This window comes from Sphingomonas sp. MJ1 (PH-R8) (genome assembly GCF_048058635.1).
Lineage (GTDB): Bacteria > Pseudomonadota > Alphaproteobacteria > Sphingomonadales > Sphingomonadaceae > Sphingomonas.
Genome location: NZ_JBBEFX010000006.1, coordinates 108,246 through 150,626, shown reverse-complemented (window position 1 = coordinate 150,626; position 42,381 = coordinate 108,246). Strand labels below are relative to the sequence as shown.

General features: G+C 68.8%; 40 protein-coding genes (1 of these 40 cut by a window edge). 12 read left to right on the top strand and 28 right to left on the bottom strand.

What is annotated here, in order from left to right; all coding sequences use genetic code 11:
• Nucleotides 1-1,192 (top strand): bifunctional glutamate N-acetyltransferase/amino-acid acetyltransferase ArgJ (gene argJ, locus VPH46_RS07890; protein WP_416610275.1); only part of this gene is annotated, 1,192 nt, incomplete at its 5' end.
• Between the two features lie 4 nt (nt 1,193-1,196).
• Nucleotides 1,197-1,994 carry an inositol monophosphatase family protein gene (locus VPH46_RS07885; protein ID WP_416610273.1) on the top strand — a complete coding sequence of 266 codons (798 nt, stop codon included), beginning with the start codon at nt 1,197-1,199 and terminating at the stop codon, nt 1,992-1,994.
• Nucleotides 1,995-2,027: 33 nt separating this feature from the next.
• Here VPH46_RS07885 and trxA read toward each other — a convergent pair whose 3' ends face one another.
• From trxA to VPH46_RS07840, 9 genes are all read right to left on the bottom strand, one after another.
• Nucleotides 2,028-2,348 (bottom strand): thioredoxin TrxA, encoded by a 321-nt coding sequence (gene trxA / locus VPH46_RS07880; protein WP_125959739.1) that lies wholly within the window; start codon nt 2,346-2,348, stop codon nt 2,028-2,030.
• 51 nt (nt 2,349-2,399) lie between these two features.
• Nucleotides 2,400-5,843, bottom strand: a complete 3,444-nt coding sequence (addA, locus tag VPH46_RS07875) for a double-strand break repair helicase AddA (RefSeq protein ID WP_416610271.1) — start codon at nt 5,841-5,843, stop codon at nt 2,400-2,402.
• On the bottom strand, nt 5,830-8,796 hold the full coding sequence (addB, locus tag VPH46_RS07870; RefSeq protein WP_416610269.1) for a double-strand break repair protein AddB: 2,967 nt from the start codon (nt 8,794-8,796) through the stop codon (nt 5,830-5,832). The genes addA and addB overlap by 14 nt, the downstream gene beginning before the upstream one ends.
• The gene (locus VPH46_RS07865; protein WP_416610267.1) at nt 8,789-9,550 is read right to left on the bottom strand and encodes a nucleotidyltransferase family protein; all 762 of its coding nucleotides are present in this window, start codon (nt 9,548-9,550) and stop codon (nt 8,789-8,791) included. The genes addB and VPH46_RS07865 overlap by 8 nt, the downstream gene beginning before the upstream one ends.
• On the bottom strand, nt 9,547-10,530 hold the full coding sequence (locus VPH46_RS07860) for an aminoglycoside phosphotransferase family protein (RefSeq protein ID WP_416610265.1): 984 nt from the start codon (nt 10,528-10,530) through the stop codon (nt 9,547-9,549). The genes VPH46_RS07865 and VPH46_RS07860 overlap by 4 nt, the downstream gene beginning before the upstream one ends.
• The gene (gene tsaE / locus VPH46_RS07855) at nt 10,515-10,967 is read right to left on the bottom strand and encodes a tRNA (adenosine(37)-N6)-threonylcarbamoyltransferase complex ATPase subunit type 1 TsaE (protein ID WP_132882132.1); all 453 of its coding nucleotides are present in this window, start codon (nt 10,965-10,967) and stop codon (nt 10,515-10,517) included. The genes VPH46_RS07860 and tsaE overlap by 16 nt, the downstream gene beginning before the upstream one ends.
• On the bottom strand, nt 10,964-13,309 hold the full coding sequence (locus tag VPH46_RS07850; RefSeq protein WP_416610262.1) for a PAS-domain containing protein: 2,346 nt from the start codon (nt 13,307-13,309) through the stop codon (nt 10,964-10,966). The genes tsaE and VPH46_RS07850 overlap by 4 nt, the downstream gene beginning before the upstream one ends.
• Nucleotides 13,310-13,490: 181 nt before the next feature.
• The gene (ahcY, locus tag VPH46_RS07845) at nt 13,491-14,897 is read right to left on the bottom strand and encodes an adenosylhomocysteinase (protein WP_416610280.1); all 1,407 of its coding nucleotides are present in this window, start codon (nt 14,895-14,897) and stop codon (nt 13,491-13,493) included.
• 140 nt (nt 14,898-15,037) lie between these two features.
• Complete coding sequence (locus VPH46_RS07840; RefSeq protein WP_416610260.1) at nt 15,038-15,598, bottom strand: YqgE/AlgH family protein; 561 nt, start codon at nt 15,596-15,598, stop codon at nt 15,038-15,040.
• A gap of 110 nt (nt 15,599-15,708) precedes the next feature.
• On the opposite strand from VPH46_RS07840, the gene VPH46_RS07835 reads away from it, so the two are divergent.
• From VPH46_RS07835 to VPH46_RS07825, 3 genes are all read left to right on the top strand, one after another.
• The gene (locus tag VPH46_RS07835) at nt 15,709-16,191 is read left to right on the top strand and encodes a peroxiredoxin (RefSeq protein ID WP_132882129.1); all 483 of its coding nucleotides are present in this window, start codon (nt 15,709-15,711) and stop codon (nt 16,189-16,191) included.
• Between the two features lie 136 nt (nt 16,192-16,327).
• The gene (locus VPH46_RS07830; protein WP_416610258.1) at nt 16,328-16,702 is read left to right on the top strand and encodes a hypothetical protein; all 375 of its coding nucleotides are present in this window, start codon (nt 16,328-16,330) and stop codon (nt 16,700-16,702) included.
• A gap of 121 nt (nt 16,703-16,823) precedes the next feature.
• The gene (locus VPH46_RS07825) at nt 16,824-18,260 is read left to right on the top strand and encodes an AMP nucleosidase (protein ID WP_125959749.1); all 1,437 of its coding nucleotides are present in this window, start codon (nt 16,824-16,826) and stop codon (nt 18,258-18,260) included.
• 71 nt (nt 18,261-18,331) lie between these two features.
• Here VPH46_RS07825 and VPH46_RS07820 read toward each other — a convergent pair whose 3' ends face one another.
• From VPH46_RS07820 to VPH46_RS07810, 3 genes are read right to left on the bottom strand one after another with little or no spacing between them, the layout of a single operon-like run.
• A complete protein-coding gene (locus VPH46_RS07820; protein ID WP_416610256.1) occupies nt 18,332-20,167 on the bottom strand; it encodes a M2 family metallopeptidase in 1,836 nt (611 codons plus the stop codon).
• Between the two features lie 56 nt (nt 20,168-20,223).
• Complete coding sequence (locus VPH46_RS07815) at nt 20,224-20,985, bottom strand: alpha/beta fold hydrolase (protein ID WP_416610254.1); 762 nt, start codon at nt 20,983-20,985, stop codon at nt 20,224-20,226.
• Nucleotides 20,966-21,409: a GFA family protein gene (locus VPH46_RS07810; protein WP_416610252.1), complete on the bottom strand. Its 444-nt coding sequence runs from the start codon at nt 21,407-21,409 to the stop codon at nt 20,966-20,968. The genes VPH46_RS07815 and VPH46_RS07810 overlap by 20 nt, the downstream gene beginning before the upstream one ends.
• 118 nt (nt 21,410-21,527) lie before the next feature.
• On the opposite strand from VPH46_RS07810, the gene VPH46_RS07805 reads away from it, so the two are divergent.
• Together VPH46_RS07805 and VPH46_RS07800 are read left to right on the top strand one after the other, a co-directional pair.
• Complete coding sequence (locus VPH46_RS07805; protein ID WP_416610250.1) at nt 21,528-23,195, top strand: M28 family metallopeptidase; 1,668 nt, start codon at nt 21,528-21,530, stop codon at nt 23,193-23,195.
• A gap of 148 nt (nt 23,196-23,343) precedes the next feature.
• On the top strand, nt 23,344-23,970 hold the full coding sequence (locus VPH46_RS07800) for a YitT family protein (RefSeq protein WP_416610248.1): 627 nt from the start codon (nt 23,344-23,346) through the stop codon (nt 23,968-23,970).
• 42 nt (nt 23,971-24,012) lie between these two features.
• Here VPH46_RS07800 and VPH46_RS07795 read toward each other — a convergent pair whose 3' ends face one another.
• The 4 genes from VPH46_RS07795 to trmD all read right to left on the bottom strand — a co-directional run bounded on the left by VPH46_RS07795 (nt 24,013) and on the right by trmD (nt 28,696).
• Nucleotides 24,013-25,041, bottom strand: coding sequence for an aspartate-semialdehyde dehydrogenase (locus tag VPH46_RS07795; RefSeq protein WP_416610246.1), 1,029 nt, complete (start codon nt 25,039-25,041; stop codon nt 24,013-24,015).
• Nucleotides 25,042-25,105: 64 nt separating this feature from the next.
• Nucleotides 25,106-27,361, bottom strand: coding sequence for a DPP IV N-terminal domain-containing protein (locus tag VPH46_RS07790; protein ID WP_416610279.1), 2,256 nt, complete (start codon nt 27,359-27,361; stop codon nt 25,106-25,108).
• Nucleotides 27,362-27,564: 203 nt separating this feature from the next.
• Nucleotides 27,565-27,951: a 50S ribosomal protein L19 gene (rplS, locus tag VPH46_RS07785; RefSeq protein WP_125959757.1), complete on the bottom strand. Its 387-nt coding sequence runs from the start codon at nt 27,949-27,951 to the stop codon at nt 27,565-27,567.
• 1 nt (nt 27,952) lies between these two features.
• Nucleotides 27,953-28,696: a tRNA (guanosine(37)-N1)-methyltransferase TrmD gene (trmD, locus tag VPH46_RS07780; RefSeq protein WP_416610244.1), complete on the bottom strand. Its 744-nt coding sequence runs from the start codon at nt 28,694-28,696 to the stop codon at nt 27,953-27,955.
• Nucleotides 28,697-28,724: 28 nt separating this feature from the next.
• On the opposite strand from trmD, the gene VPH46_RS07775 reads away from it, so the two are divergent.
• Nucleotides 28,725-29,654: an NAD(P)/FAD-dependent oxidoreductase gene (locus VPH46_RS07775; RefSeq protein ID WP_416610242.1), complete on the top strand. Its 930-nt coding sequence runs from the start codon at nt 28,725-28,727 to the stop codon at nt 29,652-29,654.
• Here the strand turns inward: VPH46_RS07775 and VPH46_RS07770 are convergent.
• From VPH46_RS07770 to ffh, 6 genes are all read right to left on the bottom strand, one after another.
• A complete protein-coding gene (locus tag VPH46_RS07770) occupies nt 29,651-30,868 on the bottom strand; it encodes a sulfotransferase (protein WP_416610240.1) in 1,218 nt (405 codons plus the stop codon). The genes VPH46_RS07775 and VPH46_RS07770 overlap by 4 nt on opposite strands.
• A gap of 164 nt (nt 30,869-31,032) precedes the next feature.
• The gene (locus VPH46_RS07765) at nt 31,033-32,523 is read right to left on the bottom strand and encodes a phospholipid carrier-dependent glycosyltransferase (protein ID WP_416610239.1); all 1,491 of its coding nucleotides are present in this window, start codon (nt 32,521-32,523) and stop codon (nt 31,033-31,035) included.
• Between the two features lie 87 nt (nt 32,524-32,610).
• Nucleotides 32,611-33,072: a ribosome maturation factor RimM gene (gene rimM / locus VPH46_RS07760; protein ID WP_416610277.1), complete on the bottom strand. Its 462-nt coding sequence runs from the start codon at nt 33,070-33,072 to the stop codon at nt 32,611-32,613.
• A gap of 31 nt (nt 33,073-33,103) precedes the next feature.
• Complete coding sequence (locus VPH46_RS07755; protein WP_165889952.1) at nt 33,104-33,253, bottom strand: hypothetical protein; 150 nt, start codon at nt 33,251-33,253, stop codon at nt 33,104-33,106.
• A gap of 74 nt (nt 33,254-33,327) precedes the next feature.
• Nucleotides 33,328-33,711, bottom strand: a complete 384-nt coding sequence (rpsP, locus tag VPH46_RS07750; protein ID WP_416610236.1) for a 30S ribosomal protein S16 — start codon at nt 33,709-33,711, stop codon at nt 33,328-33,330.
• A gap of 77 nt (nt 33,712-33,788) precedes the next feature.
• Nucleotides 33,789-35,294 carry a signal recognition particle protein gene (gene ffh, locus VPH46_RS07745; RefSeq protein ID WP_416610234.1) on the bottom strand — a complete coding sequence of 502 codons (1,506 nt, stop codon included), beginning with the start codon at nt 35,292-35,294 and terminating at the stop codon, nt 33,789-33,791.
• Nucleotides 35,295-35,511: 217 nt separating this feature from the next.
• Between ffh and VPH46_RS07740 the strand changes: the two genes are divergently transcribed.
• The gene (locus VPH46_RS07740; RefSeq protein WP_416610232.1) at nt 35,512-37,167 is read left to right on the top strand and encodes a putative bifunctional diguanylate cyclase/phosphodiesterase; all 1,656 of its coding nucleotides are present in this window, start codon (nt 35,512-35,514) and stop codon (nt 37,165-37,167) included.
• On the opposite strand, the gene VPH46_RS07735 is transcribed toward VPH46_RS07740, so the two are convergent.
• On the bottom strand, nt 37,142-37,720 hold the full coding sequence (locus tag VPH46_RS07735; protein ID WP_416610230.1) for a DUF924 family protein: 579 nt from the start codon (nt 37,718-37,720) through the stop codon (nt 37,142-37,144). The two genes, VPH46_RS07740 and VPH46_RS07735, sit on opposite strands and share 26 nt — an antisense overlap.
• Here VPH46_RS07735 and mtaB point away from each other — a divergent pair.
• From mtaB to VPH46_RS07720, 3 genes are read left to right on the top strand one after another with little or no spacing between them, the layout of a single operon-like run.
• Nucleotides 37,719-38,966, top strand: coding sequence for a tRNA (N(6)-L-threonylcarbamoyladenosine(37)-C(2))-methylthiotransferase MtaB (gene mtaB / locus VPH46_RS07730; protein ID WP_416610228.1), 1,248 nt, complete (start codon nt 37,719-37,721; stop codon nt 38,964-38,966). The genes VPH46_RS07735 and mtaB overlap by 2 nt on opposite strands.
• Nucleotides 38,963-39,898, top strand: coding sequence for a signal recognition particle-docking protein FtsY (ftsY, locus tag VPH46_RS07725; RefSeq protein WP_125959767.1), 936 nt, complete (start codon nt 38,963-38,965; stop codon nt 39,896-39,898). The genes mtaB and ftsY overlap by 4 nt, the downstream gene beginning before the upstream one ends.
• Complete coding sequence (locus tag VPH46_RS07720) at nt 39,895-40,533, top strand: septation protein A (protein WP_416610225.1); 639 nt, start codon at nt 39,895-39,897, stop codon at nt 40,531-40,533. Before ftsY ends, VPH46_RS07720 begins: the two co-directional genes overlap by 4 nt.
• A gap of 66 nt (nt 40,534-40,599) precedes the next feature.
• On the opposite strand, the gene VPH46_RS07715 is transcribed toward VPH46_RS07720, so the two are convergent.
• The 5 genes from VPH46_RS07715 to pspF all read right to left on the bottom strand — a co-directional run.
• The gene (locus VPH46_RS07715) at nt 40,600-40,737 is read right to left on the bottom strand and encodes a hypothetical protein (RefSeq protein WP_164521197.1); all 138 of its coding nucleotides are present in this window, start codon (nt 40,735-40,737) and stop codon (nt 40,600-40,602) included.
• An 8-nt stretch (nt 40,738-40,745) separates the two neighbouring features.
• The gene (locus VPH46_RS07710) at nt 40,746-40,934 is read right to left on the bottom strand and encodes a hypothetical protein (RefSeq protein WP_125959769.1); all 189 of its coding nucleotides are present in this window, start codon (nt 40,932-40,934) and stop codon (nt 40,746-40,748) included.
• Between the two features lie 61 nt (nt 40,935-40,995).
• A complete protein-coding gene (locus VPH46_RS07705) occupies nt 40,996-41,208 on the bottom strand; it encodes a cold-shock protein (RefSeq protein WP_125959770.1) in 213 nt (70 codons plus the stop codon).
• A 241-nt stretch (nt 41,209-41,449) separates the two neighbouring features.
• On the bottom strand, nt 41,450-42,061 hold the full coding sequence (locus VPH46_RS07700; RefSeq protein ID WP_416610222.1) for a superoxide dismutase: 612 nt from the start codon (nt 42,059-42,061) through the stop codon (nt 41,450-41,452).
• A gap of 128 nt (nt 42,062-42,189) precedes the next feature.
• On the bottom strand, nt 42,190-42,381 hold the end of the coding sequence (pspF, locus tag VPH46_RS07695; protein WP_416610220.1) for a phage shock protein operon transcriptional activator. The gene runs 846 nt beyond the window's last position; 192 of the gene's 1,038 nt are visible here — the last part of the coding sequence; the start codon falls outside the window, past its right edge; its stop codon occupies nt 42,190-42,192.

Below are 42,381 nucleotides of genomic sequence, written 5' to 3'. Positions count from 1 at the left end.
CCCCGCCCTGCCGCCGATCGCGGGCGTGACCCCGCGCGTCGCCCGCGCGCGCTACAAGGCATGGGATCGTTGCGACCTCACCTTCGTCACGCTGGAAGCCGGCACCTCCGTCGCCGGTGTGCTGACGCAGAGCCGCTGCCCGTCGCCCGAGGTCGAATGGTGCCGCAAGGCGCTGGTGCTGGGCCAGGCGCGCGCGCTGGTGGTGAACGCCGGCAACTCCAACGCCTTCACCGGCCACCGCGGCCGTGAGGCGGTGGAGGCCGTCGCCGCCCGCGCCGCCGCGCACCTCGGCTGCCAGCCCTCGGACGTGTTCGTCGCCTCCACCGGCGTGATCGGCGTGCCGCTACCGATCGACAAGGCCGAGGCCGGGCTCGACGCCGCCTTCGTGGCCGAACCGTGCAGCTGGGAAGCCGCGGCAGAGACGATCATGACCACCGACACCTTCGCCAAGGCCGCGACCGCCACCGCGATCGTCGGCGGCCGAACGGTGACGCTGGTCGGCATCGTCAAGGGCTCGGGCATGATCGCGCCGGACATGGCGACCATGCTGGGCTTCGTCTTCACCGACGCGGCGGTCGATCCGGCCTTCCTCCAGTCGGCGCTGTCGGCGGCCAACACCAAGAGCTTCTCGTGCATCACGGTCGACGGCGACACCTCGACCAGCGACACGGTGCTGGCGTTCGCGACCGGCCAGGCCGGCAACACGCCGCTGGTGGATGCCGACAGCGACGGCGCCGATGCGTTCGCCGCCGCCCTCTTCGACGTCTGCCTCAGCCTCGCCCAGCAGGTCGTGCGCGACGGTGAGGGCGCGTCGAAGTTCATCCAGATCGATGTGGAGGGCGCCGAGAGCGACCGCAGCGCGCACCGGATTGCGATGAGCATCGCCAACTCGCCGCTGGTGAAGACCGCGATCGCCGGCGAGGACGCCAACTGGGGCCGCGTCGTCATGGCAGTCGGCAAGGCCGGAGAACCGGCCGAGCGCGACAAGCTCTCGATCCGCTTCGGCACCACGCAGGTGGCGCGCGACGGGCTTGCCGTCACCGGCTACGACGAAGCGCCGGTTGCCGAGCATCTGAAGGGGCAGACGGTCGAGATCGGCGTCGACCTGGGGCTCGGCGAGGGCCGCGCGACGGTTTGGACCTGCGATCTCACCCACGGCTATATCTCGATCAACGCCGACTATCGGAGCTGACCCCATGACCGACGCCCGCCACACCGCCGTCTGCACGTTGCTGCGCGAGGTAGCGGCGGCGGTCGTCCTGCCGCGCTTCCGCCACCTCGACGCCGCCGACATCGAGGAAAAGGCGAAGGACGACCTGGTCACCATCGCGGACCGGGAGGCGGAGGTGGAGCTTGCCCGCGGGCTCGCCGGCATCGATCCGGACGCGCGCATCGTGGGCGAAGAGGCATGCGCGGCAGACCCGACGCTGCTCGACACGGTGGGGAGCGGCCGCGTGTGGCTGATCGACCCCGTCGACGGCACCAACAATTTCGCGGCCGGCAAGACGCCGTTCGGGATGATGATCGCACTCGTCGAAGATGGCGTCCCGCAGGCCGGCTGGCTCTACGATCCGGTGGCTGACCGCATGTGCCACGCCGTCCGCGGCGGCGGCGCCTTCATCGACGGAGAGCCGGTGACCGCGCGAGCGACGGGTGCGGCCGAGCCGGTCGCGGCGCTCGCGACGTACTTCATGTCGGACGAGGATCGCGCCGCGCTGGCCGAGCGCGTCTCGGGCAAGCTGACGCTGGTCGAGATCCCGCGCTGCGCTGCCGAGCAATATCCGCGGCTGGTGCTCGGCGAGAACGACCTCGCCCTGTTCCAGCGCACCCTGCCCTGGGACCACGCCGCGGGCGTCCTCTTCCTGGAGGAAGCCGGCGGGCGCGCCGCCCGCGCGGATGGCTCGCCGTACCGCGTCGGCGACAATCGCCGGGGCATGCTCAGCGCCGCTTCGCCGGAACTATGGAAAAAGGCCGCGCCGCTGATATTCGGATAAAAGAAGGGCCGGCGTATGCCGGCCCTTTGCTGCTTAGAGCTCGCCCTGGAGCCAGCCCTTGATCTGGCCCTTGGGCGCGGCACCGACCTTGGTGGCGGTGGGCTGGCCGTTCTTGAACAGGATCATCGTCGGGATGCCGCGCACGCCGTACTTGCCCGGCGCGTCGGGGTTCTCGTCGATGTTGAGCTTGGCGATGGTCACTTCCTCGCCGAGTTCCTCGGAGATTTCCTCGAGCGACGGGCCGATCATCTTGCACGGGCCGCACCATTCCGCCCAGAAGTCCACCAGCACCGGCTTGCCCGCATCGAGGACATCGGCCTGGAAGCTGCTATCGGTGATCGCCTTGGTCGCCATTGTCGTAATCTCCTTTGTCGCTGCGTTACCTAGGTTCGGGCGGGCGCGGTCTCAACCGTCCGAGGCCAAGCTTTGCTCCCGAGCGGCCAAGCGCGGCTTGTGCTGGTCGAGCAGTTCGTCCGGCAGCTCGATCAGCCGCGGCACCGCCGTATAGAGCAGCGCCGCCTCGATCCTGCGGCCGGGAAAGATCACCGCCAGCGCCGCCGCATAGGCCGCCATCTGCCGCAGGTGATAGGTCGGCGCCTCGGCCGCTGTCTCCGGCGCACGCCGCCCGGTCTTGAAGTCGACCACCAGCACGCGGTCCTCCTCGATCAGCAGCCGGTCGACCGTGCCCGACACCACCGTGCCGCCGATCGTCGCCGCGATCGGCGCCTCCGCAAGCGCGCCCGGGCCGAACAGCGGCGCAAACCGCGGCACTTCCAGGATCGCCAGCGCATCGCGCACGATCCGCCGGCGCTCGGCCGCATCCTCGACCTGCGCCGCGCCCGCCAGCCAGCGGTCGCCAGCAGCGGCGCGCTCGGCGGGCGGCAGGCTCGGGAGCCGTTCGAACATCTGGTGGAGCAAGCGCCCGCGCTGTGCGGCGGCGCGCATCGCCGGGGTCGGCGGCGGATCCGCGACCTCGTCCTCGCCCAGCGACGAAGGCGCCAACGGCCTCGGCGGACGCGCCTCCTCGGGCGCTGGCGCACGCAACCATGCGGGGTCCGGCTCGCTCGCCGCGCCCACCGTCTTCGCGCCACCGCTGCGTTGCGGGATCGGCTTGGCCGGGGTTCGGCCGCGGAACACGCGCGTGCCGTCCTCCTCCGTGCCCACCTCCAGCGCATCGAGCCCGGCGGCAGCGGCGGCATGCCAGCTGAGCGGCGGCGCCACCCCTTGCGCCCGCGATCCCGGCGCCCCCGCGATCACCAGCCGTTCCTCGGCGCGCGTGGCTGCGACGTAGAACAGCCGCCAATGCTCGGCGAGTTCCTTGGCATCCGCCTCGGCCAGTGCAGCGTCGAGCGGCCGGTCGCGCTCGCCTGCGCGCGGGCGGAACACCGGAAAGGCCGGGCCGTCATACCCCTCGGGCGTCCACAGCAGCGTCTCGCGCCGGTTCTGGCTCGGATCGATGCAGGCATCCGCCAGGATGACCAGCGGCGCCTGCAATCCCTTGGCGCCATGCGCGGTCATCACCCGCACCGCGCCGCCGCCCTGCGACGGATCGCGCTTGATCTCCACGTCGCCGCGATCGAACCAGTCGAGGAAGCGCTGAAGCGACGGCGTCGAGACCTGCTCGAAGCTCAATGCGGCGTTCAGCAGTTCCTCGATCGGATCACGCGCCTCCTCGCCCAGCCGCAGCACCAGCTTGCGCCGACCCTCCAGTGGCCCGGACAGAAGCTCTTCCAGGAAGCGGTAGGGCGTCGCCACGTCGGCACGGCGCAGGATCTGGTGGAGCGGCGCCAGCGCCTCGTCGGGCTGGGTCAGCCGCAGGTGGCGCCACAGGCTCCCGCGCTCGCGCAGCGCCGCCGCTAGCAGCTGATCCTGGCTCCAGCCGATCAGCGGCGAGACCAGCAGGTTGGCGAGCGACAGGTCGTCGTCCGGCTGGAGCGCGAAGCGGATCGCGGACAACAGGTCCTGCACCGCCAGCGGCGCGTTCAGCCGCAGCCGGTCGATGCCCGCGACCGGCACCCCTTCCGCATAGAGCCGCGCGACGATCAGCGAGGCGAGTTCGCCGCGACGCTTGACCAGCACCATCACGTCGCCCGCGCCAAGGGTGCGTCCCTTGCTCTCCAGCGGCAGCGTGCCGATCCACTCGCGGATCTGGCGCGCGATCCTGCCGGCGAGGGTGCGGGTCGCATCGGCGATCCACTGTTCCTCGCCCTCTTCCCCCTCGCCCGCTTCCTCGACGGTCGGTGCCCACAGGGTGACGGTGCCCGGCCCGGCCACGCGGCTGGCGTGCTGGAGCCGTTCCTCCATGTCCCCCATGCCGGGCTGCGGAAAGGCGTCGATCGCCGCGTCCACGAACTCCAGTACCGGCGCGGTCGAGCGGAAGCTTTCGGTCAGCGATAGGGTGTCGAGCGGCTGCGCCTCCGTGTCGAACTCCGGCGCGACCGCCGCGCGCTGGTCGAACAGCTGGTGTGCCGCCTTGAAATAGACCGGGTCGGTGCCCTGGAAGCCGAAGATCGCCTGCTTGTAGTCGCCGACTACGAACAAGGTGCGCAGCCCCGCCACCCGCGCGCCCTCGCCCGCGAAGAACTCGTCCACCAGCGCGCGGACGATCGCCCATTGCTCGGGGTTGGTGTCCTGCGCCTCGTCGATCAGGACGTGCTCGGTCGCGAGGTCGAGCTTGAAGCGCACCCACTCGCCGATGCCGGGCTGGCCGAACAGCGCCAGCGTGCGCGCGATCAGGTCGTTGAAGTCGACCGCGCCCGCGCGCCGCTTCGCCTCGGCATAGGCGGCGGCATAGCGGCGCCCGGCCTCCAGCGCGGCGGCGAGCAGGTCGGCATAGGCAGCGCGGCGGCGCATCGCGACCAGCTCGGCGCAGCGGCTGCCGATCGCTTCCGCCGCCAGGTCATAGTCGGGCATCGCCGCCAGCACCTTGGCCGATGCCTTCTTGAGCGTATCCTTCTGGGTGAAGAACTGGCCGTAGAGCGTGTCCAATGCCTCGGCACGGGCGGCAGAATCGGCCTCCAGCCAGGTCTCGATGGCGGCAGCGACCTTCAGCCCCGTTGCGGTGCCCCAGGCGCGGTTCGCCTCCATCAGGTCGCGCAGTGCGTCGACGTCGAACGCGTCGTCGCAGCAGCCGTCGCAGATCGCGGCGTCGAGGTCCCCGCGCGGCAGGTCGAACGCGTCGCGCAGGAAGCCGGACAGGTCCGCGGGCAGCGCCGCCATCGCGTCGGGCCGGCGTGCGCATTCGGCCAGGAACGACTCCGCCCGTCCCTCGCCCAGCCGCAGGCTGAGCGCAGCGATCGCATCGCCCAGCGTCACCCGCCCCTTCCGCTGCTCCTCCACCAGCATCGCGGCGAGCGCATCGCGCGCCATCGCCGCTTCCTCGCGCGCCTCCAGCGGGCGGAAGCCGGGGACCAGCCCCGCCTCCACGGGGAAAGCGGACAGCAAGGTCTGGCAGAAGCTGTGAATCGTCTGGATGCGGATGCCGCCGCCCGGCGCATCGAGCACCCGCGCGAACAGTGTGCGGGCGCGGGCGATCAGCGCTTCGTCGTTCGGGTCCTCGCCCAGCGCGAACAGGTCCTTCCTCAGGTCCTGCTCCGGCAGCCGCACCCAGCGTGCTAGCCGCGCATTGACGCGCTCGGCCATCTCGGCCGCGCCCGCCTTGGTAAAGGTCAGGCACAGGATCGCCGAAGGCTCGACCCCGCGCAGCAGCAGGCGGAACACGCGCGCGGTCAGTACCTGCGTCTTGCCAGTCCCGGCCGAGGCGGACAGCCAGACGTGGCGGCTGGGATCGCTCGCGCGCGCCTGGTTGCCGCGCAGTTCGGGAAGCAGGCCGGCGCTACTCACGGCCATACCATTCGTCGCGGCGCATCAGCTGGTCATACTCGGCAAAGGGGGCGTATTCGGGCTTGAGCTTGGCGGTGAACGGCGCCTCGCCGGTCAGCCAGTTGGCGGCAGCCTCGGTAAAATGATGGAGCGCGAGCGCGACGAAGCGGTCGGTCGGCACGCGGTTGTACTTGCCCGCCGGATCGACCGGCGTCGCGACATAGCCGAACGCGTCGCCCTTCTTGGCGAGCGACCAATATTCGAAGGCAGTGGCAGTGCCGCCGATGTTCTCGAAGGCGCCACGCTCCGCCATGATGCCGAGCAGCCCCAGCTGGAGGCTGAAGCCGTCGCGCACCGCGCGGGTCGAGGGCGGCTGGCCGGTCTTGTAGTCGACCACCGCGAGATCGCCGTTCTCCAACCGGTCGATCCGGTCGAACTTGCCGCGCAGCTCGACGCCCGCGAGGTCGATCTTGCCCTCGCCCTCCACGCCCAGGATGCTGCGGCCGCCGGCCATCTGCGCTGCGACCTGGCCCGCGATCCAATCGACCGCCTCGCGCAGCCGCGGCACCCACAGCGCGCGCAGCAGCGGGTGGGTGCGCGGATCGGCGGCAAGCTGCTCGACGCGCGCGCCGAGCTTCGCCGGATCGAACCCGTCGTGACGCGCCCATTCCTCCAGTACGTTATGCACCGCCGTGCCGCGCCACGCAGCGCTTGGATCGGCATCAACAGGGTCGAGTGCCGCGAGCCGCAGCATCCGCTTTGCATAAAAGGCGAAGGGATCCGCCTTCAGTCGATCGACTTCCGTGACGGAAATCTGCCGCGGACGCAGCGCCACCGGCGGGCACGGCGCCGGGCGCGGCGCCGGGTCATAAGCGCCCGGATCGTCGATCGCATGCGTCCACCGCGCCAGCGCCTGGGCCCGCGTAAGCCCGCCCGACAGCGCCTCCAGCCGCAACCAGAAGCGCGAGGCCACCGTCGGGCCGCTCGCGTCGCGGTGGGCGCGGGTCAGCAGCACCTCCTTCGCGCCCAGGCTGTTGGCGAGGTCGTGCGCGGCCAGGCCGATGCGGCGTTCGAGGCCTGGCAGACCAAGCTCCGCCCGGATGCGCGGCGCCAGCCACGGATCGGGCGCGGGAAGGCCCGGCCACACGCCCTCGTTGAGCCCGCCCAGAATCGTGAGATCGGAAGTCTGGAGTTGCGCTTCGAGCAGGCCGTAGATGGCAAGCCGCGGGTGCCCCCCATGCGGCGGTCGCACGGCAACCTCATCCATCAGCGTGCGGAGCATCGGGCCGATGGACTCCGGCTCCACCATCGCGGGGCCGTGCATCGCCTCCTGCTCCAGCGTGTCGAGCAGCTCGGCAGCAGCCCGGCCTTCGGGACGCGACCAGAGCGCATCGCCACCCAGCGCCGTCGCCGTCGCCCGCAATGCTGCAAGCAGTTCCGGTAGCGGGCGTGCGCCCCCGGCATAGGCCTCGGCAAGCGGCGCTAGCAGCGGCCGGGTCTTCTCCCACCACGGTGCCGCCGCACGCCGAAGCGCACCCTCGCGCCCTTCCGCATCCGCAAGAAAGGCGTCGAGGCCGGCGAGCCCAGGAGCCGGCCGCGGCCCCCGCAGCGCGCGGTCAAGCCGCCGCACGCCCTCCAGCCATTCCAGCCGCCCCTCTTCCGCACAAGCGAGCGGGTGCTTGAGCAGCGCCAGCAGCGGCAGTGGCGCGAAATCCTGCGCGGCGACATCGGCGAGCGCGAGCAGCATCGTACCCGGCGGCAGCACCGACAGAGGCTGACCGGCCGTATCGTCGACCGTGATGCCCCAGCGCGCGCAATGCGCCGACACGCGGCGCGCCAGCGCGCGATCCGGCGTCACAAGCGCCGCGGTTTTGCCCGGGATTTCCAGTGCCTGGCGCATGGCAATGGCGATCGCCTGCGCTTCCTCGGCCGGGGTCGGCACATCCAGCGCCTGCACGCCCGCAAGGCTGCGGCGTTCGGCCGGTAGGTCGATCCAGCCATGCGTGCGCTCGGCAGGCGCGAGAGCACTTTCGATCGTGCGGCTGCGCGCGGGGCGCGCGTCATGCTCGCTGCCGGCCCGCCACGTCTCGAACTCGCGCCGGCCCACCCCCATCCGATCGAGCAGCAGCTTCAGCTGGAACTGCGGGTGGGTCTCGAGCGAGCGTCGACGACGGCCGGTGACCGGGTCCGGCTCGTGCGGGCCGAGCAGGTCCCACTCCGCATCGTCCATGTCGATGGCGAGGCCGGAGAGCACGACGCTTCCCTGCCGCAGTTCGGCGATGGCGCGCAACAGCCGGGCGATCACCGGCGAGGCACTGGCGATGCCGGCGGCGCAGACGAAGCTCGGCGGCGGTGTCGCCCGCCAGCGCGCGATCAGCCGGTCGAGCAGGCGCCGGCGCCGCACCGCCAAGTCGATGCGGCCGAGCGCCTCCAGCTCCGTGGGCCAGCGCACCAGCACCGTCTCGAACATTGCGAGCGAGCGTTCCCAATGGGTCTGGAGCGGCTCGTCGAACGAGATCCGCTTGAGTGCGTCGGGCTCGACTTCCTCCACCAGCAACTGGTCGAGCGTACGGGCGAGATCGCCCGCGAGACGCACCGCCTCTGCGGCATCCACCGGACGGCCGGCGCGCGCGCGCTCCTCCGCCACCAGCCGCGACAGGATCATGCGGCGCGCGAGCGGCGCGACCGCAGGCGGGATCGGATCAAGGTCGTCGGCGGGGTCCGCGAACGGCCCCACCGCCTCGTCGATCTCCGGGTCGCCGACCGCCACCAGTCGCGGCATCAGCAGGCCGCCGTTGCTCGCGCGCACGAAGGCGTCGGTGATCGCGCGCTTGGCGCGGTTGTTGGGCAACAGCACGAAGCCGCGCGCCAGCGCCATCGGGTCGCGCCCGTACTGGCGCAGCAGACCGTTCGCGAGCGCGTCGGCGAACGCCCGGTGCGGCGGAATGGAGAAAAGCCGAAGCCGCGGGGCCTCAGCCATCGGCGAGCGCCGCCTCGGTCTCCTTGATCGCCCCCGGGGTGCCGACGTCGAACCACAGCCCCTCATGGACCAGGCCCCACAGCCGCCCGGCCTCCAGCGCGCGCTCCCAGAAGATGTTCGTGGAGAACGGCCCTTCCGGCCAATCGGCGATCACCCGCGGCGACAGGATCTGCACGCCGGTGAAGACGAACGGCGCAAGCCGCCCCGGCTGGCGGCGACGGGTAATGCGGCCGGTCGGATCGAGGTGGAAGTCGCCATGACCGCTATGGCTTGCCGCACGGGCAAGCGGCACCAGCAGCAGCAGCGCATCCATCCGCGTGTCGTCCCAGGCCTCGGCCAGCAGCCGGATCGCGTCCACTGGCCCATCGACCCACAGATTGTCGCTGTTCACGCAAACGAACGGCTTGTCGCCGATCAGCTCGCGCGCCTGAACCAGGCCGCCGCCCGTTTCCATCAGTTGGGCACGCTCGTCGGAAACGAGCACCTCCATGTCCTTCACCCGCGCGCGCAGGTGCGCCTCCAGAACGTCGGCCAGATAGTGGACGTTGACCACCGCGCGCTTGATGCCCGCCGCGCGCAGCCGGTCGAAGACGTGATCGATCAGCGGCTTGCCCGCCACGCACACCAGCGGCTTGGGCCGGGTGGCGGTGAGCGGGCGCATCCGCTTGCCCAGACCGGCGGCCATCACCATCGCGGTCTCCGGCACCGCCACGTCCGGGTTCGGGCGCAGCGACAGGGTCATGGCCTTGCTCATGCGCGCACCTGCATCGGATCGCCCCGCAGTTCGGCGGGGATGTTGGCGTCGAACCAAGCGGCGACGGGCGCCAGCACCGGCTGGGCAAGATCGCGCTCCAGATAGCGCCAGACGCGCGGGCAGAGCGCCGCGTAGCGCGGCTTGCCGTCGCGCTGCCACAGCCGCGCGAAGATGCCGACGATCTTGGCGTTCCGCTGCGCGCCCAGAACATGGTAGGCGTCTAGGAACTCCTCCCCCACGCCCGTCGTGCGGCGATAACGGTCGAGCATCGCCTCCTCCAGCGCCTGGGAAACGTCGCGCCGCGCATCCTGGAGCAGCGACACCAAGTCATAGGCCGGGTGCCCCGCGAGCGCGTCCTGGAAGTCGAGCAGCCCCAGCGTCTCCGCCTCGCCCTCGATCAGCATCAGGTTTTCGGCGTGATAGTCGCGCAGCACCGTCACGGCCTCGCCGCCGTCGACGGTATCGAGCACGGCCTCCCATGCGGCACGATACCCCGGTACGTCGACCTCCAGGCCGATCGCGGGGCAGTACCATTCCGGCAGCAGCATCACTTCGCGCAGATAGACGCTGCGGTCATAGGCCGGCACCGGCGCCGCCGGATGGTCGCGCAGGCGGATCAGCACGTCGACCGCATCCCCGTAGAGCCGCAGCTCGCTTTCGGGCGCGGCGTCCGCGGTCTCGCGCAGCCGGGCGTCGCCGAAGTCCTCCAGCAGCACCAGCCCCTCGGCCGCGTCCTCGGCCAGGATCGCCGGCGCGCGAAAGCCGCGCTCCGTCAGCCAGCGAGCGAGTTCCACGAAGGGACGCTGGTCCTCCAGCTTGGGCGGCGAGTCCATCAGCACGGCGCTGCGGCCGGCATCCAGCGCACGGAAATAGCGGCGGAAGGACGCATCGCCGGCGAGCGGGACCACCTCGGCCCCTCCCCATCCATGTGCTGCGAGAAAGGCGGGCGCCGCGGCGGGCGGGTTCATGTCAGCGGCCATCGTGCTTTCCATGACGGTGGCACCTTCGCTGTCAAGCGGCGGGTGCCATCGGCTTCGGGGGTAAGGGTGAGCCAGAGCGCGTCTTCCCAGGCGCTGTCCGGCAGCCGCTCGGGCCATTCGACCACCAGCAGCGCGTCGAGCCGCGCCTCGTCCAGGCCAAGCTCCTCGGCCTCGTCCGCATGTTCGATGCGATACAGGTCGACGTGGAGCACGGGAAAGCGCGTCTCCGGCGGCTCATAGGGCTGGACGATCGCGAAGCTGGGCGACGGCGCTTCCTCCATCAGCCCGAGCGCCGCAAGCAGCCCGCGCGCGATGCTGGTCTTGCCGGCTCCCAACGGCCCGGAAAGCGCAATCGCATCGCCGGGGTTGGCGACGCGCGCCAGCGCGGCGCCGAACGCATGCGCTTCTTCGGGGCTATGCAGCAGCAGGTCATTCATCCTCGCGGCACCTCGATCGTGACCAGCGTGCCCGCACCCTGTTCCGACACCAGCGCGATGGTGCCGCCGTGCGCCTCGACGATGCGCCGTGCGAGCGGCAGCCCCAGCCCCAGGGCTCGCTCGCCCCGGCGCAGGGCACCACCCGGCGCGAACCGATCGAGCGCATGCGCGGCCGTGTTGGCGTCCATCCCGGGGCCGTCATCCGACACGATGATGCGGGCCTTCTCGGCATCGCCGTCCGCGTGCAGCAGCACCCGTCCCCGATCGCGGGTGCCGGCGATCGCGTGGTCGAGCAGGTGAGCGATCGCCTGGCCGATCCGCCGGGCATCGCCGACGATGCTCCCGACAGACGGGTCCACCTCCACCACCAGTTCGATCCGCTTGGCGGCGGCGGCCGGCAGCATGTCCGCGGCCATCGCCCGAGCGAGTGGTGCCAGGTCGACCTCCGCGCGTTGCAGCGGCGCGCCTTCGCTTGCGGTCAAGTCGAGCACGTCGTCGATCAGTTCGCCGAGCCGGTCGACCGATTCCAGGATCGCGCCGGTATAGCGCGCACCGTCTTCACTGAGCGCGCCAGCATAGCCGCCGTGCAGCATCTCGGTGAAACCCTTGATCGACGTGAGCGGCGTGCGCAGCTCGTAGCTCATCGCCGCCAGGAACGCCGTCTTGGTGCGGTCCCCCGCCTCCAGCGCCTCGTTGCGATCGCGCAGGGCCTGCTCGATGCGTCGGCTGTCGGAGATGTCGAGCATCGTCAGCAGTGCATTACCGTCCGGCAGCGGCACGGCGCCAAACTGATAGTGCCGCCCGTCCGCCATCGCGAAATGACCGCTGCGCTGGATGCGCTGGACGGTGGCGAACCGGATCAGTTCGGGGATCAGCACCGCGCGCGACGGGTTGGCCAGCATCGGCGCCGCCTGCTCCGCCAGCACGTCCACGCGCGGATGGTCGTTGAGGAACGCTTCCTCCAGTCCCCACAGCTGGCGGAACTTGCTGTTCCACAGCTGCAGCCGGCCGTCGGCCGAGAAGACGCCGAGCGCCTCGAACAGATTGTCGAACGTGGCGGTACGCACCCGCAGCAGCGTGTCGCGCGCGCTCGCCAGCTGCACCTGCTCCGTGCGATCCTCGAAGATCAGCAGCAGCCCGCCTTCCGGCATCGGCTGGGCGACGACGCGCAGATAGGTGCCGCCCGGCAGGTGCCACGGCTCCTCCACCGCCTCGGCCGCGCGGAACCACGCGCGCCGCTCCTGCTTCCAGCCGGGGAAGTCGCGTACTTCCGGCAGGCGCTTCGCCTCGCGCATCCGTTCGAGCACGCGGTCGAACTCGGGACGGTCGGCGAGCCACTCGCCGCGCATTCCAAAGATGCGGCGGAATGGCTGGTTGCAGAACTCCAGCGACCGGTCGGCGGAGAATTGCACCACGCCTGCCGAGAGCCGGTCGAGCACCGCGCGCTGCGCGAGGCGGAAGCGCTTCATCCCCGCCCGCATCTCCTCGACGTCATGGATGTCGACCGCGAAGCCGGCGATGCCCCCCTCTGGCAGCGGCACGTCGTGGACGCGCAGCATGCGCCGCGCGCCGCCGATCGTCGCCGGCATGACGCTTGCCTGCGGTTGGCCCGTGTCTCGCGCGATCAACGCACTGCCGAGCGGCCCGCCCATGCCGTCGCCGTCGACCAGCTCCGCCTGACGGGCCAGCACTTCGCGGGCGTCGAACGCATCCACCGCGCGCACATAGGCGCTGTTGACCATCGCCAGCCGGAGATCGCCGTCCCGATACCACATCGGCATCGGCGCAGCCTCGATCAGCCCCGACAGCGCATCGAAGCCGCTGCGATACTCCTCGATCTCGCGCGAAAGCGTGCCGATCTCCGACTGGAACTCGGTCGCGTCGAAGAACCAGACGAGCGCGCCGCCGTGCGGCTCCAGCGACGCGGGTGCGCGCTCGCCGCTCGCCGTCAGCGTCCGGGCGGCACCGCGCGCGCGGACCTCGATCCGGAACGGCCGCGCGGCGCGCTGCGCACCGCCGATCTCGCGCAACAGCGCCTCGGCACTGGTGGGATCGAGCCCCTCGTCCATTCCCGTGAGGTCGGCCAGCGTCTGCGGCATCGCCGACAGCCCCAGCCATTGCGCGAGCTGCGGCGGCATCTCCACGCGACCGTCGGCGCGCACCAGCATCGCCTGCGCGGGCGATGCCTGCACCAGGGTCGCGTCGATGCTCGCCGCCGCGATCCCGGCACGCGCGCGCCTGCGCAGCCACAGCCCGGCGCCAAGCGCCCACACCGCCCCCACCAGCACCAGCGCCAGGATCGCCCCGGCCAGGATCGCCGAGACGGGGTTCAGAATGATCATCGCCGCGTTCGTCCCCGCGGCCGTGCGAATGCCCTCATCGCCGGCGGTTTAGGCGATCTCGTCGCCCAGCGCCATTCGCACCGCAGCACGGGCGCGTCGCTTTGTCGCCCGGAAAAGCGAAAGGGCGAGGCGCCTGTCGGCACCCCGCCCTTCCATGCCTTCCGCAGTGCGGCGGTGTTACTTAGTAGCGGTAGTGGTCCGGCTTGAACGGGCCCTCGACCGGCACTCCGATGTAGTCGGCCTGCTTCTGGCTGAGCTTGGACAGCTTCACGCCCAGCTTCTCCAGGTGCAGCGCCGCGACCTTCTCGTCGAGGTGCTTCGGCAGGACGTAGACGTCGTTCTTATATTCGTCCGACTTGGTCCAAAGCTCGATCTGCGCCAGCACCTGGTTGGTGAAGGACGAGGACATGACGAACGACGGGTGGCCGGTCGCGCAGCCCAGGTTCACCAGGCGGCCCTTGGCGAGGACGATGATCTTCTTGCCGTCGGCGAACTCGACCTCGTCGACCTGCGGCTTGATCTCGGTCCACTTCAGGTTGTTGAGGCCCGCGATCTGGATCTCGCTGTCGAAGTGGCCGATGTTGCACACGATCGCCATGTTCTTCATCGCGCGCATGTGGTCGAGCGTGATGACGTCGGCGTTGCCGGTCGCGGTGACGAAGATGTCGGCGCGGGTGGCCGCGTCCTCCATCGTCACGACCTCATAGCCTTCCATCGCCGCCTGCAGCGCGCAGATCGGATCGACTTCGGTCACCAGCACGCGCGCGCCGCCGTTGCGCAGCGACGCCGCCGAACCCTTGCCCACGTCGCCGAAGCCCGCGACGCATGCCACCTTGCCGGCGAGCATGACGTCGGTCGCGCGGCGGATCGCGTCGACCAGCGATTCCTTGCAGCCGTAGAGGTTGTCGAACTTCGACTTGGTGACCGAGTCGTTGACGTTGATCGCCGGGAACGGGAGCTTGCCCTGCTTGGCGAGCTCATAGAGGCGGTGGACGCCGGTGGTGGTCTCTTCCGACACACCCTTGATCGCCTGCACCGTCTTGGTGAGGTAGCCGGGACGCTCCTTGAGGAAGCGGTTGAGCGTCGCGACGAAGATCTCTTCCTCTTCGTTGGTCGGCGTGAACAGCGTCTCGCCCGCCTCGACGCGCGCGCCCCACAGCGCGAACATGGTCGCGTCGCCGCCGTCGTCCAGGATCATGTTGCAGGTAGTGTCCTGACCCCAGTCGAAAATGCGGGTCACGTAATCCCAATATTCCTCCAGCGTCTCGCCCTTCACGGCGAACACCGGGATGCCCGACGCGGCGATGGCGGCGGCGGCATGATCCTGGGTCGAGAAGATGTTGCACGACGCCCAGCGCAGCTCGGCGCCGAGCTTCGCCAGCGTCTCGATCAGCACTGCCGTCTGGATCGTCATGTGCAGCGAGCCGGTAATGCGCGCGCCCTTCAGCGGCTGCGACGCGCCGAATTCCTCGACCAGCGACATGAGGCCGGGCATCTCGGTTTCGGCGATCTCGATTTCCTTGCGGCCGAAGCCGGCAAGGCTGATGTCCTTGATGACATAATCCTGGGTGTCGAGCACGGTGGCCACGAAATATCTCCTGTCGAACCGGTGCGCGCCCAACATGGCGCGCGGCATGCCGCGCCAGTAGCCGAGCCCCCGCGCGGGCGCAATCAGCTATATAAAGAGTTCTTTATATGTCGCGTCCGAAGCGGTGCCGAACCGGGCGCTCAGGCGGTGCCGGTCGCCGACACCAGCAGGCGCGGATCGATGCCGGCGGCGATGAAGTAACGCTCCCACCGCTCCCCCGCGGGCACATCGTACAGGAGGTCGGGTTCCGACGGCGTGTTGAACCAGCCGTGGCGTGACAGCTCGCCTTCGAGCTGCCCCGACTCCCAGCCGGCGAAGCCCAGCGCGACCAGGAATTGCTCCGGCCCCGTGCCATCGGAGATCGCGCGCAGCACGTCGATCGTGCCGGACAGCGACCAGCGCCCCGCGACGTCGATCGTGTCCTGCCCGCCCCAATCCTTGCTGTGGAGCACGAAGCCGCGGCGGGGCTCCACGGGGCCGCCGACATGGACCGGCAGGTCCGCCACCAGGTCCGTCCGCAACTCGAACTGGCGCAGCAGGTCGTGCAGGCCCAGCCCCTCCACGGTTTCGCCGACACCGACCCCCATCGCGCCCTTTTCATCATGGGCGCAGATCGCAATCACCGCATGTTCGAACCGCCGGTCGCCGATGCCGGGCATCGCCAACAGGAACTGACCGACCAGAAACGCTGCTTTATCCATGAGTTGGAACATAGCGCCGGGTCCGCCCTTCCGCCACCGCTTGAAAAGCCGCTTCGACGCACCCTAGCTACGCGCGCGCACCCGGCCGGGTGCGCAACAGGGAGAAATTCATGACCATCCAAGTGGGCGATCGCCTGCCCGACGCCACTTTTGCCAAGGTAACGGCCGACGGCCCCGAGCAGGTCGACACCGCCAGCTTCTTTCAGGGCCGTCGCGTCGCCCTGTTTTCGGTGCCCGGCGCCTTCACCCCCACCTGCTCCGCGCGCCACCTGCCCGGATTCGTCGAGAAGGCGGCCGAGATCCGCGCCAAAGGCATCGACGAGATCGCCTGCACCGCCGTCAACGACGCCTTCGTGATGAAGGCCTGGGGCGACGCCAACGGAGTGGGCGACAAGGTCACGATGCTCGCCGACGGCAACGGCGCCTTCGCTCGCGCGGTGGGGCTGGAACTCGACGGGTCGAAATTCGGCATGGGCACGCGCGCGCAGCGCTATGCCATGGTGATCAACGACGGCGTGGTCGAGGCGCTCCACGTCGAGCAACCCGGCGAGTTCCGGGTAAGCTCGGCCGAGCATTTGCTGGAGACGCTGTGAGGCCGGCACTGCTCCGCTGACGCGTGGCACGGGAACGGCGGAGCAGCCGTTCCCGCACCTCCCCACCGGAACCGCCGCAAGGGCCACGAGTTGGTTTCTCGTTACGCGACCACATTGACCGATGGGAGGCACCCCGATGAACGCAACCACGTCGACCAACACGAACGGCACCACCGAGGCCGAGAAGACCAGCTTCGCCGACAAGGCGCACGTGCAGCTCGACAAGAGCAAGGAAGCGATCGCCGATGCCGCCGGTCGCAGCAAGGAAGCGATCAGCGGCGCTGCGAAGAGCACCACGGCCGCGGTCAAGAAGAAGCCCGGCACCACCGCTGCGATCGTCGCAGGTGCGGCCGCCGCCATTGCGGGCGCAGCGTTCGGTGCGTCCAAGCTGATCGACAAGAAGAAGACCGGCGCAAAGACCAAGTCGGCGAGCGGCACCGGCAGCAGCTCGAGCGGCAAGTCGGCTTCCAGCAAGAGCGGCAGCACCGCCAGCAAGTCCAACAGCAAGTAAGCCCGCGAGCGGCGAAGCCGCGTCCCATGCGCCGCCGGTGCCTGCCAGGGCACCGGCGGTCTTTGCCTCCATCCTTGCGCCCGGGCTTGCGCGCTGGCGCCGAACGCTTTAGCGGCAGAGGATGACGCAAGCTTCAGACATCGTCGATCGCCTGGATCGACTCTATAATGCTTCCGTGGATCGGCTGCGGAGCGCCCTCGACACCTATCTTCGCGATCGTACGCCGCCGCCGAGCTCCTCCCGCCTGGACGGCACCTTCGCCTATCCCGAACTCCGGCTGAGCTATCGCGGCGGCGGCGACCTGCCGACGCCGATGCGGTCGTTCGCGCGCCTGAACGTGCCCGGCGAGTACCGCATCACGGTGACCAAGCCGGCGATGTTCTCCGACTATCTCCAGGAACAGCTGTCGCTGATCATGGAGAGCCACGACGTCGAGGTGAGCGTCGCGCAAAGCCGGCAGGAAATCCCCTTCGCCTATGTGCTCGACGCCGGCCATGCGCTGAGCCTCGACCAGGTGACCGCCGCCGAACTCGCGCGGCACTTCCCGGCGACCGAACTCGCGCATATCGGCGACGAGATCGCCGACGGCCTCTGGATCCACGAGGACGGGAACCGCCCGCTCGCGCTATTCGACGCGCTGCGCACCGACTTCTCGCTCGCGCGGCTACGCCACTATACCGGCACCCCGCCCGAGCACATCCAGCGCTACGTGCTGTTCACCAACTACCACCGCTATGTCGACGAGTTCGTCCGCTGGGCCTGCTCGCAGCTCGGCGAAGGCAGCCGCTACACCGGGGTGTCCGGCGCCGGCGGGCTGATGATGTCCGCGGGCGACGATGTCGACAAGCTGGTGACGGACAGCGCCTGGCGGCGGCACCAGATGCCGGCCTATCACCTGATGGCGCCGGATCGCAGCGGCATCACGCTGGTCAACATCGGCGTCGGCCCCTCCAACGCAAAGACGATCTGCGATCACCTGGCCGTGATGCGGCCGGAGGCGTGGCTGATGATCGGCCATTGCGGCGGCCTGCGGCCCAGCCAGCGGATCGGCGACTATGTGCTCGCGCACGCCTATCTGCGCGACGACCACATCCTCGACGACGTGCTGCCGCCCGAAATCCCGGTACCGGCCATCGCCGAGGTCCAGCAGGCGCTCGCGCGCGCCGCGGAGACGGTGTCGGGCCAGTCGGGCGACGAGCTCAAGCGGCGGCTGCGCACCGGCACCATCGTCACCACCGACGACCGCAACTGGGAGCTGCAATTCTCCCGCTCGGCGCTGCGTTTCTCGCTCAGCCGGGCGGTGGGCATCGACATGGAGTCCGCCACCATCGCGGCGCAGGGCTATCGCTTCCGCGTCCCCTACGGCACGCTGCTGTGCGTGTCGGACAAGCCGCTCCACGGTGAGTTGAAGCTGCCGGGCCAGGCCAACCGCTTCTACGAGCGCGCGATCAACGAGCACATGCGGATCGGCATCGAGACCTGCGAGGAACTGCGGCGCGAAGGCAACCGCCTCCACAGCCGCAAGCTGCGCGCGTTCAACGAACCGCCCTTCCGGTGAGGCGACCCTGACGGAAGTCAGGGGACTAACAAGGGGCTTGCACGGTGTGCGCCGTGCAAGCCCCTTGTCGTTTACCACCCCTGGGGCTTGCCCTTGTTCTGCTGGTCGAGCCACGTCTTGAGCGGCGCGAAATAGTCGACCATCGCCTTGCCGCTCATCTCGCGGGTGCCGGTGAACGCCTGCAGCGCCTCCGGCCAGGGCTTGGAGGCACCCATCTCCAGCATCTTGTTCAGCCGAGCGCCGACCTCCTTGTTGCCGAAGAAGGAGCAGCGGTGCAGCGGGCCCTTCCAGCCGGCCTGGTCGCACGCCGCCTTGTAGAACTGGAACTGGAGGATGCGCGCCAGGAAGTAGCGGGCATACGGGGTGTTGCCCGGGATGTGGTACTTGCCGCCCGGATCGAAGCGGCTTTCATCGCGCGCCACCGGCGGCACGATGCCCTGGTACTGGAGGCGCAGCGCGTCCCAGCCCTTCTGATATCCGCCGGTCGGGATCTGGCCGGAGAAGACGCCCCAGCGCCACTTGTCCATCAAGAGGCCGAACGGCAGGAACGCGACCTTGTCCATCGCCTGGCGGAGCAGCAGGCCGATGTCCTTCTCGGCGCCCGGCATCTGCGCGCGATCGAGCAGGTTGATGTTCACCAGATAGTCCGGCGTGATCGACAGCGCGACGAAGTCGCCGATCGCCTCGTGGAATCCGTCGTTGGCGCCGTTCATGTAGAGGAACGGCTGCCGGTTGTAGGCACGCTGGTAGTAGTTGTGCCCAAGCTCATGGTGGATCGTGACGAAGTCGTCCGAGTTCACCTTGGTGCACATCTTGATGCGGATGTCGTCCTTGCTGTCGATGTCCCAGGCGGAGGCGTGGCAGATCACCTCGCGGTCCGCCGGCTTCACGATCTGCGAACGCTGCCAGAAGGTCTCGGGCAGCGGCGCGAAGCCGAGCGAGGAGTAGAAGCCCTCGCCGGCCTTCACCATCTTCACCGGATCGTAGTTCTTGGCCGTCAGCAGGTCGCCGATGTCGTAGCCGAGGTCCCCCGTGCCCGCGGGGGCGACCACGTCATAGATGTTGCCCCATTCCTGCGCCCACATGTTGCCGAGCAGGTCGGCGCGGATCGGCCCGGTCTTCGCCTGGACGGCGTCGCCGTACTTCTCGTTCAGCTTCCAGCGGACATAGGTGTGGAGCGAGAGGTAGAGCGGCTCGACCTCCTTCCACAGCTTGTCGGCCATCTGCGCGAACTGCTCGGGCGGCATGTCGTAGCCCGAACGCCACATCGCGCCGACGTCGGAGAAGCCGAGTTCCTTCGCGCCCTCATTGGCGATGCCCACCATCTGGGCATAGTCCTTGCGCATCGGTGCGCCGACATTGTCGTGCCAGCTGACCCACATCTCCTTGAGCTCATTGGGGTCGCGGCTGCTGCCCATCGCCGCCTCGATGTCCGATCCGTTGATCGGCTGGCCACCCTTGGTGCCCCGCCCCTTGCCGTAGGAGGATGCCATGCGGGTGCTGATGTCGGACAGCTGCTGGGCGGCACCCGGCCGGGTCGGGGCGGGCAGCGTGAGGCCGTTCTTCAGGATGTCCAGCTTGCGGCGGGTGTCGTAGGACAGGCCCTTCACGCCGTCGAACTTCGCTGCCTCCAGCGCATAGCGCACGCCCATCTCGGTGCCGATCGCGCCCGACTTCGCGGCCAGCGCATCGGTGTCGTCGGTGATGTAGGTCGCGTTCACCCAGGCGATGCGCGAGGCATCGAGCGAATAGTCGGCAAACTCCTTCTCGGCGCGCGCGACCAGCGCGTCGGCATCGGCGGCGGTGGGAGCGGCGCTGGTGGTGGCGGGCGCGGTCTGCGCGAACGCCGGTGCGGCAGCGGCAAGCGAGAGGGCGACGGCAAGCGTCGAGGCAGCGGTACGGAACATGGAACCCCCGGGTACGGAACGAATGCGCGCAACCTGCGCGCCCGCCCCGCCCGCGGTCAAGCGCCCAGGAAGTCCGCGATCGCCTGGCCCAGCTCCGGCTTGGTCACCGCGCTCATGTGCCCGCCCGGGACTTCGCGCAGCGTGGCGTTCGGCAGCAAGTCCGCGAGCGCGGCATGGCTGCCGTTGTCGCTGTCCTCCTCGCCCGCGACCACCAGCGTCGGCTGTTGGATCGCGGCGATCGCCTCGCGAGACGTATCCACGAAAGTGTCGAGGATGCCGAGCAGCGCGATCGGGTCGCCCTTGGTGGTCTTCAGGAAAGCCTCGGCCAGCCACTCGGGGGTCCCGCGTTCGTGCTTCCCGAGATTGGTGAGGATGTTGCGGAAGTGATCGGCCCGGCCGCTGGTGCCGGTCAGCCCCTCCAGCCCCATCCCCGCGACCACCAGCTTGGCCGGCGCCGCACCACGCGCGACCATCCGCACCGCGGTGCGCCCGCCCAGCGAATAGCCGGCAAGGTCATAGTCGCTGAGGCCAAGGTGCCGGACCAGCGCCTCGCCGTCCTGCGCAAGCGCGTCCGCGGGATAGGCGGCAGGATCATGCGGACGGGCGCTGTGCCCATGCGCACGCAGGTCCGGCATGATGACCCGATAACCCTTGGCGGCAATCTTGGCGGCGTGGCCGTAGCGGATCCAGTTGGTGTAGGCGTCGCTGAAATAGCCGTGGATCAGCAGGAGCGGACGGCCCTCGCCGCCCTCATGCCAGGCAATCTCGGTGCCGTCGAAGCTCTGGAAGCGGTGCGTCTCAGTCGGGAAGTCTGCCAACGATTTTCATCCACCTGTCGCGCGTGTTCGGGTTCTCGTCGGCGCGATATTCGGGCAGCCCGCGTGTGTCGAGCCATTGCGGGTGCCAACTCTCCACCCCGAAGTGGTGGCGCGGCTGAAAGCGGCCCGGCGCATCGAAGCTGCCGACCGTCAAGTCCAGGTTCTCGCTGTCCGGGAACTCGAACGTCAGCGGCGTACCGCATTCCCGACAGAAGCCGCGGCTGGCGATCGGGGAAGAGGCATAGCGATCGGGCTCCTGCTCCCACACCACCTCCGCCTTGCGGACGTTCTTGAACGCGATCGAGACGCCGCCGGTCGCCCGCTGGCACATGCGACAGTGGCAGAGATAGGCATCGTCGTCGTGGATGGTCACGCGATAGCGCACCCGCCCGCACTGGCACCCGCCCGAAACCGTCTCGCGCATCGCGCTTCTCCTGCACCCGTTTGCTGGACCACCTCGACATTGTGCGCCGCTTGGGCATCATTGTCGAAGGGGCGTCCGCCCCCTGCCATCCGTTGCTTCGCCAGGAGTCGTTCCGCCCATGCCCTTCCGTTCCACGCACCCTTCTCTGCGTCTCCTTGCACTCGCCGCGCTTGTCGGGACGTCCACCGCAGCAATCGCCGCCCCCGCCAAGAAGCCCAGCTTCGACGTCGCGCGCGTCTCCAACGACATCAAGACGCTGTCGAGCGACGAGTATGAGGGTCGCGGTCCCGCCACCCGCGCCGAAACCAAGACGATCGAGTACATCGCCGCGCAGTTCAAGGCGGCGGGGCTGAAGCCGGCCGGCGACAAGGGCAGCTGGTTCCAGGACGTGCCGCTGCTGCGCTCCGACATCGTCGGCACGCCCAGCCTGGCGATGGCGATCGGCGGCGCGAACAAGCCGCTCACCCAGGGCAACGAGATCGCGGTGCGCGCGGCCTCGACCGGCCAGACCTCGGTCCAGCTGAACGCGGCACCGCTGGTGTTCGTCGGCTATGGCGTGAAGGCGCCGGAGCGCAACTGGGACGACTTCAAGGGCGTCGATCTCAAGGGCAAGATCATGGTCGTGCTCGTCAACGACCCCGATTTCGAGGGCGGCGAAGGCGACTTCGGCGGCCGGCTGATGACCTATTACGGCCGCTGGACCTACAAGTACGAGGAAGCCGCGCGCCAGGGCGCGGCCGGCGTGCTGGTGATCCACGAGAGCGAGCCCGCCTCCTACGGCTGGGCGACGGTCAAGAACTCGAACACCAACACCATGTTCGACATCGTCCGCGCGAACCCCGCAGCCGCGCACACGCCGATGGAAGGCTGGATCCAGGAGGACCTCGCCGCCGAATTGTTCAAGGCGTCCGGCACCGACTTCGAGGCGGCAAAGGCCGCGGCGCGCAAGGCGAACTTCCGGCCCATGCCGCTCAAGGCGACGATGACCGCCAGCTACCAGGTAAAGCCGGAGATCATCACCTCGCACAACGTGGCCGGCATCCTGCCCGGCAGCCGCCACCCGGACGAGACCGTGATCTACTCGGCGCACTGGGATCACCTGGGCATCGGCGCCCCGGATGCGAAGGGCGATACCATCTACAACGGCGCGCTCGACAATGCGTCGGGCACCGCGGCGCTGATGGAACTCGCTCGTGCCTATGGCAAGGGACCGAAGCCCGACCGGTCGATCCTGTTCCTGGCGGTGACAGCGGAGGAAAAGGGGCTGCTCGGCTCCGAATATTACGCCGACAACCCGCTCCGGCCGCTCGCCACTACGGTGGGCGCGATCAACATGGACGGTCCGTTCGCGGTCGAGAAGACGACCGACTTCAGCATTTCGGGTGCGGCCAAGCTCGACCTGCTGACCATGCTGACCGAGGAAGCCGCCAAGTTCGGCCGCCACTACACGCCCGAGGCGCGGCCGGAAGCGGGGAGCTTCTATCGCTCGGACCATTTCCCCTTCGCCAAGCGTGGCGTGCCGGCCATCTCCTATGACGCGGGCCAGGAACTCGTGAACGGTGGTGCCGCGCGCGGCAAGGAGTTGAGCGACCTCTACACCCGCGACCGGTACCACCAGCCTGCGGACGAATATGATGCCAGCTGGAACACCAGCAGCTGGGAAGGCGACCTCACGCTGCTCTACAATCTCGGCGATCGCCTGGCGAACGGGCGGGTCTGGCCGAACTGGTCCGCCGACAGCGAATTCCGCGCCACCCGTGAGGAGACCGCGTCCCAGCGCAAGTAAGACCGTGATCGGGAGCGGCTGGGCGCCGCTCCCACCGGCTCCGGTGGCACGTCCCATGGACGCAGCGCCGAGCCGGCGATAAGAGCCCGTCAAAACAAGCGCATCAGGAGAGGCATGTCCTGCCGAGGCCCCCTTTTCGGAGCCCTTGATGACGTCTGCCCGCCGCCCCTCCCCTCACGACGGCATCCCGCACAGCAGTGCGGAGGATCTCTATGCGATGTTCGTCGGCTGCACGCTGCTGGTGCTGGGGCTGGTGTTCCTGAAAGCGGCGGGGCTGGTGACGGGCGGCATCGCGGGGATCGCGCTGCTCGTCTCCTATCTCGTGCCGCTTCCGCCGGGCGTGCTGTTCACCATCATCAACCTGCCCTTCTTCGCCTTCGCTTGGAAGGTGATGGGCGCGCGCTTCACGCTGCGCTCGATCGCGGTGAACGCGGGCATCGCGCTGTTCTCCGCGATCCGGCCCTACGCCTTCGAAGTCGGTACCGTGCACCCGTTATTCGCGGCGCTGGTCGGCGGAACCGTGATCGGCATGGGGATCCTGTCGCTCGCCCGCCATGACGCCGCCGTCGGCGGGACCGGTGTGCTGACGCTGTGGCTGCAACGCGAACGCGGTTGGAACGCAGGGCGAACCCAGATCGCGCTCGACGTGGTGATCCTCGCGCTGGCAATCCCGGTGGTGTCGGCCCAGCAACTCGGCTGGTCGATCCTGAGCGCCGCGGCGATCAGCGGCATCCTGATCGCATGGCATCGGCCGGGCCGCTACACCGGCTATTGAGCGGCGTGGCCGCCCCGACGCGGAGCCGGGGCAGCCAGAGCGTCAGGCGGCCTTCTTGAGGTGCCGGCGGCCGAGCAGCTCGGCGATCTGCACCGCGTTCAGCGCGGCACCTTTCCGCAGGTTGTCGCTGACGCACCACAGCGCCAGGCCGTTCTCCACGGTCGAGTCCTCGCGGACGCGGCTGATATAGGTCGCGAACTCGCCCACGCTTTCGATCGGCGTGATGTAGCCGCCGTCCTCGCGCTTATCGACCAGCATGACGCCGGGCGCCTCGCGCAGGATGTTCTGCGCTTCCTCGGCCGAGATCTCGTTCTCGAACTCGATGTTGATCGCTTCCGAATGGCCGACAAACACTGGCACGCGCACGCAGGTGGCGACCACCTTGACCTTGGGGTCCAGGATCTTCTTGGTCTCGACCACCATCTTCCACTCTTCCTTGGTCGAGCCGTCGTCCAGGAAGCTGTCGATGTGCGGGATCACGTTGAAGGCGATCTGCTTGGTGAACTTCTTCGCCTCGGCCGGATCGCCGACGAAGATGTTGCGGCTCTGCTCGAACAGCTCGTCCATGCCCGCCTTGCCCGCGCCGGACACCGACTGGTAGGTCGCGACGACGACGCGCTTGATCTTGGCGGCGTCGTGCAGCGGCTTCAATGCCACCACCATCTGCGCGGTCGAGCAGTTCGGGTTGGCGATGATGTTCTTCGCGCGATAGCCGTCGATCGCCTCGGGGTTCACCTCCGGCACGATCAGCGGCACGTCCGGGTCCATGCGGTACAGCGACGAATTGTCGATCACCGTGCAGCCGGCGGCGGCGAATTTGGGCGCGTAGACCTTGGTCGCTTCGGAGCCGATCGCGAACAGCGCCATGTCCCAGCCGGTGGGATCGAAATGCTCGATGTTCTGGATCTTGTACTGCTTGCCGGTCTCGCCAAAGTCGACCGTGTCGCCGACCGACCGCGACGAGGCGAGCACCGCCAGTTCGTCGATCGGAAACTCGCGCTCCGCCAGGATGTTGAGCATCTCCCGCCCGACATTCCCGGTCGCGCCTGCGACCACCACCCGATAGCCCATCACTTACTCCACTCGCATTGTCGCCGCGGCGCTAGACTGTCTCCAGCCCCGCGGCAACCAAGCGTTACTTTGCTGCCGCGTTCTGCGGCTTTGGCGCAACAACATTACGATCCAGGAACGACAGGATCGTCTTCCACAGGTGCTCGCTGACGCCCGGCCCGCCGACCCGATGGGTGTTGCCGGGATAGAACATCATCTCGAACGGCGTCGCCGTCCGCTGCATCTCCGCCGCGAACAGCGTCGAGTTGTCGAGGAACACGTTGTCGTCCGCCATGCCGTGGATCAGCAGCAGCGGATCACGGATCTTCGACGCCTCCGTCACCACGCCCGACGACGCATAGCTCTGCGGATCGGTGCGCGGATCGCCCAGGTACCGCTCCGTATAATGCGTGTCGTAGAGCCCCCAGTCGGTGACCGGCGCGCCCGCCACTGCCGCCGCGTACACGCCCGGCGTCTTCTCCAGCATCTTGAGCGACAGATAGCCGCCATAGGACCAGCCATAGGTCGCGATCTTGGCCCGATCCACGAAAGGCAGCGTCTTTAGGTAGTTGGCGCCCGCCAGCTGGTCCTCGACCTCGACCGTCCCCATCGCGTGATAGAGCTGGTTCTCGAACGCCGTGCCGCGGTTGTACGAGCCGCGATTGTCGATCTGGAAGAAGATCCACCCCTGGTCGACCAGATACTGCGGCAAGGCGCCCTGCCAGCCGCGCGTCACCTGCTGCCCAGTGCCGGGACCGCCGTAATGCTGGAAGAACACCGGGTATTTCTTGCCCGGCTCCAGCGGCGGCGTGATCATCTCCCAGTGCAGCGTCGATCCGTCGGCGGCCTTGATGGTGCCGAACTGCGTCTGGCGATGGCTGGCGGCGAACGGATAATAGGGGTGGTCCGGGCCGATGGCGTTCTCGTTGATCCACGCGATCCGCTTGCCCGTGACGTCCGCCAGATAGACCTGCGCCGGCTGACTCGGGCTGGAGCGCGTGATCAGGAAGCGGCTCGCCGCCCCGTCCATGGTGGCGCCGTTCCACCAGCCCTTTTCGGTGAGCCGGGTGACGGTGCCCGGCCGCTTGAGGTCTAGCGCATAGAGATGCTGCTCGAGCACGTCGTCCTTGTTGCCGGTGAAGAACAGCCGGCCCTTCGCCTCATCGAAGCCGACCAGCGACTGGACGACCCAGTCACCCTTGGTCAGCTGAGTCCACTTGCCCGCCTTCCAGCGGTAAAGATGGCCGAAGCCGTCGCGCTCCGATCGCCAGATGAGGCTGCCGTCCTTCATCACGCGATAGGCGTCGGACAGGTTGATCCAGCTGCGTTCGCCCGCGGTCTCGGTGAACAGCACGGTCGACTTGCCGGTGGCAGGGTCCACCCGCAGCATGTCGAGCCGCTTCTGGTCGCGGGTCTGGCGCTGGACCAGCATCGCCGAGCCGTCCGGCAGCCAGTCGACGCGCGCGAGATAGATGTCGGGATCGCTGCCCAGGTCGACCTTCACCTTGCCTGAGCCGTCCGGCTTCATGACATAGAGGTCGACCAATGCGTTGGGCGTGCCTGCCGCAGGGTAGCGCTGGTCATAGACCTTGGTGCCGGTGGCGCCGATCGCGGCGCGGCTGAACACCTTCACCGGCGCCTCGTCGAAGCGCTCGACCGCGATGTAGCGTTCGTCGGGCGACCACCAATAGCCGGTGTTGCGGTGCATTTCCTCCTGCGCCACGAACTCGGCCTCGCCGAAGTGGACGGTGCCCGCGCCTTCGGTCGTCACCGCCTGCGCCGCGCCGCCTGCGAGCGGCTGCACGAACAGATTCTGGTCGCGGACGAAGCTGACGAAGCGGCCCTTGGGGCTCACCAGCGGGTTGAGCTCGCCCGCCTGGGTCTCGGTCAGGCGGCGGACCTGACCGTCGAGGGTTGCCAGGAACAGGTCGCCGTCCAGCGGCACCAGGATCGACTGTCCGTCGGGCGCGAAGTCATAGGCGACGATACCGCGCGATCCTGCGATGCGCGCACGCTCGCGCTGCATCTTCTCGGCCTCCGACAGTTCGGCGCCCGATCCGACCTTCTTGGAATCGACCAGCATCCGCCACTCGCCGGAGGTCGTGTCCATCGCCCAGAGGTCAAAGCGCTCCTTCTCGTCCGCACGGTTGCGCAGCACCGTCACATAGCGGCCGTCGGGTGAGATCTGCAGGTTGCGCGGCGCGGTGCCGTTGAGGTCGGGGCTGCCGAACACACGCGCGAGCGTCAGCGTCTGCTGCGCGTCCTGCGCTGCCTGCGTCACCGCCGCCGGCTGTGGCGATCGGGCCAGATCAGCAGCCATGGCAGCGGTTCCGCTCGTCATCATGGCAACGCCCAACACCCATCTCAACATCCCGTCGCGTCTCCGTGGAACACGCCTGCGGACGCAGGCGACGGCCGCGTTATCGCGGCGCAGGAGCCCCGGGTAAAGCGCTGGTTCGCCTTCAGGAACAGCGCGCACGCAAAAGGGGCGCGGAAGGCTGTCGCCCTCCACGCCCCCAAAGCGGAACCGATGGGTGCCGGCCGTTACTCGGCGGCAGCAGCCGTCGGGCGCGGGTCGCGACGCTCGGCGATACGCGCCGACTTGCCGGTGCGGCCACGCAGGTAATAGAGCTTCGCACGACGCACCACGCCGCGGCGAACCACCTCGACCGAGTCGATGTTCGGCGAGTACAGCGGGAAGACGCGCTCGACGCCCTCACCAAAGCTGATCTTGCGAACGGTGAACGACGAGCCCATGCCCTTGTTCGAGCGCGCGATGCACACGCCCTCGTAGTTCTGGACGCGGGTGCGCTCGCCTTCGACGACCTTCACGCCGACGCGCAGCGTGTCGCCCGCGCGGAATTCCGGAATCTTCTTCGCCTCGTTGAACTTGGCGATCTGCTCGGCTTCGAGCGTCTGGATGAGGTTCATGTCAGTCTTCCTCGTCATGTCGCCGCGCGCCAGAGGGAGGTCGGACCCGAGCGCCCTCATGGCGCTCCCACAGATCCGGCCTCCGTAGCCGTGTATCGACCTCGGCCCTGTGCTTTCGCCAGGCCGCGATCTTCGCATGATCCCCCGATCGCAGCACTTCGGGGATCGTGCGCCCTTCCCATGTCACTGGTCGGGTATATTGCGGGTATTCGAGCAGCCCCGTTTCGAAGCTCTCGTCATCCCCGCTTGAAGCGGCGCCCATTACGCCTGGAAGCAGCCGAATGCAAGCATCCAGCAGGACCAGCGCGCCCATCTCCCCGCCCGACAGCACATAGTCGCCGATCGACACCAGCTCGATGTCGCGCGCCTCGAACAGGCGCTCGTCATAGCCCTCGAACCGGCCGCACAGCACGGTGACGCCCGGCCCCTGCGCCAGTTCCCGCACCCGCTGCTGGTCGAGCGGGCGTCCGCGCGGGCTCATCGCGATCACCGGGCGCCCATCGACCCCGTTTCCGGCGACGCTGTCGAGGGCGGCGGCAAGCACATCGGCGCGCATCACCATCCCCGCCCCGCCGCCAGCCGGCGTGTCATCCACCGAGCGGTGCTTGTCGGTCGCGAAGTCGCGAATCTGCACCGTCTCCAGCGACCAGCGGCCCTCGCGCAGCGCCCGGCCGGCGAGCGAAGTGCCGAGCGGGCCGGGAAACATCTCCGGGTAAAGCGTTAGGACGGTTGCGGCAAAGGACATGCCCGCCCCATTGACCGATGGAGACAGGATGACAAGTTCCGAGACGCAGCGCGACGACTGCATCATCATCGGCGCAGGCCCCGCCGGCCTCACCGCCGCCATCTACCTGGCGCGCTTCCACCTCTCGATCCGGCTGTTCGACTGCGGCTCCAGCCGCGCGGCGATGATCCCGTGCACGCGCAATCACGCTGGCTACCCCGAAGGGATCAAGGGCACCGATCTGCTCCGGCTGATGTACGTCCAGGCCAAGCGTTACGGCGCCCATCGGGAGCTTGCGGAGGTCACCGGCCTCGCCCGCGAGGAGGACGGGTTCGTCGTGCGCGTCGGCAACCGGGTGGCGCGCGCCCGCACCGTGCTGCTGGCGACCGGCGTGGTGAACCACCGGCCCAAGAGCCTCCCGAACGACGTTCACGATGCCGCGCTCGCACGCGGGCTGCTCCGCTATTGCCCGATCTGCGACGGCTATGAGGTGACGGACAAGCGCGTGGGCGTGATCGGCACCGGCGATCACGGCATGCGCGAGGCGCTGTTCCTGCGCGGCTATACCCGCGACGTGACGCTGATCGCGCCGGAAGCCGAGCATGGGCTGGACGACGCCTGCGCGGCGAAGCTGGATGCCGCCGGAATCCAGCGGGTGGACGGGCCCTGCGGCGGCTTCGCGATCGAGGGGGATCAACTGGCGCTCGACACCGCCGGCGGGCGGATGGCCTTCGACAGCGTCTATCCCGCGCTCGGCTCCCGCATCCGCTCGCACCTGGCGGTGGAGGCAGGCGCGCGGGCGAGCGAGGACGGCTGCCTGGAGGTCGACGACCACCAGCGCACCTCCGTCCCGGGCCTGTTCGCCGCGGGGGACGTGGTGAAGGGCCTGGACCAGATCAGCCATGCCATGGGCGAAGCGGGCGTCGCTGCCACCACGATCCGCAACACGCTGAGCGAGCAGTCCCCGCTCTGGCGCTAGCCCAAGACGCGTAGCTTCTCCGGCGCGGTGCCCTCTGCACCGCGCACCGCCCGTTCGACTTCGGCCTCGCTCAGGCCGAAGTCGCCGAGCGCATAGCGGTGGCCCGCCAGCCGGCGGTGCCGCCGCTGGTCCAGGTAGCGCTGCATCCGGCTTCGCACTTCTTCTGTCAGCGACAGGCCGAGCATGCGATAGACCCGCTGCATCTCCCGCTCCCAATCTTCGCCGATCGCATCGAAGCCGACGTCCACCTGCGGCACGTCCGCCGCCGCGCGCGCCGCCCGCATCCGCCGCTCCCGCAACGCCACCTTGCGCACCCACTCCGCCCCGATCCAGTGGCGGTCGACGTGGTCCGATTGCACGCGCATCTGGCTGTGCACCAGCGATGCCGAGGATGCGACCACGGCCGATGCCGGCCGGTCGAGGCAGACGAGCCGTGCGTCCGGGAAGGCCTCTAGCAGCGAGTCCAGATCCTGCGCGAACTGGGGGAGCTTGAGCACCCACGGTCGGCGCTCCCGGTCCTCTCGCCCCTTCCGGAGCCACGCCACCGTCTGCAACAGCCGCTTGAACTCGGCATAAACGGGGCGCGTATCCATCGCCTCGCTGACAGCGGCGAAGCTCGGGATGCGCCACTGCGCCTCGAACGCCGCGCCGAAGATCGATACGTTGTGCAGTCCGATCTCCTCGTCCGCCGCCTCCAGGGCGGTCGGATGGATGATGCGGAACTCGGGGTTCAGCCATTTCGCACAGCGCAGGCCGATCCATGCCCGCACCCGCCGGTCGTCGAGCCAGCGGCGCCGCGCGATCGGCACCGGGTTCCAGCTTTCGAAGAAGCGGGTGTGCGCCAGCCGGGGATCGCAGGCGAGCAGCCGCTGCATTCGCGTGCTCCCCGAGCGCATCTGCCCCAGCACGATGATCGGCCGGGGAATAGGTTGGTCGAGGATTTCCGGATGCCGCCGCCAGAGCGCATGGACGCGCGCCCGATCGGCAAGGGCTGCGACCAGTTGGCCATAGGCGATCACCGTCCCGAGCGGCGACAGCGCCGCCTCCTCCCGCAGTGCCCCGGTCAGCCGCTCCAGCCGGTCCTCCCACCCGCTGCCGCTTCCCAGCTCCTGCAGGCCGGTTCTCGCGCGAGCGGCGGCGATCAGATGATCCGGCTCCAGAACGGGTCGCGAAAGCCAGCCTCGGCTCCATGCCTTTTCCAGCAGCTCGCTCACGCGGGCGTTCCGGCGGTGCTGCGCGGCAGGGGCGACGAGTTCCAAGCGATAGACCTCCGGCAGCCAAGATCGAGGCCCTCGCCGGCAAGCAGGAAGAACCCGCCCGCCAGCGCCGAGTGCCACGCATCGCTTTTAAGGGCTGGGTCGCCCGTGGATAGCCCGCGTCATCCGCGGTGCTGCGCGTGCCGCGTGCGCAGATAGAGCGACAGGATGCCGGAGGGCGACTGCAACCGGCGGTAGGCATTGCGTTCCGCCCAGCCGCGAAGCGGAGCGTCCAGCCCGCCGGGCGCCGCGGGGGTCGAGCGCACCTCGCCGCCGGTCACGATCGCCGGCGGCGGCGCGCTGCTCAGCACCCGGTCCAGGCTCTCGCGCGTGACCATGTGCATCCGCTGCTCCTCGGCCGGCGTTGCTAGCCCCCGCATGCGGAACAGGAACGGTCCCATGGCGAAGCGGGGGTCGATGTCGAGCTTGCCGCCCGCAAACCGCTCCGGCGACAGGCTGACCGCCTTGCCCGGCATGCCGCTGTCGTCCAGATGCTCCCCCAGCCAGTCGCCGTCCGCCACCGCGAACAGGATCGGCGAGCCGCCCCGCAGCGCCGCGATCGACTCGCTGGTCGTCCGCCAAAGCCCCAGAACCAGGGTCACAGCCAGCACCAGCTGCAGGCTCCTGCGTGGGGCGATGGGCCCATGGATCGCGCCGAACCGCACGAACAGCGGCGGCAGGATCGGAATGACATATTGGCGGAAGCTCGGCTGCGGCAGCATCGCGGCGATGCAGCCGGCGATGATCAGCCAGTCGAGCGCGACGCCATGACGATCTCCGCCGTGGCGGAACCGCCGCCAGAGCACCAGCGCGAGCACCACCAGCGCAGGCCCCTGGACCAGGAACCAGGCGAGCCGGCCGAGCGTCGTCGGGAACTCGAGCATGTGCGCCTGCTCGTTGAGCATCCGCCATTGCTGGGGTGCGACCAGCGAATATTCGAAGACGCCGAACAGGAAGCTCTCCGGCGCGATCGCCAGCAGTGCCAGCGTCGGCACCACGCCGACTGCGCCGCCCAGCGCATAGGCCGTGGCGCTACGGAAGCGGTCGCGGCGCCCCTCGTACAGCATCACCGCGAACAGTACGCCCGCCGGCACGATGTAGCTGATCTTGACCGACACGGCCGCACCGAACGCGAGCCCGGCCAGGAAGACGCGCCGGTTCGGGCGGATCCGCAGGTGCGTGTCGACCAGCAGCCAAATGCCCAGCGCCTCGAAGAACACCGGCAGCGCGTCGTTGCGCGCGACGCCGCCGGCAAAGATCATCGCGTCGCACAATGCCAGCATGACGGCGGCGGCGAAGGCCCGCCGCGGTGTTCCCCCCGCCGCCTTGGCCGCCAGATAGACGAACACGATCGCCCCGGCGGCGGCCGCCGCATTGGCGAGCCGCAGCGCAAGAAACAGCCAGCCTTCCTCGACAAAGGCGAACGGCGCGAGAAGAAAGGGCTGCAGCGGCGTCTGCAGGTACATGAAATCGCGGAACGGCAGCCCGTACCGCATCAGCTCCACGGCCGCGACATATTGGCTCTCGTCGCGGTTCAGGGGCAGTACCAGTGCAGCGAGTACGAACAGCGTCAGGGCTGCGAGGAGCAGCAACGGAGCAGGCTTGCGAAACATCGCGGGCGGCCTAGCCAGCGGCCGCAGGGGCGGCAAGCGACGAATTATGACAATCTTGCAACAGCTTGCCCGGTCGGCACGCCTGTCTCAGACCTCGATGAAGGCCGTCGTGACCACCAGTCGGTCGCCATTCCATTCCGGAACCGCGTCGGCCCGCATCGGGACCATGAAGCGCTTGCCCGTCGGACGCTCGATCTCGAGCACGTCGCCCGCGCCGAAGTTCTCGACGGCGACCACGGTGCCGAGCGGTTCGTCCGCATCGGAGACCGCGGCGAGCCCGATCAGGTCCGCGTGATAATATTCGCCTTCCTCCAGCGGAGGCAGGCTGTCGCGCGGCACCCACAGCTGGGTACCGCGCAACGCCTCGGCCGCGTCGCGCGAGGAGACCTCGGCGAAGCGGGCGATGGCGCCATTGTTGCCCGGCCGAACCGACCGGAGCGTCAGGGCCCCGCCATTCAGCACGGTGTGCACGCCCAGGTCTTCGGCGAAGACCTTGAGCCGCACCTCGCCTGCGACGCCGTGCGCGCCGATCGCGACGGCGAGCACCACCCGGCGCTCGCCGCCGGCGTCCGGCTCCGCCTCAGGCGTCGGGAGATCCGTCGCCGCCGCCGGGGGCGTCGTCGGCACCCTCCGCGGGATCGGGCGTCGAGACGCCGGTGTTCGCACCGGTGTCCGGGGACGACGAGTCGTCATGGTCGTTGGCGCCGTGCTGTTCGGGGTCGATGGTCATCGTGCCGCTCCTTCTGCCGGCCCGCCCCTTGCAGGCGGGTTCGGCAGAAGAAACGCACGAATGCCCGTTTGGGCTCAGGCCTCGGCGGTCTCGGCCGGAGCCTCGGCAGCGGCAGCCGCTTCGGCAGCCTTGGCCGCACGCTCTTCAGCGCGCTCGGTGGCCTTTTCGCCCGGCTTGCCCTTGTTCGGGTTGTTGCGCGCGGTGCGCTCCTTGACGCCGGCTGCGTCCAGGAAGCGGAGGACGCGGTCGGTCGGCTGCGCACCAACGCTCAGCCAGTGCTTCGCACGCCCGGTGTCGAGCACCACGCGCTTCTCGTCATCCTTGGCGAGCAGCGGGTTGTAGGTGCCGACCTTCTCGATGAACTTGCCGTCACGCGGGCTGCGCGCGTCGGCGACCACGATCCGGTAATAGGGGCGCTTCTTCGAGCCGCCGCGCGACAGACGCATGCTGATTGCCATGGGATTTCCTTCTTCTTTCTACTCGTGGCCGCGGCGATCGCCGGACCGTTGGTTGCTGATTGCTCCTTTCGGAGCACTCACTTCTTCTTGATCAGATTCTCAAAGCCGGGGGGCAGCTGCATGCCGCCCTTGCCGACCCCGGGAAGCCCGGGCAGGCCGCCGCTACCGCCGGCCTTGCTCATCATGTCGCCAAGCTCGGCGCCACCCAGCGCATTGCCCAGGCCGGCCATGCCGCCGCCTGGACCGCCCTTGCCCAGCATCGCCATCATGCCCTTCAGACCGCCCATCTTCTTGAGCTTCTTCATGGCCGTCGACATTTCCTGATGCATCTTCAGGAGCTTGTTGACGTCCTGCACCGTGGTGCCGGAACCCTTGGCGACGCGGATCTTGCGCTTGGCGTTGAGCAGTTCGGGCTTGGCGCGCTCCTTGGGCGTCATCGACGTGATCATCGCGTCCATGCGCAGCAGGATCTTCTCGTCGACCGCACCGGAGGCCATCGCGGCCTGCGCCTTCTTCATGCCCGGGATCATGCCGGCCAGCGCACCCAGCCCGCCCATGCGGCGCATCTGCTGGAGCTGCGCGCGCAGGTCGTTCATGTCGAACTGACCCTTGGCCATCCGGTTGGCGATGCGCTCGGCATCCTCCGCCTGGATGCTCTCGGCAGCGCGCTCGACCAGCGACACCACGTCGCCCATGCCGAGGATGCGGCCGGCGACGCGCTTGGGATGAAACGGCTCGATCGCGTCCAGCTTTTCGCCGACACCTGCGAACTTGATCGGCTTGCCGGTGACCGCGCGCATCGAAAGCGCCGCACCACCGCGCGCATCGCCGTCCATGCGGGTCAGGATCACGCCGGTGAGCGGGACCTGCTCGGAAAAGCTGGTCGCGACGTTGACCGCGTCCTGGCCGGTGAGCGAGTCGACCACCAGCAGCGTTTCGTTCGGACGGGCGATGTCGGACACCGCCTTCATCTCGTCCATAAGCGCCTGGTCAACGTGCAGGCGGCCCGCAGTGTCGAGCATCACCACGTCGAAGCCCTGGAGCTTCGCCGACTGGAGTGCGCGCCGGGCGATGTCGACCGGCTGCTGGCCCTGCACGATCGGCAGCGTCGCCACCTCGACCTGCTGGCCCAGCACCGCCAGCTGCTCCTGCGCGGCCGGACGATTGACGTCGAGCGACGCCATCAGGACCTTCTTGCGCTCGCGGCCCGACAGCAGCTTGGCGAGCTTCGCCGTCGTCGTGGTCTTGCCCGATCCCTGGAGACCGACCAGCATCACCACCGCCGGCGGCGTAACCGCGATGTCGAGCTCGGCCGTGTCCGGCCCGAGCATGTCGACCAGCGTGTCGTGGACGATCTTGACGACCTGCTGCCCCGGCGTGACCGAACGCAGCACGTCCTGGCCGATCGCAGCCTCGGTCGCCTTGTCGACAAAGGAGCGCGCGACCGGAAGCGCGACATCGGCCTCCAGCAGCGCCACGCGCACTTCGCGCATGGCGGTACGCACGTCGGCTTCGGTCAGCGCGCCACGGCCCCGCAGGCGATCGAAGACGCCTCCCAGCCGGTCGCTCAAGCTATCGAACACGTACCTGCTCCACTTCCATGTCCTCCGTCCGGCGCCCAAGCAAAACACGCCGGCGGACGAAACCTCGTCGGCCGGCGTCGCCCGTAGGCGTTCGCATGGATGCCGTCCCATTGAGGAACGACGGTGGCCCGATAGCGGATTGCGCCGAACTGGGCAAGTCATGCGCGGGACCGGCGGGATTTAACCCGATCTACATACCTGTGGCGGACAAGGAGTCATGCGCTCGCGGCTTCCTCTCGGCACGATCTTCGGCACCGATCGTTCAGGCAGGTTGCGTCCTTCCTCGGACGCGCTGTTGCTGGGGATCGGCATCGCCTCGCTGCTGCTCCTGGTGGGCATCGGCAGCACCCTTCTCGCCAGCACGCTCGGGGTTTGGCTGGGGGGCGGACCGCCGCCGCAGCGGCTGCTCGTCGTGGCGCTGCTGCTCAACCTCGCGCTTATGCTGCTCGGGTGGAATCGCCACCAGGCGCAACGCGCGGCCGCGCAGGCGCAGGAGGCCGCCGAAGAACACGCCCGCGCGCTGGCAGCCCCCGACCCGCTGGCGATCCTGCTGGATCGCAAGGACTTCGCCTCCGAGGGCGCCGCGATGATCGAGCGCGCCGGCCGGGCGCGCGGCGCAGTTGCGCTGCTGCTGGTCGACCTCGATCATTTCAAGGCGATCAACGACATGCACGGCCAGCCGGCGGGTGACGTCGTGCTTCGGCACGCGGCGACCGCGCTGATCGAGACGATGCCGCCCGGCAGCCGCATCGCGCGCATGGGGGGCGACTCCTTTGCCTGTGCGCTGCCGATCACGCCTGCCCAGCCGGCGCCGATCCAGAGGCTCGCCGAACGCCTGCTGGCGCGCCTCTCGCAGCCGGTCGACGTCGGAGGCGTGCGCTGTCAGGTCACCGCCTCTGTCGGGGTCGCCTGCTCGGGTGCGGACTGCCCGTCGATCAAGGCGCTGATGCGCGCCGCCGACATCGCGCTCTACACGGCCAAGCGGAACGGCCGCGATCGCTTCGCCTGGTTCGATCGCTCGATGGAGCGCGAGCTGCACAGCCGGAACGACCTGGAAGAGGCGCTACGCATCGCCATCCCGCAGGGGCAGATCCTCCCCTTCTTCGAACAGCAGATGGACCTCGTGACCGGCGACCTCGACGGGTTCGAGGTACTGCCCCGCTGGCAACACCCGGCGCGCGGCTTGCTGGAAGGTGAGTCGTTCCTGCCGCTCGCGGAGGATACCGGCCTCGTCGCAGACCTGTCCTTGTCGCTGATGCGCCAGGCGTTCGACGCCGCCCGCGACTGGGACCCGTCGCTCTGCCTCTCGGTCAATCTTTCGCGCTGCCAGCTGCGGGATGCGTGGCTGGCACAAAAGATCCTGAAGCTCCTGACCGAAACCGGCTTCCCTGCGCATCGGCTCCAGGTGGAGATCACCGAAAGCGCGCTGTTCGACAACCTGCCGCTGGCGCAATCGATCATCGGCAGCCTGAAGAACCAGGGCGTGCGGGTCGCGCTGGACGATTTCGGCACCGGCTATTCCAGCCTGGCCCATTTGCGCGCGCTGCCGCTCGATCGGATCAAGATCGATGCCAGCCTCGTCCAGTCCATGGCCGACAGTGCCGACGCCACCGCCATCGTCAACGCGATCGCGCGGCTGGGGGAGAGCCTGAACCTGCCCGTGACTGCGCAGGGCGTGCCGAACGATGCCGTCGAGACGCGCCTGCGCGGGATCGGCTGCGCCAAGGCACAGGGGCTGCGCTACGGGCCGCCGCTTTCCACCGCGGGCGTACGCCGGATGCTCGCCGAGCGTCGCCAGCTCGTCGCGCGCCCTGCCCCGGACGCGCCCGTTCAACTCCCGCTCGACGTTACCAACCAGCGCCTGGTTGGCTGAGATAGGCCAGTTCCTCCGGAGTCGAGTCGCGGCCCAGCGCAGCATTGCGCGACGGAAAGCGACCGAAGCGCTCGATCACCGCCGCATGGGCCTGCGCAAACGCCAGGTTCGTCTCCAGCCCCGCCTCGGAAAAGCAGCGCAGGGCGAAGCGCTGCACGCCGCGATCCTCCGAATGCATCAGCGGCATGTAGAGAAAGGCCCGGCGCGGCGGCTCGAACGTCGGCACATAGCCCGCTGCGATGCCCGACAGCGCCAGTTCCAGCCCGAGCGGGTCGGCCGCGAACGCCGCTGCCGAGCCGCGGTAGAGATTGCGCGAGAATTGGTCGACCAGCAGGATTGCCGCCAGCAACCGCTCGGGCGTGTCGCGCCATCCTTCGGCGTCCGTCGCGACCACCGCATCCCGCAAGGCGCCGAACCGCTCGCGGATGGCCGCATCCAGCGCCTCATCCTTGGCGAAATGCTGCTCCGGCGAGAGCTCGTCGAACCAGAAGTGTAGCACGGCATCCGCCGCGCGTTGGACTTCGCTTGGGTCCGCCCCTAGATCAGCCGCCATGCCGCCCCCTTCTTCCGTGTTCCCCGAGGTGATTTCCCTCGGCTGCCGGCTCAACATCGCCGAAAGCGAAGCGATCCGCACGCTGCTGGGGTGCCGGGATGCGGTGGTTGTCAACAGCTGCGCCGTGACCAACGAGGCCGTCGCCGGCACTCGGCGCGCGATCCGCCGCGCACGCCGCGAACGGCCGGACGCGGAACTGATCGTCACCGGCTGCGCCGCGCAGATCGATCCGCAGGGCTTCGCGGCCATGCCGGAGGTCGACCGCGTGATCGGCAACGCCGACAAACTGCTGCCCGAGGCATGGGCCGGCCAGGAGTCGGTGCGCGTGTCGGACTGGGACGCCGTGCGCAGCAATGCGCCGCACCTCGCCCCCGCCTTCGCCGCCCACGTCCGGGCGTTCGTGGAGGTGCAGAACGGCTGCGACCATCGCTGCACCTTCTGCGCCATCCCCTTCGGCCGCGGCCCTGCCCGCTCCGCGCCGGCCGGTGCGGTGGTGGCGCGAGTCGCCGAGGTCGTCGCCGCCGGCCATCGCGAGGTGGTGCTGACCGGCGTGGATCTCACCAGCTACGGCCACGACCTGCCCGGCCAGCCGAGCCTGGGCCAGCTGGTCGAGCGCATCCTCACCCATGTGCCCGCACTCGAGCGGCTGCGGCTGTCGTCGCTCGATTCGATCGAGATCGACGACCGGCTGATGGCGCTGCTCACCGGCGAGCCGCGGGTGCTGCCGCACGTCCACCTCTCGCTCCAGGCGGGCAACGACCTGATCCTCAAGCGGATGAAGCGCCGCCATCTGCGCGCCGATGCCGTGGCGATGGTCGCACGGTTGAAGGCCGCGCGCCCGGAGATCGCGATCGGCGCGGATCTGATCGCCGGCTTCCCGACGGAGGATGACGCGATGTTCGCGGATACGCTGGCGCTGCTCGACGATTGCGACATCGTGCACGCGCACATCTTTCCCTTTTCGCCGCGTGCAGGGACGCCGGCTGCGCGCATGCCACAGGTGAACCCGGCCGTGGCGCGGGAGCGTGCGGCCATGCTGCGCGCCCGTGCGGCGGAGCGCCGTACGGAATGGCTGCGCCGGCACATCGGCACGCGGCAACGTGTTCTGGTGGAACGACCCGGCGACCGCGGACATGCGGAAGCCTTTGCGGAAGTAGGATTGGATAGAACAATGCAGGCAGGCACCATCGCCGACGTGGCAATCATCGCCGTCGAGCAGGACCGGCTGGTGGGAGTGGCGGCATGAGCGCATCGTGGCACGAACGGCTGCTCGGGGGCTTTCGCAAAACCTCCGACCGGCTGATGGGAAACCTCGCTGGCCTCTCGGCCGCGCGACTGGACGAAGAGACGCTCGACGAGATCGAGGAGGCGCTGATCGCCTCCGACCTGGGGCCGGAAACCGCCGCGCGCGTTCGCGCCCGGCTCGCGGAGGGCCAGTATGAGCGCAACATGGAGGAGCTCGGCATCCGCCTGGTGGTGGCCGAGGAGGTCGAACGCTCGCTCGCCAAGGTCGCGAAGCCCCTGGAGATCGAGGCGTTTCCGCGCCCGCAGGTCATCCTGGTGATCGGCGTCAACGGTTCGGGCAAGACCACCACCATCGCCAAGCTCGCCAAGACCCTGGTCGACCAGGACTATGGCGTGATGCTCGCCGCCGGCGACACCTTCCGCGCCGCCGCGATCGGCCAGTTGCGCACCTGGGCCGAGCGGATCGGCGTGCCGATCGTCTCGGGTGCCGAGGGCGGCGACGCCGCCGGCATCGTCTATGAGGCGGTGAAGCAGGCGACTGCGACCGGCATCGACGTGCTGATCGTCGACACCGCCGGGCGCCTCCAGAACAAGCGCGAGTTGATGGACGAACTCGCCAAGATCCGCCGCGTGCTCGGCCGCCTTAATCCGGAGGCGCCGCACGACGTGGTGCTCGTGCTCGACGCCACTACCGGTCAGAACGCGCTCAACCAGATCGAGGTGTTCAAGGAGACCGCCGGCGTCACCGGCCTCGTCATGACGAAGCTCGACGGCACCGCGCGGGGCGGCGTGCTGGTCGCCGCGGCCGAGCGCTACGGCCTGCCGATCCACGCGATCGGCGTCGGCGAGACGGCCGACGACCTTCGTGGTTTCGACGCCAATGAAGTGGCCCGCATCATCGCCGGCGTCGACCAGGGGAGGAACCTGCGATGAGCACGACCGCTCCAGCAAAGGAGGCGAGCCCCGGGCTGCGCATGGCGCTCGATTATGGGCCGCTAGCCGTGTTCTTCGCCGCCAACCTGCTTGCCGGCAAGCTGCACCTGCCCAACATGGTTGACAGCCTGGCGCGCGTGCTGATCGCGACGGCCGCCTTCATGGTGGCGACCTTCGTCGCCATCCTGGTGTCGCACATCAAGACCGGTCGCATCTCGCCGATGCTGTGGATCACCGGTGGGCTGGTCCTCGTGTTCGGTGGGCTCACGCTCTGGTTCCGCGACGACACCTTCATCAAGGTGAAGCCGACCATCGTCTATGCGATGTTCTCGGCCATCCTGGGCTTCGGCCTCGCCACCGGCCGGCCGCTGCTCCAGTCGCTGCTGGAGGGCGCCTATCCGGGCCTCTCGGCCGAGGGCTGGCGCAAACTGACGATCAACTGGACCGGCTTCTTCGCCGCCATGGCGGTGCTCAACGAACTGGTCTGGCGCAACACCAGCTGGGACTTCTGGGTCGGCTTCAAGCTCTGGGGTGCGGTGCCGCTGACGCTGCTGTTCGCGATCGCCAACGTGCCGATGCTGCTGCGCCACGGCCTGACGACGGAAAAGGAAGCGCCGGTTCCGCCCGAGGGCTGAGCCGCGGCGCTGCCCGCTTCCCCCAAAAACACAAAAGGCGCGCCAGCAATGGCGCGCCTTTTTGATTCATCCGAGCACTTCGCGAACCGCAGCACGGGCGATCGCCTGCATCTGGCGATCCGCGGCCGACTGTCGGCGGGCCGTTGGAACGGCGGCTTCGGGAATGGGGAAACTGGAGGTGTTCTGCGTGGTAAAAAACTTCACTCGGTATCCTAAAGGACGGGGACCGGCCCGGCACCTTCGCGTTCGGCGCGAAGCTTGTCGACGCGCTCCTGGCGCTCCGCCATCGCCACCCAGGCCGCCTCGGCCCGGAGACAACGGTCGCGCACCATGTCCAGCGTCGCCGCCTCTGCATCGGCATGGGCCTGTGCGGCGTGCTCACGATAGCTTAGCTGTGCCACGGACGGGTCTCCCGTAAAGAGCTCGGCGGCGCCGGATGGCGCCGCCGGGTCGCCGTCCGACTTAGTCGGCCGGCTGAAGGTTCACCGCCGCCATCTTACCGCGGCGATCCTGCTCCAGCTCGTACGAAACGCGCTGGTTCTGGTTGAGGGTGATCATGCCGGCCCGCTCGACCGCCGTGATGTGGACGAAAGCGTCGTCGCCGCCCGTATCCGGCGCGATGAAGCCATAGCCCTTGTCGGCATTGAAGAACTTGACGGTGCCGAGAATGCTCATGGGATATTCCTTCTTGTCGGCGCGCCCGCGTGTCGGGAGCGCTTGCGCTCAAACACAGGGAAAGAAGGAAGCGGGAGCCGCAAAGCGCCGAAAACCGTCAATATGCGACTGTAGCTGCACCTATATGGCAGGGCCGGGCAAAATTAACAAGGATGCCCCCCCAGATATTTCCTGAAGCGGTCGGGATTTTTCCCCGCGTCGCAAAAACAAAGGGCGGGAAGTTTCCTTCCCGCCCTATGGTTCATGCCTTGGCCGCTTCGTAGCGCTGGTTTGCCACGTCCCAGTCGACGACATTCCACCAGGCCTTGAGATATTCGGGCCGGGCGTTGCGATAGGTGATGTAATAGGCGTGTTCCCACACGTCGTTGCCCAGGATCGGCGTACCCTTCACCGGCGCCACGTCCATCAGGGGGTTGTCCTGGTTCGGGGTCGAGGTGATGGCGAGTTCACCGTCCTGGCCGACGATCAGCCAGGCCCAGCCGGAACCGAACTGGTTCGCACCGGCAGTGTTGAACTGCTCCTTGAACGCATCGACCGAACCGAACTTGGCGTCGATCGCGTCCTTGAGTGCGCCGGTCGGCTGCGAGCCGCCGCCCTTCATCGTCTTCCAGAAGAAGTCGTGGTTCCAATAGCCGCCGCCGTTGTTGCGCAGCTTTGCCGGCGCGCCCGACATGTTGGCCAGGATCTGCTCGATCGTCTTGCCCTCGAGGCTCGGGTCCTCCCCGATCGCCTCGTTCAGCTTGTCCGTATAGGCCTTGTGATGCTTGTCGTGGTGGAGCGTCATCGTTTCCTTGTCGATGGTCGGCTCCAGCGCGTCATAGGCGTAGGGCAGCGGGGGAAGTTCGAAAGCCATGACGGTTCCTCCTTGATGGATTTTGCGATGTCGAACGCGGGCGCGACCGGATGGCTCCGGTCGTTACGGTCGCGTTCTAGGTAAGCTGCGGTGCGCCGTGCGCAACCTCCGATCGGCGCATGCGCAGGTCATCCGCCCCCCTGCCCCAGCAGATTGTGCCGGCGCAGCGCGTGGCGCAACTGGTCGTAGCTCAGCCCCAGCGCCTCCGCCGTGGTGCGCTGGTTGAAGCGGTTCTCGGCAAGCGCGCGCGACAGCAGCTCGCGCTCGAAGCGGTTGACCCGCGTCTTGAAGTCGGCGGGCTCGAAGTCCTGCTCCACCGG

What these genes read in the sequence shown, in the direction of transcription:
- VPH46_RS07885 (WP_416610273.1), top strand. Translation starts at nt 1,197, where the DNA reads ATGACCGACGCCCGCCACACCGCCGTCTGCACGTTGCTGCGCGAGGTA.
- trxA (WP_125959739.1), bottom strand. Translation starts at nt 2,348, where the DNA reads ATGGCGACCAAGGCGATCACCGATAGCAGCTTCCAGGCCGATGTCCTC.
- addA (WP_416610271.1), bottom strand. Translation starts at nt 5,843, where the DNA reads ATGGCCGTGAGTAGCGCCGGCCTGCTTCCCGAACTGCGCGGCAACCAG.
- addB (WP_416610269.1), bottom strand. Translation starts at nt 8,796, where the DNA reads ATGGCTGAGGCCCCGCGGCTTCGGCTTTTCTCCATTCCGCCGCACCGG.
- VPH46_RS07865 (WP_416610267.1), bottom strand. Translation starts at nt 9,550, where the DNA reads ATGAGCAAGGCCATGACCCTGTCGCTGCGCCCGAACCCGGACGTGGCG.
- VPH46_RS07860 (WP_416610265.1), bottom strand. Translation starts at nt 10,530, where the DNA reads ATGGCCGCTGACATGAACCCGCCCGCCGCGGCGCCCGCCTTTCTCGCA.
- tsaE (WP_132882132.1), bottom strand. Translation starts at nt 10,967, where the DNA reads ATGAATGACCTGCTGCTGCATAGCCCCGAAGAAGCGCATGCGTTCGGC.
- VPH46_RS07850 (WP_416610262.1), bottom strand. Translation starts at nt 13,309, where the DNA reads ATGATCATTCTGAACCCCGTCTCGGCGATCCTGGCCGGGGCGATCCTG.
- VPH46_RS07840 (WP_416610260.1), bottom strand. Translation starts at nt 15,598, where the DNA reads ATGGATAAAGCAGCGTTTCTGGTCGGTCAGTTCCTGTTGGCGATGCCC.
- VPH46_RS07835 (WP_132882129.1), top strand. Translation starts at nt 15,709, where the DNA reads ATGACCATCCAAGTGGGCGATCGCCTGCCCGACGCCACTTTTGCCAAG.
- VPH46_RS07830 (WP_416610258.1), top strand. Translation starts at nt 16,328, where the DNA reads ATGAACGCAACCACGTCGACCAACACGAACGGCACCACCGAGGCCGAG.
- VPH46_RS07825 (WP_125959749.1), top strand. Translation starts at nt 16,824, where the DNA reads ATGACGCAAGCTTCAGACATCGTCGATCGCCTGGATCGACTCTATAAT.
- VPH46_RS07820 (WP_416610256.1), bottom strand. Translation starts at nt 20,167, where the DNA reads ATGTTCCGTACCGCTGCCTCGACGCTTGCCGTCGCCCTCTCGCTTGCC.
- VPH46_RS07810 (WP_416610252.1), bottom strand. Translation starts at nt 21,409, where the DNA reads ATGCGCGAGACGGTTTCGGGCGGGTGCCAGTGCGGGCGGGTGCGCTAT.
- VPH46_RS07805 (WP_416610250.1), top strand. Translation starts at nt 21,528, where the DNA reads ATGCCCTTCCGTTCCACGCACCCTTCTCTGCGTCTCCTTGCACTCGCC.
- VPH46_RS07800 (WP_416610248.1), top strand. Translation starts at nt 23,344, where the DNA reads ATGACGTCTGCCCGCCGCCCCTCCCCTCACGACGGCATCCCGCACAGC.
- VPH46_RS07795 (WP_416610246.1), bottom strand. Translation starts at nt 25,041, where the DNA reads ATGGGCTATCGGGTGGTGGTCGCAGGCGCGACCGGGAATGTCGGGCGG.
- VPH46_RS07790 (WP_416610279.1), bottom strand. Translation starts at nt 27,361, where the DNA reads ATGACGAGCGGAACCGCTGCCATGGCTGCTGATCTGGCCCGATCGCCA.
- rplS (WP_125959757.1), bottom strand. Translation starts at nt 27,951, where the DNA reads ATGAACCTCATCCAGACGCTCGAAGCCGAGCAGATCGCCAAGTTCAAC.
- trmD (WP_416610244.1), bottom strand. Translation starts at nt 28,696, where the DNA reads ATGTCCTTTGCCGCAACCGTCCTAACGCTTTACCCGGAGATGTTTCCC.
- VPH46_RS07775 (WP_416610242.1), top strand. Translation starts at nt 28,725, where the DNA reads ATGACAAGTTCCGAGACGCAGCGCGACGACTGCATCATCATCGGCGCA.
- VPH46_RS07765 (WP_416610239.1), bottom strand. Translation starts at nt 32,523, where the DNA reads ATGTTTCGCAAGCCTGCTCCGTTGCTGCTCCTCGCAGCCCTGACGCTG.
- VPH46_RS07755 (WP_165889952.1), bottom strand. Translation starts at nt 33,253, where the DNA reads ATGACCATCGACCCCGAACAGCACGGCGCCAACGACCATGACGACTCG.
- rpsP (WP_416610236.1), bottom strand. Translation starts at nt 33,711, where the DNA reads ATGGCAATCAGCATGCGTCTGTCGCGCGGCGGCTCGAAGAAGCGCCCC.
- VPH46_RS07740 (WP_416610232.1), top strand. Translation starts at nt 35,512, where the DNA reads ATGCGCTCGCGGCTTCCTCTCGGCACGATCTTCGGCACCGATCGTTCA.
- mtaB (WP_416610228.1), top strand. Translation starts at nt 37,719, where the DNA reads ATGCCGCCCCCTTCTTCCGTGTTCCCCGAGGTGATTTCCCTCGGCTGC.
- VPH46_RS07735 (WP_416610230.1), bottom strand. Translation starts at nt 37,720, where the DNA reads ATGGCGGCTGATCTAGGGGCGGACCCAAGCGAAGTCCAACGCGCGGCG.
- ftsY (WP_125959767.1), top strand. Translation starts at nt 38,963, where the DNA reads ATGAGCGCATCGTGGCACGAACGGCTGCTCGGGGGCTTTCGCAAAACC.
- VPH46_RS07720 (WP_416610225.1), top strand. Translation starts at nt 39,895, where the DNA reads ATGAGCACGACCGCTCCAGCAAAGGAGGCGAGCCCCGGGCTGCGCATG.
- VPH46_RS07705 (WP_125959770.1), bottom strand. Translation starts at nt 41,208, where the DNA reads ATGAGCATTCTCGGCACCGTCAAGTTCTTCAATGCCGACAAGGGCTAT.
- VPH46_RS07700 (WP_416610222.1), bottom strand. Translation starts at nt 42,061, where the DNA reads ATGGCTTTCGAACTTCCCCCGCTGCCCTACGCCTATGACGCGCTGGAG.